Here is a 57671-nt window from a genome sequence, read left to right on the forward strand (position 1 = left end):
GGCCTCTGAGGAGGAGGTGCTGCCGCTGCTTGAGGGCCGTCCACAGGTGGGCATCGCGGCGGTCAACGGCCCGCGTGCGGTTGTCCTTTCGGGTGCCGAGGCCGAAGTCGAAGCTCTGGCAGCGCAGGTGAAGGAGCAGGGCCACCGGACCAGCCGGTTGAAGGTCAGCCATGCCTTCCATTCGCCCTTGATGGACCCGATGCTTGAGGAGTTCCGCACCCTCGCCGAGGGCCTGACGTACGCCTCGCCGCGACTCGCGGTGGTCTCCACCCTGACCGGTGGTCCCGCCGACGCGGATGAGTGGACTGACCCGGCGTACTGGGTGCGCCATGTGCGCGAGGCCGTGCGCTTCGGCGACGGGGTGAAGGCGCTGGCCGCCGCCGGAGTGACCCGGTACCTGGAGATCGGGCCGGACGCCACTCTCACCGCACTCGCCGCCGACTCCCTTGCCGAGACGGCCGATTCGGTGCTCGTCCCCGCCCAGCGCAAGGACCGCCCCGAGGCCGAGGGAGTGCTCGGGGCGCTCGCCGCGCTGCACACCACGGGCACGGCCGTCGACTGGGACGTGCTGCTCCCCGGCGACCACCCGCTCGTCGCCCTGCCCACCTACGCCTTCCAGCGCACCCGCTACTGGCTGGAGCCCGAGCCGGCCCGGAGCGCGGGCCGCGGCGGCGGGCACCCGCTGCTCCCGGTCAGCACCTCGCTCGCCGAATCCGGCGCCGTGGTGGCCTCCGGGCAGCTGTCCCGCCGTACGCACGCCTGGCTCGCCGAACTGTCCACGGGCGGTGCCGGAGCACTGCCGGTGGCCGTCGTCACCGAACTCGCCCTGCACACGGGCCGATCGCTCGGGGCGCACCACCTCACCGAGCTGCGGGTCGACGCGGTCTCGCTCCCCGCCGAGGGCGAGGTCGAGATCCAGACCGTCACCGAGGCCGCGGAGACCGAGGGCCGGTGGCGCTTCACCCTGCACGCGCGCGTCGCCGCCCCGGAGGGGACGGAGCCCACGCCCTGGCACCGCTGCGGCCAGGGGCTCCTCTCCGCCCGCCCCGAGGACGCCGCCGGCCCGGACGAGGAGCCCGAGGCCGGAACCTGGCCGCCGCCCGGAGCCGTTCCCCTGCCGGCCGAGGAACTGTGCGCCGCCCTCGACGGCCCGGCCGAGGCCCCCCTCACCCGCGCCGCGCTCACCGCTGCCTGGCGGCTCGGCGACGAGGTGCTGGCCGAGGTCTCCGTACCGGAGGAACGCCTCCCCGAGGTGGACCGGCACGCCCTGCACCCCGCCCTCCTGGACGGCGCCCTGCTGGCCCTCACCGCCCTCGGCGAGCCGGTCGCCCGGCGCGCCGAGTGGTCCGGCCTCGGCCTGCACGCGAGCGCCGCCCGCGACGTACGGGTCCGGTGGAGCCCCCGCCCCGGAGCCGGGGCGCGGCTGCGGCTCACCGACACCGAGGGGGCGCCGGTGCTCACGGCGAGCGCCGTGGCCGTACCGCCCGCCGAGCCCGTGGTCCTGCCCGGAGCCGCCCCGGAACGCGGCGGCGAACTGTACGCGCTGACCTGGTCGGCGGCCGGACCGGCCACCCTCCCGGCACCCGACTCCGTGGCGCTCGCGGCCGACCGCGCGGAGCTGCTCACCGCCGGGGAGGCCCCGCACGCCGGACTCGTCGTCCTGCCCTGGCCCGCCCGTGCGGAGGGCGACCCGGCGGCAGCCGTGCACCGCTCCCTCGCCGAGGCCCTCGAACTCCTCCAGCACTGGCTCACCGACCCGCGGGCCGCGGGCTCCCGCCTGCTCCTGCTGACCCGGGGCGCCGTCGCCGCCACCGCGCAGGAGGACATCACCGACCTCCCGGCCGCCGCGGTACGGGGCCTGGTCAAATCCGCCCAGGCCGAGAACCCGGGCCGCTTCCTCCTGCTCGACAGCGACCGGGACCTCACCGAGGCCGAACTCGCCAGTGCCGCGCGATACGCGCACGAGGACCTGCTCCAGCGCGAGGGTGCCCTCCTCGCCCCCGCCCTGGCCCCGGCCGGGGAAGTCCCCGAGGAATCGCAGGTCTCCTTCGACCCGGAGCGGACCGTTCTGGTCACCGGCGGAACCGGCACCGTGGGCGCGGCCACCGTCCGCCACCTCGTCCACCGGCACGGCGTACGCCACCTGCTGCTGCTCACCCGGCGCGGCCCCGCGGCCCCCGAAGCGGCCGAACTGCTCGCCGAACTCGCCGGATCCGGCGCCGAACTCAGCGTCCTCGCCTGCGACGCCGCGGACCGCGGGGCCGTCGAGGCCGCCCTCGGCACCCTCCCGGCGGCCCACCCGCTGGGCGCCGTGGTCCACGCCGCCGGGATCCTCGACGACGGTGTCCTCACCTCCCTCACCCCGGCCCGCCTGGACGCCGTACTGCGCCCCAAGGCCGACGCGGCCCTCGTCCTGCGCGAGCTGACCCGGGACCTGGACCTGACCGCCTTCGTCCTCTACTCCTCGGCCGCCGCCACCTTCGGCGGCCCGGGTCAGGGCAACTACGGTGCCGCCAACGCCTTCCTCGACGCCTACGCCGCCCGGCTGCGGTCCGAGGGACTCCCCGCGCTCAGCATCGCCTGGGGCCTGTGGGAGCAGGAGAGCGGGATGACCCGCAGCCAGGAGCCGGCCGTACGCGGCCGGGCCGCACGGGGCGGCATCGGCGCCCTGCCCACGGACGAGGCCCTCGACCTCTTCGACCGGGCGCTGCACCACACCGGGGGCACTCCGCTCCCGCTGCGCCTGGACCGGGCCGCGCTCGCCCGCGAGCCCGAGGGGATCCACCCGCTCCTGCTGCCCTTCGCGCCCCGCGGCGCCCTGCCCAAGGCCGCCGCCCGCCCCGGGAGCACGCCGACCGCCGCCTCCGCGCGGCGTTCCCTGAGCCCCGCCGAGCTGACCGACCTGGTGCGCACCACGCTCGCCGCGGTGCTCGGCCACGGCTCCGGCACCGCGATCGCCCTGGACGGCCCCTTCAGCGAACTGGGCCTCGACTCGCTCACCTCGCTCGAACTGCGCAACGCGCTGAGCGCCGCCACCGGCCTCGACCTGCCCGCGAGCCTGGTCTTCGACTACCCGACCCCGGCCGCCGTCGCCGCCCACCTCGCCGCACTCCTCTCGCCGGGGTCCACCGGGAGCGCCGCCGCCCCGGGCACGCCTGCCGCCTCGGGCGTCACCCTCGGCGAGGAGCCGCTCGCCATCATCGGCATGGCCTGCCGCTTCCCCGGCGGCGTCGAGAGCCCCGAGGACCTGTGGGACCTGCTCGTCTCGGAGCGCGACGCCGTCGGCGACTTCCCGGGCGACCGGGGCTGGAACGTCCCGGTCCACCAGGGCGCGGGCCCCGCCGCCCCCGGCACCACCCTCACGCGGCGCGGTGCCTTCCTGCGCGACGTCGGCGGTTTCGACGCGGAGTTCTTCGGCGTCTCCCCGCGCGAGGCCCTGGCGATGGACCCGCAGCAGCGGCTGCTCCTGGAGACCTCCTGGGAGGCGCTCGAACGCTCGGGCCTCGACCCCCGTTCGCTCAGGGGAAGCCGTACGGGCGTCTTCGCGGGAACCAACGGCCAGGACTACCCCCAGGTCCTCGCCGCCTCCGACGAGGACACCGACGGCTACCTCGGAACCGGCAACGCGGCCAGCGTCTTCTCCGGCCGCATCGCCTACTCGCTCGGCCTCGAAGGCCCGGCGGTCACCGTCGACACGGCCTGCTCCTCCTCCCTCGTCGCCCTGCACTGGGCGGCCCGTTCCCTGCTCGCTGATGAGTGCACCACGGCCCTCGTCGCCGGAGCCACCGTGATGTCCAGCCCCGCCGCCTTCGTGGAGTTCTCGCGTCAGGGGGGTCTGGCGGTGGATGGCTGGTGCAAGGCGTTTGGTGAGGGTGCGGATGGTACGGGGTGGGGTGAAGGCGTCGGTGTTGTGGTGGTGGAGCGCTTGTCGGTGGCGCGTGCGAAGGGGCATCGGGTTCTGGCGGTAGTGCGTGGATCCGCTGTGAACCAGGACGGTGCGTCGAATGGTTTGACGGCGCCGAATGGTCCTTCGCAGCAGCGGGTGATCCGTGCGGCTCTGGCGGATGCGGGTGTGTCTGCCGGTGGGGTGGACGCGGTGGAGGCGCATGGCACGGGGACGGCGTTGGGTGATCCGATCGAGGCGCAGGCGCTGTTGGCGGCGTACGGTCAGGATCGGCCGGTGGAGAGTCCGTTGTTGCTGGGTTCGGTGAAGTCGAATCTTGGTCATACGCAGGCTGCTGCGGGTGTGGCGGGTGTGATCAAGATGGTTGAGGCGTTGGGGCGTGGGGTGTTGCCCGCCTCGCTGCATGTGGGAGCACCGTCGTCGCGGGTGGATTGGTCTGCGGGTGCGGTGCGGGTGTTGCAGGAGTCGAGTGACTGGCCCGAGGTGGAGGGGCGTCCGCGTAGGGCGGGTGTGTCGTCGTTCGGGTTGAGCGGGACCAACGCGCACGTGATTTTGGAGCAGGCGCCTGAGGATCTGTCCGGTGAGGGTGAACTCCCGCCGGATGAAGGGTCGTTGGGGCAGACCGGCACCGACACCGACGCGGGCACTGATGTCGCTGGTGTTCCGATGGCGTGGGTGGTGTCCGGTCGTAGTCGTGGTGCGCTTGCTGCTCAGGCTGAGCGTCTGGCTGCCTGGGTCGAGGGCCGGCCCGGTGTGGATGTGCGGGCTGTGGGGCGTGCGTTGGCGTTGACGCGTTCGGCGTTCGAGGACCGTGCCGTGGTCCGTGGCTTCGATCGGGAGGAACTGCTCGCTGGTTTGCGGGCGTTGGCGCGGGGCGAGGCCTCGCCGCGGGTCACGGTCGGCGTGGTGGGTGAGGGCAGGACCGCGTTCCTCTTCGCGGGCCAGGGTGCCCAACGCCCGGGCATGGGACGCGAGTTGTACGAGGCATTCCCTGCCTTCGCGGAGGCGTTCGACGCGATCTGCGCACAGCTCGGCGGAGAGCTGCGAGATGTCGTCTTCGGTGAGGACGCCGACAGGCTGAACGAGACGGGCTGGACGCAGCCTGCCCTGTTCGCGTTCGAGGTGGCCCTGTTCCGCCTGCTCGAATCGTTCGGTGTACGGCCGGACTTCGTTGCCGGTCACTCGGTCGGGGAGATTGCCGCCGCGCATATCGCGGGCGTGTTCTCGCTGGAGGATGCCTGCACTCTGGTGTCGGCGCGTGGCCGTCTGATGCAGCAACTGCCCCCGGGTGGTGCCATGTGGGCGGTGGAAGCCTCGGAAGCCGAGGTCCTGCCCCTGCTCGATGACCGCCCCGAGGTCGGTATCGCGGCGGTCAACGGCCCCCGTGCCGTGGTCCTTTCCGGTGCCGAGGCCGAAGTAGCAGCCCTCGCTACCCAGTTGAAGGAGCAGGGCCACCGCACGAACCGCCTGAAGGTCAGCCACGCCTTCCACTCGCCGTTGATGGACCCGATGCTGGAGGAGTTCCGCACCCTCACCGAAAGCCTGACCTACGAGACCCCCCAACTCCCCGTCGTCTCCACCCTGACCGGCGCCACAGCACAGGCAGACGAGTGGACGAACCCCGCCTACTGGGTCCGTCACGTCCGCGAAGCCGTCCGTTTCGGCGACGGCATCGAGGCCCTGGCCGAGGCCGGGGTGACCCGGTTCCTGGAGATCGGCCCCGACAGCACCCTCACCGCCCTCGCCGCCACCAACCTGCCGGAGGAAGGGAGTTGGCTCCTCGCCCCCGCCCAGCGCAAGGACCTCGGTGAGGTGGAGAGCCTGCTCGGGTCGGTTTCCGAGGTGTATGTCCGGGGAGTCGACGTGGACTGGACGGCTCTGCTGGGCCGGCCCGCCGCGGCAGGGCTGCCCGTACTGCCGACGTACGCCTTCCAGCGGGAGCGCTTCTGGCCGAAGGCCGCGCGGGTCTCCCCGGCGCTGGACACCCGGGACTCGCCCTTCTGGGAGCTGGTCGAAAGGGAGGCCGCGCAGGATCTCGCGCAGGTCCTCGGCCTGGACGAGGGGCTGGTCAAGGAGGTCGTTCCGGCGCTGTCCGCCTGGCACCGGGACCGGTCGGCACGGGCGGAGGCCGATGCCTGGCGCCACCGGATCGCCTGGGAGCCCGTGCGGCTTCCGGCCGGACGCTTCGAGGGGCGCTGGCTGCTGCTGCACACCGAGCACGGCAGCGCCCTGGCGCATGCCCTCGCCGACGCCGTTCCGGAGGTGACGCCGCTCGCGATGGGCGCCGACACGGACCGCGCCGGTCTGGCCGAGGCACTCGCACGGGCTACCGGGGACGGGCAGCCGACCGGTGTCCTGGTGCTCCCGGACACCGTGGCCGGAGCGCTGCGGCTGGTGCAGGCGCTGGGCGACGCACAGGTGACCGCCCCGTCCTGGTGGCTCACCCGGAACGCCGTCGCCGCGGGCGTGCCCGCGCCAGAGGGGCCCGATCCCGAGCAGGCGGCGATCTGGGGTCTGGGCCGGGTGGCCGCCCTGGAGCACCCCGAACGCTGGGGAGGCCTGGTCGAGCTGCCCGCCACGTTCGACGCGGGGCTTCTGCGGGGCCTGGCCGCCGCCGTCACCTCGGGAACCGAGGACCAACTCGCCCTGCGCGGCGCCGAGATACTCGCCCGGCGCCTGGAGGCCGCACCGCTGCCGGAGGCCACCGGACCCGCCTGGGTCGCCCCGGGGCGCGTACTGGTCACGGGCGGCACCGGTGCCCTCGGTGCCCACGTCGCCCGCTGGCTGGCCGAGCGCGGCACGCAGCACCTCGTACTGACCGGACGACGTGGGCCCGAGGCCCCCGGCGCCGCCGAACTCCGCGCGGAACTCGCCCACTTGGGGGCGGCGGAGGTGAGCATCGAGGCCTGTGACGTGGCCGATCGCGCGCAGCTGACCGCCCTGCTCGACGCCCACCCCGTCGACGCGGTCTTCCACGCGGCGGGACTGCCCGACGCCACCCGCCTGGACGACGCCGACGAGGCCCACCTCACCGAGGTGTGGCGGGCGAAGGCGGAGGGCGCGGTGTTGCTGGACGAGTTGTCGCGGGGGCGGGACTGGGACGCCTTCGTGGTGTTCTCGTCGATCGCGGGTGTGTGGGGGAGCGGGGGCCAAGCGGCGTATGCCGCGGCGAATGCGTGCGCGGAGGGTGTGGTCGAGCGGCGTCGTGCCGGCGGTCTGGCGGGGACCTCGGTGGCATGGGGGCCCTGGGCCGGCGGGGGCATGGTCTCGGCTGAGGGCGCGGGGGAGTTGGAGCGTCACGGCTTGCGGTTGATGGATCCGGGGCGTGCTCTGGCGGGTCTGGAGCGTGCCTTGGGTGCGGGTGAAGGTGTGGTGGTGGTCGCGGATGTGGACTGGGAGCGGTTCGTGCCGGCGTTCACCAGCCGCCGTCCCAGCCCCCTGCTGACCGGGCTCGCACCGGCCGCCGAGGACACCGGCGCCCCGGAGGCCTCCGCGCAGGATGCGGCGGCCCGGCTCCTGGCCCGGCTCGCGGGCAAGCCCGAGTCCGAACGGCGGCGCGCCCTGCGCGAGTTGGTACGGGAACTCGCCGCCCGCGTACTGCACCGTTCGAGCGACCGGCCGGTGGACAACGACCGCTCCTTCCAGGAAGTCGGTTTCGACTCCCTCACCGCGGTCGAACTGCGCAACCTGCTCAACGCCGAGACCGGCCTGCGGCTGCCCTCCACACTCGTCTTCGACCATCCGACGCCCCGGCACCTGGCCGAGCTGCTGCACACGGAGCTGTTCCCGGAGCCCGAGGCCGCCCACGAGGAGCAGTTGCGGCAGAAGCTCGACCGCATCCCCTTCGCCCGGTGGAAGGACAGCGGGCTGCTCGCCGCCGTGCTCTCCCTGGCCGAGGAGGGCGAGCCGGGCAGGAGCGGTCAGGCCGCCACCGCCCAGGGCGCGCCCGGCCCGAGGCAGGACTCCGCGCCCGAGGACGACGAGGCCATCCACGCCATGGAGATCGACGACCTCGTCGAACTCGCCATGGGCGACGGCGCGCCCTGACCGGCACGACACCCGGCGTGCCCAGCGGTCCCGCCCGGCACCCCCGTATCCCTCTTCCGGCATCCCGTCCGCTCGTACGGACCCACCAACCAGTGGAGCTGAGCATGTCCACCTCCGAGGAGCGCGTCGTCTCGGCGCTGCGTACGTCACTGCTGGAGAACAAGCGTCTGCGCAGGCGCAACGAGGAACTGGAGCGGGCGGCGACCGAGCCCGTGGCGATCGTCGGAATGGCCTGCCGCTACCCGGGCGAGGTCGCGGCCCCCGAGGACCTGTGGCGCCTGGTCCTGGACGGTGTGGACGCGATGACGCCGTTCCCGGCCGACCGCGGCTGGGACCTCGCGGACGCGGCCGTCGGCCAGGGCGGCTTCGTCAGCACCGCCGCCGACTTCGACGCCGGTTTCTTCGGGGTGTCGCCGCGCGAGGCCCTGTCGATGGACCCGCAGCAGCGCCTCGTCCTGGAGACCTCCTGGGAAGCCCTGGAACGCGGCGGCATCGACCCGGCCTCGGTCCAGGGCAGCCGTACGGGCGTCTTCGTCGGGTGCAGCAACCAGAACTACGGTGCCGCGGGCGGCGGGCTGCCCGACGGCGCCGACGGCCATCTGCTCACCGGCAACGCGGCCAGCGTCGTCTCGGGACGCGTCTCCTACGTCCTCGGGTGCGAGGGCCCCGCCGTCACGGTCGACACCGCCTGCTCCTCCTCGCTGGTGGCGCTGCACCTGGCCGTCCAGTCCCTGCGCTCGGGCGAGTGCGATCTCGCGCTCGCCGGCGGGGTCACGGTCATGGCGACGCCGGAGGTGTTCGCCGAGTTCGACCGGCAGGGGGGACTGGCGGGCGACGGCCGCTGCAAGGCCTTCGCCGAAGCCGCCGACGGCACGGGCTGGGGCGAGGGAGCGGGCATCCTGCTGGTGGAACGGCTCTCCGACGCGGAGCGCAACGGTCACCGCGTCCTCGCCGTGGTCCGCGGCTCCGCGGTCAACCAGGACGGCGCCTCCAACGGCCTCACCGCGCCCAACGGCCCCGCCCAGCAGCGGGTGATCCGCGCGGCCCTGGAGAACGCCGGGCTCCGGCCGCAGGACGTGGACGCGGTCGAGGCGCACGGCACCGGCACCACCCTCGGCGATCCCATCGAGGCGGGGGCCCTGCTGTCCGCCTACGGGCGCGAACGCGAGGCCGGACGGCCCCTCTGGCTCGGCTCGGTCAAGTCGAACATCGGCCACACCCAGGCCGCCGCGGGCGCCGCCGGTGTGATCAAGATGGTGGAGGCCCTGCGCCATGGCGTGCTGCCCGCCACCCTCCATGTCGACGAGGCGACCTCGCACGTCGACTGGAGCTCTGGTCAGGTACGCCTGCTCACCGAGCAGCAGGACTGGCCCGAGGCGGAGCGCCCCCGCACGGCCGGAGTCTCCGCCTTCGGCGTCAGCGGCACGAACGCCCATGTCCTCCTCCAGCAGTACGAGCCCGCCCGCACCCCGGAGGAGCCGGAGGCCGCCGACCGGGCCGTGACCGCGCGCGCGGTGCCGCCCCTGGTGACCTGGCCCCTCTCGGGCCGCACGGAGGAAGCCCTGCGCGACCAGGCCCGCGCCCTGTCCTCCTTCGTGGACCGGCACCCCGGTCTCGACCCCTACCGCCTCGGCCGGGCCCTCGCCACGACCCGCACCCACTTCACGCACCGCGCCGTCGTCGTGGCCGAACCCACCGCGGACTTCGCCGGCATTCTTCGGGGACTGGCCGACGGCACGGCCGAGAAGACCCCGGAACTCGTCCGCGGCCAGGACCGCGGCGAGGGACGCACCGCTTTCCTGTTCGCGGGTCAGGGTGCTCAACGGCTCGGTATGGGGCGGGAGTTGTACGAGGCCTTCCCGGTGTTCGCGGAGGCTTTCGACGCGGTGTGCGCGCTGGTCGGCGAGGGCTTGCGGGATGTCGTCTTCGGTGAGGATGCCGACCGGTTGAACGAGACCGGGTGGACGCAGCCCGCGTTGTTCGCGTTCGAGGTGGCGTTGTTCCGCCTGGTCGAATCCCTGGGTGTGCGGCCGGAGTTCGTGGCCGGTCATTCGGTGGGGGAGATCGCGGCGGCGCATGTGGCGGGTGTGTTCTCGCTGGAGGATGCGTGCGCTTTGGTGTCGGCGCGTGGGCGTCTGATGCAGCAACTGCCTTCGGGTGGTGCGATGTGGGCGGTGGAGGCTTCCGAGGAGGAGGTCCTGCCGCTGCTTGAGGGCCGTCCGCAGGTGGGCATCGCGGCGATCAACGGCCCGCGTACGGTGGTGCTTTCGGGTGCCGAGGCCGAAGTCGAAGCCCTGGCAACGCAGTTGAAGGAGCAGGGGCATCGGATCAGCCGGTTGAAGGTGAGCCATGCCTTCCATTCGCCGTTGATGGATCCGATGGTGGAAGAGTTCCGAGCGGTTGCCGAGGGCGTGACGTACGGCCCTTCGCAGCTCGCTGCCGTCTCGACGCTGACCGGTGCGGTGGCCGACGCGGACGAGTGGGCGGATCCGGCGTACTGGGTGCGTCATGTGCGCGAGGCTGTCCGATTCGGTGAGGGTGTGGAGGCGCTGGCCGCTGCCGGGGTGACCCGGTTCCTGGAGATCGGACCGGACGGCACCCTCACCGCACTCGCCGCCCACAGCCTCTCCGGGGACGGCGGTCACCTTCTCCTCTCCACCCAGCGGAAGGAGCGCCCCGAGGCCGCGTCCTTGTTCCGGGCGCTCGCCGGGGTGTACTCCGACGGCGGTGAGCTGGACTGGGCCGCACTGCTGGGCGACCAGCAGGACACCTCGGACCTCGACCTGCCGACGTACCCTTTCCAGCGTCGGCGCTACTGGCTCTCCCCCGATGAACCCGCCTCGGGAACCTCGGCGGGACCCGTGCACGCCTCGGCGGTGGTCGACGCTTCCTTCTGGGCGGCGGTCGAGCAGGAGGACCTCGACAACCTCGCCGCGGATCTCCGGATCACCCCCGGGACACTGGAGCCGGTGCTCCCCGCGCTCTCCGCGTGGTACCGGCAGCAGCGGGACCGCGTACGGCTCAACTCCCTGTGCTACGAGGTCTCCTGGCAGGTACTGACCGGCGACGGGGAGGCGGTGCCGACCGGGACGCGGTCCGGGCGGTGGGCCGTGCTCGCCCCCGGCGGTGGCGCGGGGGGCGAGGCCGCGGACGTGGTGGAGAGTCTCGTCGCCGCCCTGCGTGCGCGGGGACTCACCGCCCAGGTGATCGAGACCGCCGCGGACGAGCACGAGCGGCTCGCTCCGGCGCTCCGGACCGTTCGCGAGGAGCACGGACCGCTGGACGGGGTCCTCTCACTGCTCGCGCTGGACCCCGCGGCCGACCCCGCCGCGACCACGATCGCCCTCATATCGGCCGCGAACGAGGCCGGTTCCTGCGGACGCCTGTGGACGCTCACCCGGGGCGCGGTCGCCGTGAGTCCCGCGGAGAGCCCCGACTCCCTTGCCCAGAGCGGTGCTTGGGGACTCGGCCGGGTGGCCGCGCTGGAACACCCCGACCTCTGGGGCGGCCTGATCGACCTGCCCGCCTCGGTCGACGCACTTGCCGCCTCGCGGATCGTCAAGGCGGTGACCCGCCCGACGCCGGGTGAGGACCAACTCGCCGTCCGGGCGAACGGACTCTTCGGCCGTCGCCTGGTGGCGGCCTCCCCGCTTCCGGCTGCCGCCGAACGCTGGGAGCCCCGAGGCACGGTGCTCATCACCGGCGGCAGCGGGGCACTCGCCGGGCACCTCGCGCGCTGGGCCGTGGAACGCGGTGCCCGCGACCTCCTCCTGGTGAGCCGGCGGGGAGCCGAGGCGCCCGGCGCGAGCGCGCTGCGGGAGGAGCTGACGGAGGCGGGCGCACAGGTCACCTTCGCGGCCCTCGACGTCTCCGTACGCGAGGATCTGGCCGCACTCCTGGCGGAGCACCCCCTCGACGCGGTCTTCCACACGGCAGGTGTGCTGGACGACGGCACGCTGCTCAGCACCGGTGCGGAACGTCTGGCCCGGGTCAGGGCGCCGAAGGCCGAAGCCGCCCTTCTCCTCGACGAGTTGACGCGCGCGCAGGACCTCTCCGCCTTCGTCCTCTTCTCCTCGCTGGCAGGAACGCTGGGCAGCCCCGGCCAGAGCGCGTACGCCGCCGCCAATGCGACGCTGGACGCGCTGGCCGAGCGGCGCCGGGCGGCGGGTCTGCCGGGCACGTCGATCGCCTGGGGTCCCTGGGCCGGTGGCGGCATGGCCGCCGAGGCGGCGGACCGCCGCCGCGGCCGGGGTGCGGTGACCGCGCTCGACCCGGAGACGGCGCTGTCGGCCCTCGGCGCGGTACTCGACAGCGGGCGCACGCACCAGTTCGCCGCCGACATCGACTGGGACCGTTTCGTCCCCGCCTTCACCGCCGTCCGCCCCAGCGCACTCCTCGCTGCCCTGGCGCCCACCGGCTCCACGGAACCGGCGACCGCCCAGGGGACCGCCTCGGACCCGACCGGTCTGCGTGGGCGTCTTGCGGGGTTGTCGGTGGAGGGGCAGTTGCGTGAGGTGCTGGGGGTGGTGCGGTCGCGTGCTGCTGGGGTGTTGGGGTTTGCGGGTGCGGGGGAGGTGGGTGCGGAGCGTTCGTTCCGTGATCTGGGTGTGGATTCTCTGATCGCGGTGGAGTTGCGCAATGTGCTGGCGTCGGTGTGTGGGGTGTCGTTGCCGGCGACGGTGGTGTTCGACTATCCGACGCCGTTGGCGTTGGCGGGGTTTGTGCGCGATGAGGTGTGTGGGGGTGCGGTTGCGGAGGCGGCTGGTGCTGCCGTGGTGCCTGTTGCCGGGGCGGGTGCGGATGAGCCGGTGGCGATCGTGGGGATGGCGTGCCGTTTCCCGGGTGGGGTGGATTCCCCGGAGTCGTTGTGGGAGTTGCTGGTCCAGGGGCGGGACGGGATCACGGACTTCCCCACCGACCGCGGCTGGGACTCGCTGGACGAGATGTACGACCGGTATGCGGGTGCGGAGGGTGAGGGCCGTACCTATACGCGTCAGGGTGGCTTCCTGAGCGATGTCGGTGGTTTTGATGCGGAGTTCTTCGGGGTGTCTCCGCGTGAGGCGTTGGCGATGGATCCGCAGCAGCGGTTGCTGTTGGAGGCGTCGTGGGAGGCGGTGGAGCGCTCGGGGATGGATCCGCGGTCGCTGCGCGGGAGCCGGACGGGGGTTTTCGCGGGGACCAATGGCCAGGACTATCCGGTGCTGCTCGGGGTCTCGGAGGGTGACTTCGGGGGCTACGTAGGCACGGGTAGTGCGGCGAGTGTGGTGTCGGGCCGTGTGTCGTATGTGCTGGGGCTTGAGGGTCCTGCGGTGACGGTGGATACGGCGTGTTCGTCGTCGTTGGTGGCGTTGCATCTGGCGGTGCGTTCGGTGCGCTCCGGGGAGTGCGACATGGCTCTCGCGGGTGGGGCGACGGTGATGTCGACGCCGGGTGCGTTCGTGGAGTTCTCGCGTCAGGGCGGTCTGGCGGTGGATGGCCGGTGCAAGGCGTTCGGTGAGGGTGCGGACGGTACGGGATGGGGTGAGGGTGTCGGTGTTGTGGTGGTGGAGCGCCTGTCGGTGGCCCGTGCGAAGGGGCATCGGGTCCTGGCGGTAGTACGGGGCAGTGCGGTCAATCAGGACGGTGCGTCCAATGGTCTGACGGCGCCGAATGGGCCTTCGCAGCAGCGGGTGATCCGTGCGGCTCTGGCGGATGCGGGTGTGTCTGCTTCCGGTGTGGACGCGGTGGAGGCGCATGGCACGGGCACTGCGTTGGGTGATCCGATCGAGGCGCAGGCGTTGTTGGCGACGTACGGTCAGGATCGGCGGGTGGAGAGCCCGTTGTTGCTGGGGTCGGTGAAGTCGAATCTTGGTCATACGCAGGCTGCTGCGGGTGTGGCGGGTGTGATCAAGATGGTTGAGGCCCTTGGGCGTGGTGTGTTGCCCGCCTCGCTTCACGTAGACGTGCCGTCGTCGCGGGTGGACTGGTCTGCGGGTGCGGTGCGGGTGTTGGAGGAGTCGAGTGACTGGCCCGAGGTGGAGGGGCGTCCGCGGCGCGCGGGTGTGTCGTCGTTCGGGTTGAGCGGCACCAACGCCCACGTGATCTTGGAGCAGGCGCCCGAGGACGAGTCCGGTGAGGGTGAACTCCCGCCGGATGAAGGGTCGTTGGGGCACACCGACACCGACACCGCCTTCGGCACTGACGCAGGCGTCGATGGTGCTGGTGTTCCGGTGGCATGGGTGGTGTCGGGGCGCGGTCGCGGTGCGCTGGCCGCGCAGGCGGAACGCTTGGCTGCCTGGGTTGAGGAGCGGCCCGGTGTGGATGTGCGGGCTGTGGGGCGTGCGTTGGCGTTGACGCGTTCGGCGTTCGAGGACCGTGCCGTGGTGCGTGGCTTCGATCGGGAGGAACTGCTTGCCGGTCTGGGGGCGTTGGCGCGGAGTGAGGCCTCGCCGCGGGTCACGGTCGGCGTGGTGGGTGAGGGCAGGACCGCGTTCTTGTTCGCGGGCCAGGGTGCCCAACGGCTGGGTATGGGCCGGGAGTTGTACGAGGCGTTCCCTGCCTTCGCGGAGGCGTTCGACGCGACCTGCACCTACATCCCCGGGTTGAAGGAGATCGTCTTCGAGGGCGAGGACTCGGAGGTTCTACGGCGTACGGAGCACGCCCAGCCCGCCTTGTTCGCCTTCGAGGTGGCCCTGTTCCGCCTGGTCGAATCGTTCGGCGTGCGCCCGGACTTCGTGGCCGGTCACTCGGTCGGGGAGATCGCCGCCGCGCACATCGCGGGCGTGTTCTCGCTGGAGGACGCCTGCACCCTGGTGGCAGCACGTGGCCGTCTGATGCAGCAACTGCCCGCGGGTGGAGCCATGTGGGCGGTGGAAGCCTCGGAAGCCGAGGTCCTGCCCCTGCTGGATAACCGCCCCGAGGTCGGTATCGCGGCGGTCAACGGCCCCCGTGCCGTGGTCCTTTCCGGTGCCGAGGCCGAAGTCGAAGCCCTGGCCGCCCAGTTGAAGGAGGCGGGCCACCGCACCAACCGTCTGAAGGTCAGCCACGCCTTCCACTCACCGTTGATGGACCCGATGCTGGAGGAGTTCCGCACCCTCGCCGAAAGCCTGACCTACGAGACTGCCCAACTCCCCGTCGTCTCCACCCTGACCGGCACCACAGCACAGGCAGACGAGTGGACGAACCCGGCGTACTGGGTCCGTCACGTCCGCGAAGCCGTCCGGTTCGCCGACGGCATCGAAGCCCTGGCCGAAGCGGGAGTGACCCGCTTCCTGGAGATCGGACCCGACAGCACCCTCACCGCCCTCGCCACCCACACCCTTGCCGCGCTCTCCGAGGCCTCGGTGGGAACCGGTGACGTAGCGGTCGGGGGAGTCGCCGAGGAGTACGTCTGCGCCTCGGCCGCGCGGAAGGAGGTCGCGGAGGCCCCGGCCCTGCTGGAGGGGCTCGCGCGGCTGTATGTGGCGGGTGCCGCGGTCGACTGGGCCGCGGTGGCCAAGCCGGTGGTGGTGGCCGGGGTTCCGGTGGATCTGCCGTCGTACGCGTTCCAGCGCACCCGCTACTGGCCGGAGACCTCGGTCCGGGCGCGAGGTGCGGGAGGGAGCGAGGGCGACCGTGCCTTCTGGGAGATCGTCGGGAACGAGGACGCGGGCCAACTGGCCGCGACGCTCGGTGTGTCCGAGGACGCCCTCGGATCCGTGCTCCCCGCGCTGACGACGCTGCGGCAGCAGTACGCGGAGCGCTTGGCCACCGACCAGTGGCGCTACCGGACCGAGTGGGTGCCGGTGTCCCGGGCCGCCGGTGCCGCGCGGGACGGGCGCTGGCTCCTGCTCCAGGAGCCCGGTACCGCACCGCTCGCGGGCCTGGAGGAGTTCCTCCCGGGGCTGGAGCGGATCGACTGCGCGGCCCGCGAGCGCGACGGCCTGGCCGGGATCCTCAAGGACGCGGTGGGCGGCGATCAGCCGCAGGGCGTCCTCTCCTGCCTCCCCGCCGCAGCGCACGAAGGGGTCGCGCTCGCGCTCGCGCTGGTGCAGGCCCTGGGGGACGCCGCGCCGACGGTCCCGCTGTGGCTCGCCACCCGGGCCGGGTTCGGTCCGGAGTCGGCCCCCGAGGACCCGTGGGCGGCGGCGGTCTGGGGCCTGGGCCGGGTGGCCGCCCTGGAGTACCCGGAACGCTGGGGCGGTCTGCTCGACCTGCCCCGCGACCCGGGCGCCGCCGAACTGGAGCGTGCCGCCGCGGTGTTGGCCGCGGGCGAGGAGGACCAGGTGGCGGTGCGCGCCGAGGGGACGTACGCCCGGCGGCTGCTGCCCGCGCCCGTTCCGGCGGCCACCGCCGACTGGACCGCCCCGTCCCGGATCCTGGTGACCGGCGGTACGGGGGCGCTCGGCGCCCATGTCGCCCGCTGGCTCCTGGAGCACGGCACCACCGAGCTGGTGCTGACCAGCCGCAGTGGCCCCGAGGCTCCCGGTGCCACCGCCCTCGCCGAGGAACTGCGGGACGGCGGCGCGAAGCGGGTCGAGATCCTCGCCTGCGACATCGCGGACCGCGAGGCGGTGACCGCACTCCTCGACGCCCACCCCGTCGACGGCGTCGTGCACGCGGCGGGCGTCCTCGACGTCGCGCCCCTCGACATCGTCAACCCCGAGGACCTGAACACGGCCCTGCGGGCGAAGGCGGAGGGTGCGGTGTTGCTGGACGAGTTGTCGCGGGGGCGGGACTGGGACGCCTTCGTGGTGTTCTCGTCGATCGCGGGGGTGTGGGGGAGCGGGGGCCAGGGGGCGTATGCGGCGGCCAACGCGTGTGCGGAGGGTGTGGTGGAGCGGCGTCGTGCCGGCGGTCTGGCGGGGACCTCGGTGGCATGGGGGCCCTGGGCCGGCGGGGGCATGGTGTCGGGTGAGGGCGCGGGGGAGTTGGAGCGTCGTGGCTTGCGGTTGATGGATCCGGGGCGTGCTCTGGCGGGTCTGGAGCGTGCCTTGGGCGTGGGTGAGGGTGTGGTGGTGGTCGCGGATGTGGACTGGGAGCGGTTCGTGCCGGCGTTCACCAGCCGCCGCCCCAGCCCCCTGCTCGCCCAACTCCCGCAGGCGGAAGCGGTCTTGGTCCAGCAGGACCGGGCCGCCGGGGCGGCCGGTACGACGCCGCCGCTCGTCGCCAGGATCCTGGGGCTGCCGCGCCAGGAGCGCGGGTCGGCGCTGCGCGAGCATGTGCGGCAGGCCGCGGCACTCGCGCTCGGCCACGGGGACGCCGCGGGGGTCGACCCCGGACGGTCCTTCCGCGACCTGGGCTTCGACTCCCTCACCGCGGTGGAACTGCGCAACACCCTCACCAGGGACACCGGCCTGCGCCTGTCGGCCACGGTCGTCTTCGACCACCCCAGCGCGGCCGATCTGGCCCGCCACCTCGACGCCGTACTCGCGGGCGAGAGCCGGACCGTGGCCACGATGCTCGCGGAGCTGGAGACCAGCGTCTCCGGGATCCTCTCGGCCGAGCCCGACCGGGACGCCCGGGAGCTGCTGGGCAGCCGTCTGCGGGCCATGCTGGCCCGGGTCGAGGGCGCGGAGACCGAGCAGGAGGCGGACGGCGCCGGGAGCGTCTCGCTCAGCGACCGTCTGGACGGGGCCAGCGACGAGGAGCTCTTCGACTTCATCAGCCGGGAACTCGACCAGTAGCAGGGGCCGTACGGGCCGTACGACGGTGGTCGGGACCGGTTGCCTTCGGGGGCCGGTCCCGACCACCGTCGTGCGCGAGGCCGATGTCGCCGGTGTCCGGAGCCCGGGAGCGATCCGTAGGAGCGGGCCGGGCCCGGGGCCGGACATGCGACGGCAGCGGTCGCACCCTCGGGGGAAGGAGGCGCGACCGCTGCCGTGATCAGGGGGCCGTGGCCCGTGCGCCCTGCGGAGGGCGCGGTGCCGCTACTTGATGAACTCGGGGAGCACCCGCGGCGGCCACTGACCGACCGTCAGCATCCCCATCGAGTGGGCGCGGGCCACCAGTGCGGCCCGGTTGGGCGCGCGGAGCTTCCGCAGCATCAGACCGACGTGGTACTCCACGCCCTGCCGGCTCAGATAGAGGCGCGCCGCGAGCTGCACGGTCGAGGCGCCGCTGGCCACGCCCTCCAGGACCTGGGCGTCCAGGCTGCTCAGGAGCTTCTCCTTGGGCTTGACGGCCGCGTCCTCGGGGGCCGGGGCGGCCGCCTCGTCGGGGCGCACCTGGACAACGATGCCGACCAGGTTGCCGGCGGTGTTCTGCACCGCTATGCCGGTCAGTTCGCCGGAGAAGGCCCGCCCGGCACCGCCCATGCCGACGACGCGCTCGGCGAACCGGTTGCAGCGGCCCTCCGAGAGGCGGCTGAAGTGCCGGCCCAGGACGGTGGGAGAACTCGGGTGCAGCAGATCGTAGAGGCTGCGTCCGCAGGTCTCGGCCGAGGTGCGGCCGAACTGGCGGGCGAAATCCGGCTCCGCGGCGAGGATGTGCATAGCCGGGTCCATGTGCGCGGTGTATGCGCGCCGAGGGGCCGCCACGGGATGCGGCCGGGTTTCCGCGGACTGCCTTCGTGAGGCGGCCGCCCGGCGTTTCGCCGTCGGCTCGCCGGTGTGGTGATCGCTGATCATCTGTGTGGTCACTACGGGGTACCGACTTTCTGTGTATAAGCATGGGGGATACAGATATCGCCGGGAGGACACAAGGCAGAGTGGTATAGCGATAAGGAGTGCGCGGCGATATGCCGCCAGCCGCTCCGAAATCAACTGTGATTGAGCCTAGGAATGCCGAGCAGGTCGGTCAAGCAAGGTTTTGCGTACCGCCAAAACATTGTGGTTCGGGGGTTCGGTGGTTCGGTGCCGAACCATGCGGCGCAAGCGGTTTCCCGAGGGTCAAATCGCCATATTGGCGAGCGTACCGTGCAGTGTTTCCGTCATGTTGCGCAGCTCATCAAGCGTTCGCCGCCTGGAGGTTTGACGTTTAGTTGCCCTGTGCAATGTCAGGATAGACGCTTGCGCAGTGCATGATGACCGTAGCGGCTCGATGCCCGTTTCCCTAATTTCGATGCCCGACTGCTGCCCGTCGGGTGCGCAGGCGTCCGCACATGAATGGCGGAACGCGTTGTCAGGCTTCCTCGTCCAATTCGGCGAGCGCGGCGGCCAGGCTGGGGCGGCCCGGTATGTCGAGTTTCCGGTAGGTGTTCGACAGGTGCTTCTCGACCATGCGCGAAGAAATTCCGAGCTCGCCGGAAATCTCCGGGTTGCTCTGTCCCGTGGCCGCGAGGCCTGCCACCCTGCGTTCCGAGGGCGTCAATCTCGACTTCTTCCGCACGGCGGCGGGCGGCGCCTCGGACCGAAGGGACTGAATTCTGGTCAGCATCCAGTCGGCCTGGCATTCGTGCGCGAGTTCCTCTGCCCGTTTGAGTGCGTTGGCGCGCCGTGCCGGTTCCGTTTCGGCGTGACTGCCCAGGGCGTACAGGGCCCGGCAGAGTTCGTATCCGTTGGTCCCCTGCTCCAGGACCGCGACGGCCTCCTCCAGGATCGCCGAGCCCTCGCGCTCCTCGCTCACCCGGCCGAGGGCCAGCAGGGCCCGGCCGAGCGCGGTCGGCGCCCCCCAGGCCCGGGCCTGCTCGACCTCCTGGCGTGCGGCGGCCTTCGCCTGTTCGTGCTCACCGAGCCGGTGGTGGACGAGGGCGACGCAGGACGGCCAGGGCAGGGCCACCGGGTTGCGCCAGCCGATCCGCTCCATGTGCAGCCCGGCCGTGCGGAAGTGGTCGAGCGCGGGGCGCAGTTCACCCCGCCGCACCGCGCTGGTGCCGCGCGCCACGTGCAGCAGCGCGCTGAGATGCGCGTTGCCCGCGCTGCGCCGGTACTGGACCAGGATGCTCTCGGCGAGCGCGGGATCGGCGGTGTTCAGCGCGACGATGGCGAGCACCGCGACCAGCATGGTGGGCAGGCCGCTGGTCTCCGGACCGGTGAGGGCGTCCGCCTGCAGGGCCTTGCGCCGGGCGTAGACGGGCTGGCCGTCCGCGAAGGCCACCAGGGCCTGCTCCGCGCGGATGATGGCCTGCTCCACGTCGCCGCCGCGGTGCTGCGCCAGCCGGTGCGATTCGCGCAGCCAGCTCGCCGCCCCCTCGGTCTGGCCCGAGGCGGCGAGGATGTTGACCACCAGGGGCAGGGTGCTGTGCACATGCTCGAAGGAGGGCGGCTCCTGTTCGAGCAGCCGCGCGCAGAGCGCCGACAGCCGTGCCGCCGGTACCGCGTTGGCCACGAAGACGATGTGCATCAGCGCGGTCAGCAGCTCCCGCTCGCCGGGGGTGTCCATGCTCGGGTGCGGTCCGAGCTGTTCGAACCGGCGCACCGCCTCGGCGATGTGCGCGGGATCCTGGGCGCTGAGGACGTGCTCGCGGGCCTGCAGCCGCAGGGCGAGTTCGCGCTCCTCGGGCCCCTTCGTCCCGGAAGCCGTCAGCTCCTCGGCCACCTCGCGCATCATGGCGTCGACCCGGAAGGCCGAGGGGTCCATCAGGAGCGGCCCGAGGCGTACGACCGCGGCGGCCCGTTCGCGGACCGAGTCGAGGAGCGGCACCGCCTCGACGACATGGCGCAGCGAGGCCGCGGTGGCGAAGCTGCGCTCCGCGCCCGCCAGTTCGATGAGCAGGCCGGCCCGGTCCGGTCCGGTGAGCGAGGTTTCGAGCAGCGCCCGCCGCAGATAGCGCGCCGCGTCGCGGGTGGAGGCGCGGTGCAGCGCACTGCGCGCGGCCGTACGCAGGATGTCCACCGCCTTGTCGCCGGGCAGGGTGAGGGTGGACATCAGGTGGTTCGCGGCGAGTTCGGCGGAGTGGCCGCTGCGGTGCAGCAGTTCGGCCGCCACGCTGCGCATCGCGGTGCGCTCCTCGGCGGGCATGCTCTCCTCGAGCAGGTCCCGAAGGAGCGACCCGGTGGACAGGGTCCACCCGTCCTCCGCCACCAGCCCGGCCAGCCGCAGCACCCGCAGGGCCTCCGTGCACTGGGCGCCGTCCAGCTCCGCGAGGTCGGCGAGCAGCTCCGGATCGCTGTCGGGGCCGAGCACCGTGAGGGCGTGCGCGGCGCGCCGCAGATGGTCGGGCTGGGACCGCAGGAAGCCGGCCAGCCGCTGGCGCACGCTCTCCGGCCGGAGCAGGCTCACCATCGGCGCCTGGGCGGCGGTCGGACGCAGCCCGCGGAACTGCGCCTCGTCCACCAGCGCGCCGAGCAGCAGCGGATTGCCGCCGGTGCGGACGCGGAAGGCCTCGACGTACTCCGGTTCCGCCGGTGCACCGCACGACTCCTCGACCAGCCGCCGGACGCTGTCGCCGCCGAGGGAGCGCAGCACACAGGTCCGGTCGGCGAGGGCGAGCACATCATGCACGTAACAGCGGTTGCCCCGGATATCGCCGGTCAGTACCGAGACGGCGAAAACGATGCGCATGCCGCCGCGGCAGGCCAGGGTGTGGACGAGCACCTTCAGGGATTCGACGTCGCACCAGTGCAGGTCGTCGATGATGACCAGTACGGTGCGGCCGTCGGCCATCGCGTCGACCAGGGCCGCCAGCCAGCGCGGCGCCCCCTGCACGGTCAGCGCCGACCAGGGAGCCTCCAGGCCCGACTCCGCGATGGCGCGCACCTCGGGTGGCGCGCCCTCGGCCGCGGCCCGCAGCCAGGACCTGGCCTGCTCGGTGGAGGCGGCGGCGAGGACGGGCTCCACGAGCTGCCGTACGACACCGAGACCGAAGCTCTCCTCGGCCGCGGCGGCCTGCGCCCTCAGGAGCAGCGTGTCCTCCTCGCGGCCCAGCTCGGAGAGGGCTTCGAGGAACGTCGACTTGCCGACGCCCAGCGCGCCCTGCACCACGAGCAGCGAGCCCTCTCCCGCGGCGGCGCGGCGCAGTGTCGCGGCGGCCTCTTCTCTCAGCTCGTCGCGCTCCAGTAGCAGCATGGTGCCCCTCCCTCGTCGCACGGTCCGTACGCCGTTCGGGGTCGGCGGGGTGCGGGATCCGTGATCGCAGTGGTGCACCCGCGGCGCGGCGGGTACGACGGAGCCGCCCTTCCGCGGACGGGAAGGGACGGGTCACCGAGGACCGCTGTGCGCGGGGCAGGTCAGACAGCCGGGCGGCGGGTCGCCACCGCCGGATCGGGAGGTGGCCGAACCGGCAGCCTGCGATGGACGCACGGGAGCTTCCGGCGTGCCCGGCGGGCCCGCGCCAACGGGAGACACCGCGCGCAGGTGCACCTGCACACGGGCCAGGGCCGGTGGTGTCGGTGGCCCGTGGAGTCGCTCATGCAGACAGAGTCCTGAGAGTTGTTCAATTCCGCGAGAATGACTGAGCAGACCACAGCGGAGACCACGCCCACAAGGGGATCTGCCGAAAACGATCAGCTACGACTCTTTCACTCTCAGGTGACAAAGCGATGAACTGGCGGAGGCGGTCCGTCGAAGCCCCCGACCGCGCCCTCCGCCCGCCCGCCGGCACACGGAAAACCGTCCCCGGCGGGGCCGCGCGAGGGCGGTCCGCCGGGGACGGCTGTGGCTGGGGCGGCGGCCGCGGGGGCAGTGCCCCGGGCCGTACGGCGAGTGTCAGGCGGGGCGGCCCGGCTTCGGCCGGGTGCCCTCCTCGGGGGGACGCAGGGCACCGCGCAGCTCGCGGCGCCCGGAGACGCCGAGCTTGCGATAGGCCGAGGTCAGATGGACCTCGACGGTGCGCTGCGTGACGAAGAGGGTCTCGGCGATCTCCGCGTTGGAGGCGCCCTCCGCGGCCAGCCGCGCCACCTGGCTCTGGCTCCGGGTGAGCGAGCCGAGACCGCTGGAGACCGGGCGGCGCGGCCGCGCCCCGGTGGCGAGCAGCGCCTTGCGGGCCTCCTCGTGCAGGGCGCGCGCCCCGGCGGCGTACGAGGCGTTCCAGCCCTTGCGCAGCACCTCCCGGGCGGCTTCCTTCTGCCCGAGCTCGTACAGGGCCCGGCCCCGCGACACGCGCACCCGGGCGAGTATCAGCTCCGCCCCGGTCGGGGCGAGCACCGACTCCGCCTCCTCAAGGAGAGCCGCCCGCTCCCGCGGGTCGCGCACCGCCGCCGCCCGCAGTTCCAGACCCGTGCCGAGGGCGCAGGGGAGCCGGCCCGCGCGGGCCAGGCCGATCGCCTCGTCGGCGAGTTCCCGCGCCTCGGCGTACTGCCCCAGGGCCAGGTGCGCCCGGCCCGCCCAGTACCACCACGGCGAGACCGCGGGGTTGGTGCGCTGCCAGGCGCGCTGGCGCCGCCCGCACTCCGTCAGCAGGGCCAGCGCGCCCTCCGCGTCGCCCTGCGCCAGGCGCAGCCGGCCGTGGGCGCCCAGCAGTTCGTTCCACTGCCAGGCGTCCTCGTCCTTCGGGTCGGGGGACCCGGCCACCGCCGCGCTCGCCGCGTCGAGGTCCCCCTGCTCCAGGAAGACATGCAGCCGGATCGCGAGCGCCAGGGCCTGGTGGTGGCTGACGGCCGCGAGGTCGGTGTCCTTCAGCGCCCGCGTCGCGGACTTGAGGGCCGCCTCCAGGGAGCCGAGCCGCAGACAGGCGTCCGCGCTGAGGCCCAGCGCGTTGCGGCACTCGTCCTCGGGCAGCGTCTCGCCGCCGTGGATGAGCTGCCGGAAGACGTCCTCGGCCTCGCGCGGCGCGTCCGTGTAGAGGAGCGAGGTGGCGGCGGTGGCCAGGAAGGCGTACGAGTCGGTGGTCGGGCTGCTGCGCTGCCAGGCCCTGCGGGTGGCGGCGAGGCACTCGGGCACCCGGTCCATGCGGGAGGCGACGAGGACCGCCCGGGTGGCCACGAGCACCCGCTCCGCCGGGGTCTCACCGGGCAGGTCCAGGTCGAGCGGCACGGTCTCGATGAGCTCCAGGTACGCCTCGCGGCTCCCGATCACCGCCATCAGCAGCTGGGCTTCGAGCAGTTGGGCGCTCGCGACGCCGTCCTCGGCGCCGGTGGTGCGGTGCCGGTTGAGCAGTCCCACGGCACGGGCGAGCTGCCCGGTGCGGGCGAGGCCCACCGCGAGCGCGCTCAGCGCGGTGAGCCGCAGCTCGGGGTCGATGGCGCGTTTCAGGGCCACCGTCAGATGCCCGACCGCCGCCTCGGGGTCCACCCGGCCCTCGGCGACGCCCAGTTCGGTCAGCAGCGCGGGGGAGCAGTCGTTCTCGCGGCCCTCCGGTACACAGGGCCGCAGCAGCTCCACCGCGCGCTCCGGCCTGCTGGCCAGCATGGCCTCCCGGGCGGCCTCCCGCAGCAGCGTGGTGGCCCACGGCTCGGTGGGGGTGCCCCGGGACCGCAGGAGCTGGACGATGACCTCGGCGGTGGGGGCCCCGCTGTCGTGCAGCAGCCGGGCGGCCCGGCCGTGCGCGACGCCGCCCTCGTGCTCGCCGAGGCCGTCCAGGACGGCCTCGCGGACCACGGGGTGGGTGAAGGACCAGGCGCCGGCGCCGGCGGTGAAGCCCACCAGGCCGAGGGAGTTCAGGGTGAACAGCGACTGGGCGAAGGCGGGTTCGTCGAGGGTGGCCAGCCGCCCGCACAGGTCGGTCGGGGTGCCGTCGCCGAGGACCGCCATCGCCCTGACGGCGCGCAGGACGCTGTCCGGCTGCTGGCTCAGCAGATGCGCGATCCGGCTGCGGAAGGACTGCGCGCCCTGGCCGTCGACCGCGGTGATGTTCTCGACGGTGAGGTCCAGGCCGTTCTCGCGCAGCGCCGAGACCAGCCGGGTCACCAGGAGCGGATTGCCGCCGGTCACCGCCAGACAGGAACCCTGGAACTGCGCGTCGCCCGCGGAGCCGGTCAGCGCCCGGGCCACCCGGCCGATGCCCTCGGCGGTCAGCGGACGGGGGCGCAGGGTGCGGCACTGGGGCTGGGCCGCGATCTCGTCCAGGGAGGCGGAGGCGTGGCCGCCGCGGCAGCTCAGGGCCAGCAGCACGGGCTGGCCGGGCAGCCGCCGCGCGGTGTGCGCGAGGAAGTGCAGCGAGGCCGGGTCCGCCAGGTGCGCGTCGTCCACCGCGAGCAGCAGCGGCCCGTGCGTCGCCGCTGAGCGCAGCAGCTCGTACAACTCCGCGAGCAGGCCGTGCGGGACGGCGTTGACATCGATATCAGACCTGCCGCGCACCGCGTGGTCCGCGGACTTCTCGGGGTGCACGGGCCAGGGCAGGGCCGGATCCGCGCGGTGCGCCTCGGCGAGCGGGGCCACCAGGCGCCGGGCGAGGCTCAGCGGCGTCTGCCGCTGCTCCGGCTCCGCGCGCGCGGTCAGCACGCGCAGGGCCGGAGCGGCATCGACGAGGGCGCGCAGCAGCGCGGACTTGCCGATGCCGTCCGGTCCTTCCAGCACGATCAGCCCGGGGGACCCGGCGGCCGCCCGCCGGGCGGCCTCGGTCAGGACGGAGAGTTCACGCTCGCGCTCCACGAGTTCGGGTGGCGCGCCGGTCTTCCCCGAACCATGTGGACTGCGCTCGCCGGTGACGACGGTCATGGCGGTTCACCCTCTCCGAAGGAGCCTCAGGAGCCGCCGGCCGGGGCGGCTCAAGTGCTGCGTGCTGTCCCCGCCGGCCGACGGGGGCCTCAGTCCGGGCGCGTACCGGACGGCTGTCCGGATACCCCTCCTGAACGCGGCCTTCTCTACGGTTCGAGACGCATACACCTCAATGTGTCCCGTCCGCGGGCGATCTAGTCCCAGGCGACGGGCAACTCGTCCACTCCGTAGTGGACCGACCGGTCGCGCAGCGGGACTTCGGCCGCCGGCTTGGCCAGCCGCAGGCTCGGGAAGCGGTCGAAGAGCTTGCGCAGACCGATGCGCATGCTGGAGCGCGCCAGGTGCTGGCCCAGGCACTGGTGGGCACCGAAACCGAGCGCCAGGTGCTTGCGCGGGATCCGGGTCACGTCGAGGCGGTCGGGGTCGGTGAAGACCTCCGGGTCGCGGTTGGCCGCGGGCAGCGAGAGCACCACCGTCTGCCCGGCCTTGATGGTGCGCCCGCCCAGCTCGACGTCCTGCACGGCGCACCGGCTCGACCCCATCTGGGAGATGGTCAGATAGCGCAGCAACTCGTCGACCGCGCCCGCCTCGTACAGCTCGGGGCGCTCGCGCAGCAGGGCGAGCTGCTCGGGGTGTTCGAGGAGCGCGAAGGTGCTCAGCGCCAGCATGTTCGGGGTGGTGTCCAGGGAGCCGCCGAGGGTGAGGACGGCCAGGTTGACCAGTTCGTCCTCGGTCAGCTCGCCGGTCGCCGACAGGCGCCCGAAGAAGTCCTCGCCCTGCTCGGCCATGCGCGCGGCCACCATCGGCCGGATCAGCGCGTCCATCGACTCGATGTGGTGGATGAACTCCTCGAGCGTGTACGTCAGCCGCATCAGCGCCCCGAAGTGCTCCGCGATGCCGTCCATCAGCTCGGGGGTGACGTCCATGAGCGAGCAGACCGAGCGCAGGCTGAAGACCTCCGCCCAGTCGGTGACCAGGTCGGCGGGCGAGCCCTTGGCCGCCATCTCCTCCAGGGTCTCGTCGACCAGGCGCTCCAGCTCCGGTTCGTAGGCCTGGATACGGCGCAGGGTGAAGTGCCCGGCCAGCAGGCGCCGGTACTTGGTGTGCTCGGGGGCGTCCATCTTCGCGAAGGAGCCGGGCGCGGAGGGCACCGGCTTGTACTCGTCCATCGGGAAGGGCGGCGCGACGACGTGCGCGAGCAGTTCGTTGCGGTGGCTGAACCGCTCGTCGGCGAGGATCTCGCGCACCAGGTCGTGCCGGGTCACCAGCCAGCCGTTCGGGTCGCCGGGCGCCACCTGGAAGGTGACGGGGCTGACCGGGTCCTCGGCGCGCAGCCGGGCGTAGTCGGCGGGCGGGTCGAAGGGGCAGCCGCCGCGGTCCGAGGGGATCACGGGGGGATCGGGCCTGGTCTTCATGGTCGCTCCGAGGGATGCGGGATGCGGGAGGCGTCGGAAAGGGGGCAAGGGCGCGGCCTGGGCCGCGGGTTCAGGACCGTTCGAGGCGCAGCGGAAGGCGGCGGGCACCGAAGACGTTGGTGCCGTGCCAGGACAGGCGCACCTCGGGGTCGACCTCGATACGGGCGTAGCGGTCGAGCAGCGCGTCGAGGGCGATCCGGCCCTCCAGACGGGCCAGCGGCGCACCGATGCAGTAGTGCACGCCGTGCCCGAAGGCGGCCTGCTTGCCGTTGGACCGGTGCAGGCGGAAGGAGTCCGCCTCCTCGAAGACGGACTCGTCGCGGTTGGCGGAGAGCAGCCACAGGTACACCAGGCCGTTCTCCGGGATGTCCACCCCGCCGAGGCTGACCTCGGTGGTGGTGACCCGCTCGATGCGGGTGAACGGCGGGCGCAGCCGCAGCGTCTCCTCGATCACCGCGGGCACCAGGGAGCGGTCCGCGCGTACCCGGGCGAAGAGTTCGGGGTCGCGGTCCAGGCTCATCAGGGTGTTGCCCAGCAGGACCGAGGTGGTGATGTGCCCGGCCATCAGGAGCAGGGTGGCGAAGCTGGCGATGTCCTCGTCGTCCAGCCGCTCGCCCTCCAGCTCCGCCTCGACCAGGACGCCCAGGAGGTCGCCGCGGGGGGAGCGGCGCCGCTCGTCGATGAAGGTCTGGAGGTAGGCGGTGATGCCGACCGCCGTCTCCTCCATGGCGCGTACGCTCTCCGGGTCGTCCGGATCGGTGTTCAGGAGCTGGTCGGCCCAGCCCTGGAAGAGCATCCGGTCCTCGCCCGGCACCCCCAGCATGCGGGCGATCACGGTCACCGGCAGGGGGTTGGCGAGGACGTCCACCAAGTCGTAGCGGTCCCCCTCGGCCCGGTCGAGGAGTTCGGCGGTCAGCTCGGTGATGGCCGGTTCCAGGCCCGCGACGAGCCCCGGGGTGAAGGCCCTGCTGATCAGCCGGCGCATCTTGCCGTGCAGCGGCGGGTCGAGCAGCAGCAGGGTGCCCCGGGGAGCCTGCCGTTCGCCGTGCGAGAGGCGGCCGACCGTGTCCGAGGAGAAGGTGGCGGGGTCGGCCAGGATGCGCTGGACGTCGGCGTGCCGGAAGACATGGACGATTCCCGAGCCGTCCCGCCACACCGGCTGCTCGGCGCGCATGCGTGCCGCCCACGCCAGGAGGGTGTCACCGCCGTCCGGTTCCACGGTCGGGGCGCGGTCCGGGAGAGCGGCGGCCGCCTGGGCCGGATCGAGCACCTCCGAGATGCCTTGCTGCGCCACTGGGTCACCTTTCGCAGAGGTCGTCGCCCGCACGGTGCACGCGTCACGGGAGTCGGGCCCTGGCACCCCGCGCGGTAGCGGTCACTCCAGCACGGGGGCCTCTCGCGCGGCCAGTACGAGCCGCGGACTCTAGGGATTCACCGAGTACCGGCCCCGGCGGGAACCCCGCGCGGCCGCCGGGCGCGGCGAATCTCTGGAGGAAACCCCAGACAGCTCGGCGCGGACGTCCCCATAGGTGGGGGAGCCCCGCAAGATGGGGCACATCCCGGCCGCCCGTCGACTCCGACCGTGTGTGAAGAGGCCTGCTCATGGACATTTCGATCGACCACGACAAGTGCATCGGCGCCGGTCAGTGTGCCCTCATCGCTCCTGAGGTCTTCGACCAGCGCGTCGAGGACGGCCTGTCCGTGCTGCTGGTCCAGGACCCGGGAGCCGACCAGTACGAGGCGGTGCGGGAGGCGGCCGAGATGTGTCCGCTCGGCGCGATCTCCACGGCCGGGGCCGCGCGCCCGCGGGACTGAGGCACGACACCGTCCGTTCGCCCTCCGACGAGGAAGTGGAAACCATGCGCGTGCTGTTCGCGGGTCTGCCGGAGAAGTCGCACCTCTACACGATGGTCCCGCTGGCCTGGGCCCTGACCGTGGCGGGCCACGAGGTCATGATGGCCAACGCCCCGTCCCTGACGCCGCACATCACCGGCGCCGGACTCGTCGCCGCCCCCGTCGGCACGGACAACGCCATGCACCGCGACATGAGCGGCTCCCGGGACTCCCAGGACGCCGACGTCGCCAACTGGAGCCGCCTCGGCTACGGCGAGGTGGACCACGAGAGCCTGCTCGGCCGGTACCGCGTCTCCGTCCCCTGGGGCTTCGCCCGCTACAACGACCCCGTGGTCGACGACCTCGTCGCACTGGCCCGGTACTGGAAACCGGACCTCGTCGTCCGCGACCCCCTCGCCTACGCGGGCGGGATCGCGGCCCGTGCCTGCGGCGCCGCCCACGCCCGGCTGCTGTGGTGCGCCGATGTGTACGGGCAGGCCCGCGGCACCTTCGTCGAGCTGGCCCGCGACGTCCCCGAGGAGCAGCGGGAGGACCCGCTCGCCGAGTGGATCGAGGAGCGCGGCGGACCCTACGGCGTGCCCTGCGACGAGGAGCTCCTGAACGGCCAGTTCACCCTGGACACCCTGCCGCCGAGCCTGCGTCCGCCGAGCGGTCTGGAGCAGGTGTCCCTGCGCTATGTGCCCTACAACGGCCCCGCCGTGCGGTGGGACTGGCTCCGCGAGGAGCCCAAGCGCCCCCGGATCTGCCTGACCCTCGGCCGCACCAACTCCGAGGCCTACGGCGGCGACTACCTGCCGGTCGGGGACATCCTCGGCGAACTCGCCGCCCTCGACGCCGAGGTGGTCGCCGCGCTCACGCCCGACACGGTGGAGCAGCTCGGCACCCTGCCGGACAATGTGCGCGCCGCCAGCGGCGTCGCCCTGAACACCCTGCTGCCCTCCTGCGCGGCGGTCGTCCACCACGGCGGCTGGGGCTCCTTCTCCACCGCACTGGTCAACGCCGTACCGCAGCTCGCCCTGTCCACCCTCGTCGCCGACCAGGAGCTGCGCGGGCGCTCCCTGGAGGACGCCGGGGCCGGTCACTTCCTGCACCACAGCGAAGCCGGCGCCGCACGTGTCGCCGAGCTGACCCGGCGCCTCCTGGAGGAGCCGTCCTACACCGTCGCGGCCCGGCGCCTGCGCGACGAGTCCGCCGCCATGCCCGGCCCGCACGAGGTCGTCGGCACCCTGGAACGGCTCGTCGCCGCCCGCTGAGCCGCCTTCCGGAACCTCGCACCCAACCCCGTACCCCGAGAAGGGAGGACGGCGCCCGCTCGTTCCACCGGAGAAGCGCCGTACCGAGATGAGTCAGACGCGCATCCTGGTGACCGGCGGTGCCGGTTTCATCGGGTCCCACTACGTCCGGACGCTGCTCGGCCCGCAGGGGCCCGACGACGTCAGCGTCACCGTCCTCGACGCCTTCACCTACGCCGCCAACCCGGCCAACCTCGACCCGGTCGCCGACTCCCCGCGCTACCGCCTGGTCGTCGGCGACATCTGCGACACCGGGACCGTGGACGCCCTGATGGCCGAGCACGACGAGGTCGTGCACTTCGCCGCCGAGTCCCATGTGGACCGCTCGCTGGCCAGCGCCACCGAGTTCGTGCGGACCAATGTGCTCGGCACGCAGACCCTGCTCGACGCGGCACTGCGGCACGGGGTGCGCACCTTCGTGCACGTCTCCACCGACGAGGTCTACGGCTCCATCCCGGACGGCTCCTGCGCCGAGGACCAGCCGCTCAGCCCCAACTCCCCGTACGCCGCGTCCAAGGCGGCCAGCGATGTCATCGCGCTGGCCTACCACCGTTCGCACCAGCTCGACGTACGGGTCACCCGCTGCTCCAACAACTACGGGCACCACCAGTTCCCCGAGAAGATCATCCCGCTCTTCGTGACCCGCCTGCTGCGGGGCGGCCGCGTACCGCTCTACGGGGACGGACTGCACGTGCGCGACTGGCTGCACATCGACGACCACGTCCGGGGCATCGAACTGGTCCGCACCCGGGGCCGCGCGGGCGAGGTCTACAACATCGGCGGCGGCACCGAACTGACCAACCGTCAGCTCACCGAACTCCTCCTGGAGGCCTGCGGGGCGAACTGGGACAGCGTCGACCACGTCACCGACCGCAAGGGCCACGACCGCCGCTACTCCGTGGACTGGCGCAAGGCCCATGTGGAACTGGGCTACAAGCCGCAGAAGGACTTCACCGAAGGGCTCGCCGAGACCGTCGCCTGGTACCGCGCGCACCAGGAGGTCTGGGAGCAGGCGGCCCGCAGGACCGCCGCGGCCGTCGCGGGCAGGGGGGACCTGACGTGCTGACCTTCTCCACCCTGGGCCCGCTGTGCGTGCGCGCCGACGGCCACGACGTCACGCCCACCGCGCCCAAGGTGCGCCAGCTCCTCGCCCTGCTCCTCGCCCGCCGCAACACCGTGGTCCCGCTCCCCGCGATCGCGGACGAGCTGTGGTCGCACCGCCCGCCCCGCAGCTCCACCGGCACCGTGCAGACCTACGCCTACCAGTTGCGCAGGGCCCTGCCGGACGAGGAGGGCAGCCCGCAGGGCGGCCGGCTCACGACCCACCCGCAGGGGTATGTGCTCCAGGTGGCCACCGGCGAGTGCGACCTGGACGAGTTCGGCCTGCTCACCCTGAAGGGGCAGACGGCACTCGCCGAGGACGACAGCACCGGGGCCGCCCGGATCCTGGAGCGCGCCCTGGAGCTGTGGCGCGGCCCGCTCTTCGCCGATGTGACCCAGGGGCCGACGCTGCGCGGCTACGCCATGCGCCTGGACGAACTGCACCTGCAGGCCCAGGAGATGCGCATCACCGCCCAGCTCCGCCTCGGCCGGCACCGCCATGTCGTGGGCGAACTCAAGGAGTTGGCCTGTGCGTATCCCCTGCACGAGTGGTTCCAGGGCACCCTCATCATCGCCCTGGAACGCTGCGGGCGCCGCAACGAGGCCCTGCAGACCTATCAGCGGCTGCGGGAGGTGCTGCGCGAGGAGCTGGGCCTCGACCCCTCACCCGGTCTGCAGCGCATCCGCCAGCACGTACTGACCGACCGCATCAGCGTCGCCGACCTCGACCTGCTGCCCGGCTAGCAGGCCCGCCGCCCGTTCATTTCCGTCCCGCCGTCCGCTCGCCGTCCTCCCGCTCCGGGTGCGCCCCCTCGGGCCGTGCCCGGAGCGCCGTCATCCGCTCCCGCGTCATCCGTTCCGGCCGTCATCCGTTCCCGCGGTCGTCCGAGGCGAGGTCGGCGGCGGCGTGCCACATGTCCGCGATCATGTCGCGCGGGGTGCGGCCGGGCGTCCAGTCCAGGAGTTCGCGGGCCCGGGAGATGTCCACGCCCATCCAGTCGGTGTCCGTCACCGGCCGCACCCCGGTCAGGGAACTCTCCACCAGGCGGGCCGGGCGTCCGCTGATCCCGATCAGCAGGTCGACCATGTCGCGTACGTGCTGCGAGCTGCCGCTCGCGATGTTGACCACCCGGCCGGCCGCCCCGGGCACCCGCATGGCGGCGACCACCGCCCGCGACACGTCCTTGGCGTCGACGAAGTCCCGGCTGCTGCGCAGCGGCGAGACCCGGACCTCGGCCGTGGTGCCGGGCGGGGCGGCGAGCAGCTGCCCCGCCACATGGCCCAGCAGGCTGCCCGCGGGGGTGCCCGCGCCGATCACGTTCGACAGCCGCAGCACGACCGCGTCGGTGGCGCCCTCGGCCGCGGCGCGCAGCACCGCCTGGGTGCCCTCCAGCTTCGAGCGGCCGTAGTCGGTGGTCGGCCGCTCCGCCGAGGACTCCGAGAGCCGTACCCGCGCGGGCTGCGGGGCGTACTCGTGCACCGAGCCGAGCTGCACCAGCCGCGGCCGCACCCGGGAGCGGGCGAGACCGGCCAGGAGGCGGTCCACCAGGAGCTGGTTGCCGAGGCGCATGCCGCCCACCGAGGAGGACCACACCTCACCGGCCGCGTTGACCACGGCGACCGGGCGCTCCTCGTCGAGCAGCGAGGTCAGTGCCTCGGGCCCGTGGGAGGCGAGGTCCATGAGGTAGAGCCGCCAGGAGGCCGGTGTCTTGCGCGGGCGGCGTGCCACCGCCAGTACCTCGTATCCGGCGGCCTCCAGGGCGGCCCCCACATGGCGCCCCACGAAACCGGTCGCACCGAGGAGCAGCACCCGGCCGGAGCGGGTGTCCGCGTGGTCCGGAAGGCTCCGCGCAACGAAGACCATGCCGTTCTCCTCCAAGGGGCCGGCCGTCCGTGTCCGGCCCGCCGCGTCCGCTCGTAGCCCGCACCGCGGTCCGCGGGCGGCGCTCGGCCACAGTGGCACCCCGCGGTCCAGGATCTCTGAGGGCCCGTTGAACTCGACCGGCTCACCGCCCGTCCTGGACCGGTCCTGGAAGCGCGTGTCCTAGCGTGCTGCCACCATGAAGGTTCGAGAGATGGCTGTGCCGGACGCGTACCACATCACGCCGCACAAGCTGTGCGACCTACGAGGCAGCTTCTACGAGTCGTTCCGCCACGAGCGCCTGGCCGAGGAGATCGGGCGGCCGTTCCCGGTCGCCCAGGTGAACTACTCGGTCTCCCGCCGCAGCACCCTGCGCGGACTGCACGGCACCCTGCTGCCGCCGGGCCAGGCCAAGCTGGTCTGCGTGGTGCGCGGCGCGGTCCTCGACATCGTCGTGGACCTGCGGACCGGCTCCCCGACCTGGGGCGTGCACGAGGCGAACTGGCTGGACGCCGCCTCCGGCGAGGCGCTGTTCGTCGCCGAGGGCCTGGTGCACGGCTTCCTCGCCCTGACCGACGACACCTGCGTCTCCTACCACTGCTCCACGGAGTTCGTCCCCGGCACCCAGGTGGACATCGACCCCTTCGACGCCGAACTCGCCCTGCCCTGGGGCCTGTCCGACACCCCCCTGATGTCCGTGAAGGACTCCTCCGCGATGTCCGTCGCCACCGCCCGCGAGAACGGGTCCCTGGCCGCCTACGAGGACTGCCTGGCGCACTACGCCATGCTCCGCGGGGCCGCTTGACCCGGGCTCCGCGGGACCCACGGCCGCATCCGCCGCACCCCTCCAGGAGAACCCATGACACTCGGCAGCGGGGCCCCCGCCCGGCACTTCGCGCTGCTCCTCTTCGCGGACTTCGGCCACATCGGCCCGACCCTCGGCCTCAGCCGCGAACTGACCGCCCGCGGCCACCGCGTGACCTATGTCGTCGACGGCGCCTACGCCTCGGTCGTGGCGGAGGCCGGGGCCCGGGCGGTGACGTACACCTCCGCCCGCGGGGACTTCTACCGGGCCGCCGACCCGGACCCGGACAGCCTCGCCCGGGACGGCTACGCCCTGCTCACCGACACGATGGCCACCGTCTACCCGCTCGCGCGCGAGGCCCTCGCCGCGGACCCTCCCGACGCGGTCCTCTACGACTTCGAGACGGTCGTCCCCGCCCGTGTCCTCGCTCGCGAACTGGGCGCGGTGCCGGTGCAGTTGTGGCCGAGCCACGCGGCCAACGAGGTCTTCTCGCTCCGCGCGCAGATGTGGGGCAAGGACCACCCCGTGATGGCCGAGGGCGCCGCGCTGGTGATGGCCTTCCTGGCCGAGCACGGCATCGGGCCCTCCGAGATGGGCCGCTACGGCGCCGAGTGGGACGAGCGCAACCTGGTCTTCCTGCCGCGGGAGTTCCAGGTCGAGGGGGACAGCTTCGACGAGCGGTTCGCCTTCGTGGGACCGACGTTCACCGAGCCGGAGCCCGGCCTCTGGTCGCCGCCGGGTGACGGGCGGCGGCTCGCCCTGGTGTCCCTGGGCACCGAGTCCGGCGACCGGGACGACTTCTTCCGGGTCTGCGCCGAGGCCTTCCCGGCGGAGGAGTGGCACGTCGTGATGACCCTGGGCCGGGGCGCCGACCCCACCCGCCTCGGCGCGCTGCCCGCCCATGTCGAGGCCCACCCCTGGCTGCCGCACCCCGCCGTGCTCCCGCACGCGGACGTGTTCGTCTGCCACGCCGGTATGGGCAGCCTGATGGAGGCGCTGCACTGCGGGACCCCCGTGGTCGCCCTGCCCCGCGCCCACGAACTCGACCTGAGCGCACGGCAGTTGGAGAAGCTCGGCGTGGGCAGGGGGCTCGCGAGGCAGGAACTGACCGCGGACGGCCTCGGGCGGGCGGTGGCGGAGCTGCTGGCCGACCCCGCGGGTCCCGGCGCGCGGGCGCGGATGCGGGAGGCCGTCCGCCGCGCGGGCGGCGCCCCGCGCGCGGCGGACCTGGCGGAGGAGTGGGCGGCGCTGCGGCCGAGCCGGACCGCCGTGGGCTGACCGGGCGCCCCGGGCCCGGCGACGACCGCGGGTCCGGGGCGCTCAGCCGTACGGGGCCGCCCCCTCGAAGGGAGCGGCCCCGTACGTACCCGCGGTCGCCGACGCGGTCGCCGGTCAGTGCGGCCGGGTCACGAACTCCTGCACGGTGCTGATGCTGTGGTCGATCATCTGGTCCGTCAGACCCGGGAAGACCCCGATCCAGAAGGTGCGCTCGGTGGTGATGTCGCTGTTGGTCAGCGGGCCGCTCACCCTGAACTCCCGTCCCTCGTAGGCCGGGTGGCGGGTGAGGTTGCCCGCGAAGAAGCGGCGGGTGGCGACCTTGCTCTGCTCCAGGTGCTCGATCAGCGCGGCGGGCGCGAAGGGCGCCTCGGGACTCACCGTCAGGGCGAAGCCGAACCAGCTCGGGTCGCTGCCCGGGGTGGCCTCCGGCAGCACCAGGTGGGGCAGTCCGTCCAGGCCCGCGCGCAGCCGGGCCCAGTTGTGCCGCCGTGCGCTGCCGAACTCCTCGATGCGGCTGAGCTGTTGGAGCCCGAGCGCGGCCTGCGGGTCGGTCGACTTCAGGTTGTAGCCGACGTGGGAGAAGATGTACTTGTGGTCGTAGCCCTCCGGCAGCGAGCCCATCTGCTGCTCGAAGCGCTTGAAGCAGCGGTTGTCCTCGCCCGGTTCGCACCAGCAGTCCCGGCCCCAGTCCCGCATCGACTCGACGATCCGCGCCAGCGCCAGGTTGTCGGTCAGTACGCAGCCGCCCTCGCCCATGGTGATGTGGTGCGCGGGATAGAAGCTCTCGGTGGCCATGTCGCCGAAGGTGCCGGTCAGTTGCCCCCGGTAGGTGCTGCCCAGCGCGTCGCAGTTGTCCTCGATGAGGAACAGACCTCGGTCCTCGGCCAGTTGGGCGATCTCCGCGACCTGGAAGGGGTTGCCGAGCGCGTGCGCCATCATGATCGCCCGGGTCCGGGGCCCGATGGCCTGCTCCACCCGCTCCAACGAGGCGTTGTAGGTGCCCAGTTCGATGTCGGTGAAGACCGGTACGAGTCCGTTCTGCAGGATCGGGTTGACCGTGGTCGGGAAGCCCGCGGCCACCGTGACCACCTCGTCGCCCGGCAGCAGCCGGTGCTCCTCCAGCTGCGGGGAGGTCAGAGCACTGAGGGCCAACAGGTTCGCCGAGGAACCGGAGTTGGTGAGATGCGCCTTGCGCAGGCCGAAGAACTTGGCGAGCCCGCGCTCCAGCCTGCGGGAGCTGACCCCGGCGGCGATGCGCATGTCCAGCGCCGCCTCGACGAAGGCGACCCGGTCGTCCTCGGAGAGCACGGCCCCGGAGGCCATGACAGGGGTGACGCCCGGCACGAATCCGGAGGACTCGTTGTTTCGATGGTATTCGCGGACCAGGTCGAGGATCGCGCTCTTGTCGTTCCCCATCGGCTGAGGGCCTCCTGTGTGTGCCAGTCGGGACGAGCGGTACGGCGGAGTCGTACGCGGAGCCGCATGAGGAGGCCCGCATCCGTCGATCCGGGTCACCAGCCCAGCACGCCCGCGCCCCGGCGTGCCACAAGTGCCGGGCAAGACTAGGGACTTCCACCGATAGCGGCCCGGGTGCTCCGCCGCCGTCCGGGCACACCCTAGGGATTTCCTCGCCGCCCGCGGGCCAGGCTGGAGTGTCCGACCCGTACCGTCCCCGTTGAGGTGTCATGACATCCGGCCCCGCGTCACGCGAGAAGGACCGCACCCGCACGCTGTGCTCCGGTCGGCCGACCGGGCAGCGCGTCCGGCTCAGCGTCTACGACCTGATGACCGGCACCTTCGCCACCTCCCGCACCTTCTACTACCGCCAGACGCTCGACGCCGACGCCCTGCAGGAGTCCCTGGTCCGCACCCTGGCCGACCACCCCCTGCTCACCGGGCGGCTGCGCCGGGACGCGGACGGCGGCCTGAGCGTGCTGTGCGACGACGCGGGCGCCGTCTTCCGCGTCTCCCGCAGCGACCGTGCGATGCCGGACTACGGGCCCGAACTGTCCGCCAAGAAGGACCTGCGGCACTATCTGCACTCCGTCAACGCCTTCCGCGTCGTCGACCACGACACCCCCCTGCTGACCGTCAAGGTGACCCAGATGCGGGGCGGCGGCTCCGTCCTCGGGGTGTCCATCAACCACAGCATCGTCGACGGCGGCGGCTTCGTGGACTTCCTCCTGCGGTGGTCCCGGATCCACCGCGGCCTGGAGCCCGGCGCGCCCGCGCCCCACGACCGGACGCCGCTGGAGGAGATGGCGGCCGGCACCCGCGCGGCAGCCGAGGACCCGCAGTACACCCTGGTCTCCGGCCGCCGGAAGTTCGGCTTCCTGTGGCGGGTCAACGCCGGGGCGCGGCGGGTGCCCACCCTCACCACGCGCTTCTCCTCCGAGGAGGTCCTCGCGCTGCGGGAGACGGCGGCCGCCGGGCTGGCCGGCGAGGGGATCGAGGTCTCCAGCGGGGACGCCCTGACCGCGCAGATCTGGCGGGTGCTCGCGGCGCTGCGCGATCGGCCGCCACAGAGCACCGAGCGGCTGGGGCTGGTGGTCGGGCTGCGCGGGGCGCTCAAGGAGCAGTACCCCGAGGGCTTCTGGGGCAACGCCGTCTCCAACATCACCGCCACCCTGCCCACCCGGGTACTGCGCGAGGAGCCCGCGGAGCGCACGGTCGCCGCCGTACGCGAGGCGCTCAACCGCGTCACCCCCGAGCGGATCCGCGAGGAGAGTGCCTATCTGGAGGCCCAGCGGCGGGCCGGGCGGGTGCGCCGGGTGCTCAGCCGGATGTCCCTGGACTCCTTCGAGGACACCGTGGGCATGAACAACGTCAGCCGACTGCCGGTCTACCAGGTGGAGTTCGGCTCCGGGCGGCCCTTCTGGTTCGAGTACCCCTCCATCCCGATCCCCTGGAACGTCCTGGTCACCCCCACCCCCCAGGACGACTACAGCCGCGACGTCCACCTGAGTCTGCCGCTGGCCGCCGCCGAGGCGCTGCGCACGCCCGAGTGGCACAAGCGGCTGCATGCCCTGGCCCCCTCCCACTGAGACCGGGGCGGCGGGCGGTCAGGGCCGGGGCACGTTGCGCAGGTTGGCGCGGGCCATCTGGACCATCCGGCCGACGCCTCCGTCGAGGACGACCTTGGAGGCGGAGAGCGCGAAACCGGTGACCATGTCGGCGCTGATCTTCGGCGGGATGGAGAGGGCGTTGGGGTCGGTGACCACGTCGACCAGGGCCGGGCCCGGGTGCGCGAAGGCCTCCTTGAGGGCCTTGGCGAGCTGCTTGGGCTTCTCCACCCTGACCCCGTGGGCGCCGCAGGCCCGCGCGACGGCCGCGAAGTCCGGATTGCGGTTGGCCGTGCCGTACGAGGGCAGTCCGGCGACCAGCATCTCCAGTTCGACCATGCTGAGCGCGGAGTTGTTGAAGAGGACCACCTTCACCGGGAGTTCGTACTGGACGAGGGTGAGGAAGTCGCCCATCAGCATGGCGAATCCGCCGTCCCCGGACATCGAGACGACCTGCCGGGACCGGTCGGTGAACTGGGCGCCGATGGCCTGGGGGAGCGCGTTGGCCATCGAGCCGTGCGAGAAGGAACCGATGATCCGGCGGCGGCCGTTGGGCGTGAGATAGCGGGCGGCCCAGACATTGCACATGCCGGTGTCGACGGTGAACACCGCGTCCTCGGCGGCGAGTTCGTCCAGGACCGAGGCGACGTACTCGGGATGCAGGGGTACGTGCTTGTCGACCTTGCGGGTGTAGGCCTTCACGACCCCTTCGAGGGCGTCCGCGTGCTTCTTGAGCATCCGGTCGAGGAAGCGGCGGTCCGTCTTCGGGGAGACCTTCGGGATCAGGCAGCGCAGCGTCTCGCCCGCGTCGCCCCAGACCGCGAGGTCCAGCTTGCACCGCCGCCCGAGGTGCTCCGGCCGCACATCGACCTGCGCGATCTTCACATCGTCCGGCAGAAAGGCGTTGTACGGGAAGTCGGTGCCGAGCAGGATCAGCAGATCGCACTCATGGGTGGCCTCGTAGGCGGCCCCGTACCCGAGCAGACCGCTCATCCCGACGTCGAAGCTGTTGTCGTACTGGATCCATTCCTTGCCGCGCAGGGCGTGGCCCACCGGGGACTTGATCTTCTCGGCGAGCTGCATCACCTCCGCGTGCGCCCCGGCCGTGCCGCTGCCGCAGAAGAGGGTCACCCGGTCCGCCTGGTCGATCAGGGCGGCGAGCCGGTCGATCTCGGCGTCGCCGGGGCGCACCGTGGGCCGCGAGGTGACCAGGGCGTGCTCCGAGGCCCGTTCGGGTGCGGGCCGGTCGGCGACATCGCCGGGCAGCGTCACGACGCTCACCCCGCTGCGGCCGACCGCGTGCTGGATCGCGGTCTGCAGCAGCCGGGGCATCTGCTGCGGGCTGGAGATCATCTCGCTGTAGTGGCTGCACTCGGCGAAGAGCCGGTCGGGATGGGTCTCCTGGAAGTAGCTGAGCCCGATCTCGCTGGAGGGGATGTGCGAGGCGAGGGCGAGGACCGGGGCCATCGAGCGGTGGGCGTCGTACAGGCCGTTGATCAGGTGCAGATTGCCCGGCCCGCAGGATCCGGCGCAGGCGGCGAGGCTCCCGGTGATCTGGGCCTCGGCCCCGGCCGCGAAGGCCGCGGTCTCCTCGTGCCGTACGTGGATCCAGTCGATGGCCGGGGTGCGCCGCACCGCGTCCACCACCGGGTTGAGGCTGTCGCCGACCACCCCGTAGAGCCTGCGGACCCCCGCCCTGACCAGGATGTCCACGAACTGCTCGGCGATGTTCTGCTTGGCCATCCCGCCCGCACCTCCAGGTCGCCGCTCGGCCCCGCGGCGCCCGATGGACCGGCCGCCGCCCGTCCATCAATGCACACCTGGTCCCCTCACGCCTCCCACACCGCGGCGGCCGTCCGGTCGTCCGCGTAGCCCCTGACCCCCACCTGGGTGTCCGCCAGGAAATCGGCGAGCCCGGGCGGTTCCTGGCCCTGCCAGCGGTCGGCCAGGTGCGCGAGGAGGGCCGGCTCGCCCCGCAGGGGCGCGGCAAGGCCGGGCCCGCACAGCAGCAGGACATCACCCGGGCGGCCGACCGAGACCTGGAAGCGGAAGGGGTCCCGGGCGTGCTCGCGGGCGGGCACATAGGGGCTCGGCGGGGCGCTCACGCCCAGGCGCAGGGTGTCGGGTCCGCCGCCGGTCCTCGGCCCGGCGTCCACCGTCTGCCCGGCGGTGCTCGGCTCGATGTCCTCCCACCGCCCCTCGCGCAGCCGCAGGAGCCCGCCGTCGCCCACCCCGAAGAAGACCCGGCTGCGGCAGCGCGGATCGGCGGGCAGCAGCAGGCAGCGCAGCACGGCGCTGTACCCCGCCGGGTCCGTGCCCCGCTCGGAGGCCCGGGCCCGCAGCTTGCCGAGGCTGCGGTCGGTCAGGCGCTGCAGCCCGGACTTGAGGTCGGCGCGGCGCTCGGCGCGGATGTCCTCGGCGAGCCGGGCGTGGCTGCGCCCGACGGCCTCGCCCAGCCAGGCGCAGGCCTCGGCCGCGGCCCGGTGGGCACCGGCCCCGCCGGGCGCCACGGTGGCCGTGGCGAGGAGGACGAGGGCGTCCTCCCCCTCGCCGAAGCGGGCGGTGAGCAGGCTGTCCCGGCGCGGCTCGCCCAGGTGGCGCGCCGCGTCGCCGCGTACGGAGACGGCCCGCAGGGTGCAGGAGCCGTACCGCGCCCCGTCCAGGACGGTGTCCGCGACCAGTTCCTCCAGCGCCTCCGGGTCGGCCGCCGGGAGCGCGACCGGCTCGGCCGCGTAACCGGGCGGCTCCTCGCCCACGTACCGCACGCGTGGCGGTGGCCCGGCGGCGGGGGCCGGGGCGTCCGCGGTCCGCTGAGCGGCCTCGGCCGGGCGGGAGGCGAAGGTGCGCGGCTGCGAGGGCTGGGCGGTGGGCGGCTCCCACGGAGCCCGGGGCCGGGGCGGTCGGACGGCGGGCGCGGCTGCCGCCGGGGCGGCGGGGCCGGTCGCGGTGCGGGACGGGCGGCCGGGGGCGGCCGGTGCCTCGCGCGGGTCGGCCGGCGGCGCGCCCGGTCCGGGCAGCAGGAGTTCCGTGTCGGGTTCCAGGAGCGCTTCGTCGGAATCGGCGCGGGGCCCGGGCACGGGGGCCCGGGATGCGCTCTCCTCCTCCGGAGGGCGGTCCCAGGTGCTTCCGGCGGGGGGCTCGGCCGGTTCGTCGCCGGTGCCCGGGGCCGGGTCCGGTTCGGGCGTCCGGCCGCGGCGCAGTGTGCCCGCCGCCGAGGCGAAACGGTCGTCGAGCGTGTCCCCGGACGAGGCCTCGCCGGTGTCCTCGGTGCTTTCGTCGTACAAGTCGCGCCACCAGTCGTCGTGGCCCGCGGTCCCGTCCCCCTGCTTCATGCACCCATTCTCACCGCACGGCTCGCGTCTATCCGCCCATCGGCGAAATCGTCTTCCGTGCGGCCTCCCATGGGAGAGAACACAAGACCGCCGGGCCGCTCCACCCCCCACGGCAGTGCTGCCCGGCGGTCGACTGCGCGCTCCGGCCCGGCACGGCCGGAGCGGGGCAGCACACCCGGAAACCGTCGGTGAGAACCGGAATCCGAGGGGACCGCTGCCCCGTGCATCCTTTCTAGTCTGCCGTTTCCGGCCAGCTCCAAACGAGCCGGTGACCGCATGGTGGACAGCGCACGGCGGCGCATCGGCTCCGTTGTCCCGCTCCAGGGCGATTGACCTGCGAAAACATGACAGCGGGAAGGTTGTCCGGAACCTCGGGGGAGGTTTCCTGGAGTTTCTGTGCGGGAAGTGCGCTCGGTGGCCCCGCACCAGAGGTGAACTCCCGGGTAACTCCGGGAGTCGGAGGGGCTCAACAGGAGTGACGGAGGGCGCGGGAGGGAAAAGCACTGCGTGTAGATGTTCGAGCAGGAAGGATCGGCAGCGGCATGCAGGCGGGGGTCATGACGAGGCAGATACGAGGGACCGGCTCGGCCGGACATCAGAGCGGCGGGGGTCAGGCGGTGCGCGCCACGGGCACGGCGCTGCGCACCGGCCGTACGGCACTCACCCGAAGAATCGGACGCGCGGAGCTGCGCGCCGTGCCCGCGGTGCGCCGGGAGGTCAGGGCGCTGGTCTCCGGCTGGGGCCGGCCCGCCGTCGCGGACACGGCAGAACTGCTCACCTGTGAACTGGTCACCAACGCCCTCCTGCACACCGAGGGCGAGGCGGTGCTGACCGTGCTCCTCGGGCCGGATCAACTGCGCGTGGAGGTACGGGACTTCGCGGGCCGCCGGCCGCGACCGCGGGGTCCGCGCCCCGAGGGGGCGACGGGCGGCCGGGGCCTGCAACTGGTGGAGATGCTCGCCGGGGCCTGGGGCGTGGACCGCGCGGCCGGAGGCAAGACCGTCTGGTTCGAACTCGGCGAAGAGGGCTGAGCCCGGCCCCGCACCGGACACGACGACGCCGCGTCGGCGAGGGTGCCGACGCGGCGTGACGGGGGAGCGGCGGGCGCTCAGCCGAACTGCTGCTCAAGGTCCTTCAGCTTGCGCTCAAGGGAGTCGAGTCGCGGGAGGGTCATTGTGTCGTCCTCCGCGGTGAGGTCGACGACCGGCTTGCCGCCGCCGGAGACCGCGGCGAGCGAGGCCCGGGCACGGGCCGGGAGTTCGGGGGCGGCGGCCGGTGCGGTGCTGCTCTCCGGCGCGGTGGCGGCCACCGGCGGGAGCTCGACCTGGCGTCCTCCTTTGCCGAAGCCTCCTTTGCCGTAGCGGCCGAGGGCCTTGAGGCGGGCGCGCTGGAGCTTCTCCTGGTCCCTGCGCTGGACCCGCTCCTGCCCCTTGATCTTGCGGTCCTCGCGGACCTCGTCCACGGCCTCGTCCAGGGTGCGCACCCCTTCGAGGAGCATCAGCGACCAGGCGGCGTAGGTCTCGCGGGGCGCGCGCAGCCAGCGCACGATGCGGATCTGCGGGAGCGGGCGCGGCACCAGGCCCTTCTCGCGGAGGGCGGCGCGGCGGGTCTGCTTGAGGGCGCGGTCGAAGAGGACGGCGGCCGACAGGGACATCCCGGCGAAGAACTCCGGGGCGCCCGCGTGCTCCACGCCGCGCGGCGCGTGCACCCAGTTGAACCAGGCGGCGGCGCCCGCGAAGGTCCACACGAGGAGGCGGGAGCCGAGGGCCGCGTCACCGTGGCTGGCCTCGCGCACCGCGAGCACCGAGCAGAACATGGCGGCGCCGTCGAGCCCGAAGGGCACCAGGTACTCCCAGCCGCCCGAGAGGTTCAGGTTCTGCCGCCCGAAGCCGACCAGGCCGTGGAAGGAGAGCGCGGCGGCCACCGCGGCACAGCAGAAGAGCAGGACGTACGAGGCGCTGCCGTACAGCACCTCCTTGCGGCGCCGGCGCTCCTCGCTGCGCTGCCAGGAGTCCTCCGTGCCGGACTCCTTGGCGGGGCGCCTGCCCCGTACCAGCACGGTGGCGGCTGTGGCGATGCCGAGCAGGGCAGCCCCTGGCAGCACCCAGTACAGCGCCATGTCGTTCAGAGTCATTCGGGGGTCCCTCGCAGGCAGTAGGACGTTTCGGGCGTCATCGTGGCCCATCTGCTGCCGCCGCCGAGCGCTTTCGGCCAAGAACACGCCAAATGGGGTGGGAGCAACGGGGGGTGACTCGAACTCCCGCACGGAAAAGGGGAGTTGAGTTCGATCAAGACTACACGGCCGGGTGGTGCCGTATGCACGCTTGCGGCGGCGTACCGTTTCGCCACCGCGGCCCCTCGCGGCCGGATTCCGCCTGCGCGCGAGCGGGGTCCCCATCCGGCCGTCCGGCGCTCAGAGAGCGGTGGCGAGGCGGCGGGCGAGGCGGTCGGCGTCGCAGGTGCGCGGGCAGGTGTCGCAGGTGTCGCCGGGGCCCAGTGTGTAGGAGAAGCAGCAGGAGATCCGGTCCCTGGTCAGCAGGCGGGACCCGGCGTGCCCGGGCAGCTCGCGGAAGCCCGCGGCGCCCGTGTAGGGCAGCGTCCCGCCGGGCAGCAGCCGGGTCAGCTCGCGGGTGGCCCGGTCCTCCTCGCCGAGCGCGCGGCCCGCGGCCCACAGCCCCTCGGTGATGTCGTCGGTGGCCATGCCCCACAGGGCCCGGCCGCGCCGCCGCATCCGGGGCCCGAAGCGGTCGAGCAGCGGCCTCAGGTGCGTGGTGAGGGCGCCGAGGAGGGTCTCGCGCAGGGCCGCCTCGTCGGCGACCACCCGGGCGCCGGGCAGGGCGGCCGCCGGATCCGCGGGCAGGCAGCTGAAGGCGCCGGTGCGCACCGCCAGCCGTCCCTGCTCGCGGTGGAGGGTGACGTCCGCCACCGAGAGGTGCGGGACCCGGCGCCGCAGGAACCAGGGCACGGTGAGCAGCAGGCAGCCGCTGTAGGCGTAGCGGTGCAGGCCGAAACCGGCGATCACATCGGGGCGGCCCCGCTCGCCGTGGTCGCGCAGCACCTGCTCCTCGTCCCAGCGGAGGTAGGCGTCCAGGGCGGCGCCGCCCGCGGCGAGTTCGCCGATGCCGGTCCAGCCCTCGCCGCTCGGCGCTTTCTCCCCCTCGGCCAGCTCGCGGACGCGCAGCCAGGAGAAGGCCTCGTTCAGCCGGGCGTAGGAATCCGCGACTGCGGAGGGGCGGGCGGGGGGCACCGATGCGGCCATGGAGGTCCGTCCCAGACGTGATCGTTGGCAGGTAAGCCTTACCTTACCCCGAGCTGAGGGGGTGTGACCTTCGGGTCCGCGCCGCCTATCGTGCTGCACGGTGAGGGCGGGATCCGCAGAGGAACGGCCGCCCGCCCGAGTCCGCGGAACGGTGCGCGACGGACGCCGTCGCGCGAGGTCGAGCCGCCGAGGAGGGCCGAGCCGTCGAGGAGGACCGGATGGAGAAGGCGGCACGCGGTGCCCCCGGCCTGCCCGCACCCGGCGCCGCCCCGGCGCCGCCCGGCCTCCCCCCGGCGGGCACCGGCCAGGTCCCGGCCCAGCCTGGCCCCGAGGCCGGCCGCGCCCCGGCCGCCAGGGCCGCCGCCCCCGCCTTCCGCCCCCCGGCTCCCGGCCGCCCCGCCGGGGAGCCGCCGCGCCCGGTCGTCACCCGCTCCTCGGTGCGCGGCCAGGTGCTCGCCGGGCTCCGTATCGCGCTCGTGGAGGGTGAACTCCTCGCGGGCGAGGTGTACTCGGCGCCCGCCCTCGCGGAGCGCTTCGGGGTCTCGGCCACGCCGGTGCGCGAGGCCATGCAGCAGCTCGCCGCCGAGGGCGCCGTCGAGGTGATGCCCAACCGCGGATTCCGGGTACTGCGGCGCAGCCCGCGGGAGTTGACCGAACTCGCCGAGGTGCGCGCCCTGATCGAGGTGCCGGTCATGCTGGACCTCGCGCGGACGGTTCCCCCCGAGGGCTGGAGCGCGCTGCGTCCCAAGGCGGAGGCGACCGTACGGGCCGCCGCCGAGGGGGACTTCGCGGGTTACGCCGAGTGCGACCGCGCCTTCCACCGCGCCGTGCTCGCGCTCAGCGGCAACCAGCAACTGGTGCAGGTGGCCGAGGACTTGCACCGGCGCTCCCAGTGGCCCCTCGCGGGCGGCTCCACGCCGCGCGGCCGTGCCGACCTGCTCGCGGACGCCGCCGAGCACACCGCGCTCCTCGACGCCCTCGTGGCCCGCGATCTGTCCGTGGTGCAGTCGCTGGTGCGCGAGCACTTCGCGGGCGCGCGCGACTGAACGCGCCTGCCCGGGGCGCGCCCGTTGCCCCCGCCCCGCCTACGCGTGAGTAGAACTCGCCGGTATCCCTGACGTGCACCTCGGTGACCGGCGCGAATTCCGTGACGCGCAGGGTCTTGCGGGAGCTTCCGGCGAGGAGTACGAATACCCGGACCTGAGCGTTGTTCATGTTGCCGGTGCGGTCAGCGCCGCTCACCGGTACGAGGGGGGATCCCTGTGTCCTCGGCCGCCTGCCGCCCATGTCGGCACGCGGCCGATTTTACGGCAACTCCCTTGTTCCCGCGTGCAGTTGATGTGCCGTCACCCCCCCACGTCCGACAGGAGAGACACATGGACCCAGAGGCAGGGCAGGGGCGCAGCAGGCGTACGGTCCTCAAGGCCGGGGCGGTCGCCGGGATCGGGGCCGCCGCCGGGGGGTACGCCGCCGCGCACCCGGCGAGCGCGGCGCCCCGCGCCGCGGCGGCGGAGGGCTATCTGATCGGCCGGGGCATCGCGGACGCCACCGGTGAGGTGGCCGAGGTCGGGATGATGGGCTACGGCCGCGCCGACCAGCAGGCCGAGGGGCTGCACACCCGGCTGCGCGCCCGCTCCTTCGTGGTCGTGGACCAATCCACCGGCAAGCGGGTCCTGCTCTGCGTGGTCGACTCCCCGATGATCTTCGAGAGCGTGCACCAGGCCGTACTGCGCGGGCTGCGCGAGCGCTTCGGCGAGCTGTACACCCAGCAGAACGTGATGCTCACCGGTACCCACACCCACGCCGGCCCCGGCGGCTACTCGCACCACTTCCTCTACAACGCCACCACCTTCGGCTTCCACCAGAAGACCTTCACGGCGGTCACCGACGGCATCCTGGAGTCCGCCGAACGCGCCCACGCCGATCTCGCCCCCGGCGAACTCTTCCTCAGCCACGCGGAGTTGAAGGGCGTCAGCGCCAACAGGTCAAAGGTCGCCTTCGACCTCAACAAGGACGACATCAAGGCCCACTTCCCGGACGCGGTCGACCCCCACTCCTCGCTGCTGCGCCTCGCCCGCGAGGGCCGCACCGTCGGCGCCGTCAACTGGTTCCCGGTGCACGGCACCAGCATGTCCGGCGACAACCGCCTCATCAGCGCCGACAACAAGGGCTACGCCGCCTACCACTGGGAGCGCGAGGTGGAGGAGGTCGACTACCTCGCCGACACCGACCCCTCCTTCGTGGCCGCTTTCGCCCAGACCAACAGCGGCGACATGTCGCCCAACACCGACCTCCGACCCCCCACCACCCCCGAGGACTTCGCGCACACCCGGCAGAGCGGACTGCGCCAGTACGAGGCCGCCGCGGGCCAGTTGGCCAAGGGCCGCAGGCTCAGCGGCGCGGTCGACGCCCGGCTGGTCTACATCGACCTCTCCGACGTCGAGGTGGCCCCGGAGTTCACCGGCGACGGCCGCGCCCACCGGACCTCGCTGCCCTGTATCGGCGCCTCGATGGCCGCCGGGAGCCTGGAGGACGGCCCCGCCTTCCCCGGCTTCGAGGAGGGCGAGAACCCCTTCTGGGACGCGATCTCCGACTCCCTGATCTACACCGCCTCACCCGAGCTGAAGCAGGCGCAGGCGCCCAAGGACATCTTCGTACCGGTGGGCGAGGTCAACAAGATCTACCCCTGGGTGCAGGAGCAGGTCCCGGTCCAGCTGGTGCGCATCGGCGGCCTCTACCTGATCGGCATCCCCGGCGAGGTCACCATCGGCGCCGGGTACCGGCTGCGCACCGCCGTCGCCGCGATCGTCGGCGCCGACCTCGACGACGTCCTGGTCGCCGGGTACGCCAACTCCTACTTCCACTACGTCACCACCCCCGAGGAGTACGACTCCCAGCAGTACGAGGGCGGCAGCACCCTCTTCGGGCGCTGGCAGCTGGCCGCGCTGACCCAGACCGCCGCCCAGCTCGCCACCGCCCTGCGCGAGGGGAAGGAGCTGCCGCCGGGCCCCGGTTCACCCGACCTCTCGGGCAAGCAGCTGGTGCTCCAGCCGGGCGTGGTCCTGGACGCGCCGCCGCTGCTGAAGCACTTCGGCGACGTGCACGTCCAGCCGCGCGAGAACTACACCGCGGGCGAGCAGGTGGAGGTGGTCTTCGCCGGTGCGCATCCGGGCAACGACCTGCACCGCGGCGGGAGTTACCTCGAGGTGCAGCGGCTGGAGGGCGGCGACTGGCGCACCGTCGCCGACGACGGGGACTGGTCCACCAAGTTCCGCTGGCAGCGGGACGGGGTCGCCGCCTCGAAGATCACGGTCACCTGGGACATCCCGGCGGGCACCCCCGCGGGCCGCTACCGGGTGCGCTACCACGGCGAGGCGAAGCCGCTGGCCGGGAAGATCGAGTCCTTCACCGGGACCTCGGCCCTCTTCCAGGTGCGCTGAGCCGCCCGCCCCGACCCGGGGCCGCCCCGCCCCGGCGGCCCCGCCCGCTCCGGTACCGTCCCGGCCCCCCGTACGGGACGGTACCGGAGCACTTCTCTGCCCGGCGGCACCCGAAGGCGGCCCGGCGGGCACCCGAAGGCCGCTCGGCGGGCGGTCAGGCGGGCGTTCAGGCGGCGGGCTGCGCCAGTTCCCCCGCGAGCCACACCGGCACCCCGCCGAGCAGCCGCAGCAGCCGCCCGGCCTCGGCGCGCAGCCTGCTCGCCTCCGGCTCCGGCTCGACCCCGGCGAGGGCGGCGAGGGCCGGCGCCGCGCCGATCAGGTAGCCGAGCTCCTCACGTATCCGCAGGGACTCCGCGAAGCCGTGCCGGGCCTCCGTCAACTCGCCCTCGTGCAGGGCGATTCCGGCGAGGTGGCGCCAGGTGAAGGAGAGCAGCAGCGCGTCGCCGCGCGCCCCGGCGGCCGCGTGGGCGCGGCGGTAGGCGGCGCGCGCGGACTGCCGGGAGTCGGCGAGGTTCTCGGCGACCAGACCCCGGCGGAAGTCGAGCAGCGCCCGGCCGGGGGAGCCGGGGGCGAGCAGCGCCGCGGCCCTGCCGAGCGCGGCGCGCGCCTCGTCGGCGCGGTCGCGCACCCCCATCAGCGTGGCCGCGTAGGCGAGATGGCCGCGCTCGCAGGCGGCGGCGCCGCGCTCCTCGTCGCTGCGCGCGGCGGCCTCGGCGAAGCGGAGCGCGTCCTCGGCCTCGCTCCAGCCCTGCCGGGTGTACAGGCAGCGCTCGACGAGCAGCGCGGCGCGGTGCAGGGCGGCGTCCGCCCGCAGGGCCGCCGAGGGTTCGAGCAGGGCCGCGGCGTCCGTCCAGCAGGCGCGGGAACGCAGCCGCCATACCGCGGTCTGGAGTGGATCGTCGCTTGCGGTCGTTCCCTCGCCAGACACGGCGGTGTCCGCCACGTTGCCCTCCCGAACGCGTGCCTCGTCATTGAGTCGTGGCGGCATCTCAGCACGGAAGAGCGGCCGGGGCCAAGAGGCTGGGTGAAAGAATTCACAAAGTATGCGGCCGGGTCCGGTGGACGGCGGGAATCAACTCATGCGCAGCGCGAGGAAGAAGTCCAGCTTGTCCTCCAGGCGGGAGAGGTCCCGGCCGGTCAACTGCTCGATCCTGCCCACCCGGTAGCGCAGCGTGTTGACGTGCAGATGCAGCCGGGCCGCGCACCGCGTCCAGGAGCCGTCGCAGTCCAGGAAGGCCTCCAGGGTGGGGATCAGCTCCGCGCGGTGGCGGCGGTCGTAGGTCCGCAGCGGGTCGAGCAGCCGGGCGGTGAAGGCGCGCCGTACGTCGTCGGGGACGAAGGGCAGCAGCAGGACGTGCGAGGCCAGCTCCTGGTGCCCGGCGGCGGTGACCCGGCCCGGGCGGGCGGCGGCCACCCGGCGGGCGTGCCGCGCCTCCTCCAGGGCGCCGCGCAGCCCCTCCGCGGAGTGCACGGCGGCGCTCACCCCCATCGTCAGGCGCCCGTCCTCGGCGAGCCCGGCCGCCAGCGGTTCGCGGACCGCGGCGAGCAGCGGCTCCGCCTGGAGGGCCGTGTCCGCGTCCTCGCCGCCGCGGCCGGGCAGCGGGACCAGGGCGACGGCCTCGCCGCCGGTGTGCGCCACCGCGATCCGGTCGGCCCGCTCCGCCGTCGCCGAGGGCGCGTCGAGCAGCATCTCCTCCAGGAGCGCCTGCGCGGCGGCCCCGTGCGCGCCCTCCTCGTCCGCGCCCTGCTCCCCGGCCGCCCGCCAGTCGATACGGGCCACCACGACCTGCCAGTGCGGCGCCGCCCCGACCCCCGGCAGCAGCACGGGCGCGGCGACCCGCAGCCGGGCGGCCGTCTCGGCGGGCGGGGCGCCGGACTGGACCAGTTCGAGGACCTCCTGCGCGAGGCGGCGGCGCACGGTGCGGGCGGCGTCCCTGCGGTCGCGCTCCACGGCGATCAGCTGGGTGACCCCGTGCAGCAGGTCCAGGCGCTCGGCGGGCCAGTCCGCGGTCTCCGCCTCCACCGCGAGCAGCCAGTCGGAGAGCACGCTCTCGCGTATGTCCCGCCCCGCCGCGTCGCTGCCGCGCACCGGGAAGAGCGCGTAGGCGGTGCCGTCCACGGTGACCCGGTGCGGCGGCCGGGACCCGGCGCGGGTGGCCGCGAGGTGCGCGGTGGCCAGCCGGGCGCAGGTGCCGGCGTCCAGGGCGGGTCCGCCGGGTCCCGAGCCCGCGAGCAGCCGGCCCGCGGGGGAGAGCACCCAGGCCCGCAGGTCCAGGTCGGAGCCGAGCAGGTCGAGGACGACCTGGGGTCCGCCGCCCGCCGGGCCCGGGCTCATCAGGCGCCGGTGCCGGTCCACCACGGCGGCCAGGTCCCCGGCCCGCTCGCCGGAGACCTGCCGTACGACGTGCTCGGTGACGGTCGCGAAGGCCACCGACTCGTGCACCGCGAAGAGCGGCAGCCGGTGCCGGGCGCAGGCCTGCACCAGGTCCTCGGGGATGTCGCCGAGTTCGGCCTCGCCGACGGCGAGCGCGGCCGCCTTCGCGGCGGCGAGGATGCGTACGAAGGGCTCGGAGTCGGCGGGCGTGCGCCACCAGGCGAGGCCGGTGAGGACCAGCTCGCCGCCGGAGAGGTAGCGGCTGGGGTCGCGCAGGTCGGTCGTCATGACCCCGCGGACCGTGCGCTCCAGCTCGGCGCCGCCGCCGAGCAGCCGCAGTCCGAGCGCGTCGGTGTCGAGCAGAGTGCGCAGCCGCATGCAGGTGCCGCCGATCCGTGTCGAGGTCTCGCCGGCAGGAGGGGGAGCCCGCGTGCCGGTGCCGCGGGCGGGGCCGGCGCGTCGTTCATACGAATCTACAAGATGCCGCCGCTGGCCAGCCAACTCCTTCGGGGCTTCGGTGACTGACCCCGGCGGAGTACACCGCGGTGTACTGGAGGGACCTCGTGTGCACACATCCGAGGGACCGGGCAGCGGTCCGCCGCCCGCGGCGGACACCCCAGGAAGCGAGCGGCTGATGGAGTTCCTGCGTCCCACGAGCTGGTCCGAGGCGCTGGCCGCCAAGGCGGCGCACCCCGAGGCGGTCCCCCTCGCGGGCGGCACCGATGTGATGGTCCAGCTCAACTTCGACCACCTGCGGCCCGCGCACCTGCTCGACCTCGGCCGGGTCGCCGAGCTGGGCACCCACGAGCGGGACGGGGCGCAAGTGCGGATCGGCGCCTCGGTGCCGTACACCACCCTGATCGAGGAGCTGCGGGAGGAGCTGCCCGCGCTCGCCCTCGCCGCGCACACCGTCGCCTCCCCGCAGATCCGCAACCGCGGCAGCGTCGGCGGCAACCTCGGCACCGCCTCGCCCGCCGGTGACGCGCACCCGGCGCTGCTCGCGGCGGGCGCCGAGGTGGAGGCGGAGTCGGTGCGCGGCCGCCGCCGCATCCCGATCGACGACTTCTACACCGGGGTCAAGCGCAACGCCCTCGCCCCCGACGAACTCATCCGCGCGGTACGCGTCGACCGGGCCACCGGGCCGCAGCAGTTCGCCAAGGTCGGCACCCGCAACGCCATGGTGATCGCGGTCTGCGCCTTCTCCCTCGCCCTGCACCCCGACCGCAGGAGCGTCCGCACCGGCATCGGCTCGGCGGCGCCCACCCCGGTGCGGGCCGGGGCCGCGGAGGACTTCCTGACCGCCGTCCTCGACGAGCACCGCTGCTGGGAGACCGGACGGCCGCCGCCCCCGTCCGCGGCGGCCCGCTTCGCGCAGCTGTGCGCCGAGGCCTGCCGCCCCATCGACGACGTACGCGGCACCGCCGACTACCGCCGCCACGCCGTCGCCGTCCTCGCCCGCCGCACCCTGCACTGGACCTGGACGTCCTACGGCGAGCGCGCCCGCAGCACCGAGGGAGCAGCCTGATGCGAGTGAACCTTGTGGTCAACGGGCGCCGCCAGGAGGCGGACGACGTCTGGGAGGGCGAGAGCCTGCTCTTCCTGCTGCGCGAGCGGCTCGGCCTGCCGGGCGCCAAGAACGCCTGCGAACAGGGGGAGTGCGGCTCCTGCACGGTCCGCCTGGACGGCGTCCCGGTCTGCGCCTGCCTGGTCGCCGCGGGCCAGGCCGAGGGCCGCGAGGTGCTCACCGTCGAGGGCCTCGCCGCCCGGCACGCGGGCACCCCCGGCGCACCGACCGGCGCCGAGGAGGCCGCCCGCTGGCGGGCCCGCCCGGCGGACTCGGCGGCCCCGCTCGCCCCCGTGCAGCAGGCCTTCCTGGACGCCGGGGCGGTGCAGTGCGGCTTCTGCACCCCCGGGCTCCTGGTCGCCGCCGACGAACTCCTGGAGCGCGAGCCGAGCCCCAGCGACGCCGACATCCGCGAGGCGCTCTCCGGCAACCTCTGCCGCTGCACCGGCTACGAGAAGATCATGGACGCGGTGCGCCTGGCGGCCGCCCGGCAGAGCGAGGCGGGCTGAACCATGGCGACCCGGGCGACGAAGACCACCGACACCACCTGGCTGCGGCCCACCGGCACCCCCGGCGGCATCGGCGAATCCGCGCCGCGCCCCGACGGCACCCTGAAGGTCACCGGGGAGTTCGCCTACTCCTCCGACATGTGGCACGAGGACATGCTCTGGGGCCGCCTGCTGCGCGCCCCGCTCGCGCACGCGGAGATCGTCTCCCTGGACACCACCGAGGCGCTCGCCCTGTCCGGGGTGCACGCCGTGCTCACCTACGAGGACCTGCCGGCCCCGGTCCGCCACTACGGCCTGGAGATCCAGGACACCCCGGTGCTCGCCCGCGACCGGGTCCGCCACCACGGCGAGCCGGTGGCCCTGGTCGCCGCCGACCACCCCGAGATCGCCCGCCGCGCGGCCGCCCTGATCCGGGTCGAGTACCGCGAACTCCCCGTCGTCACCGACGAGTCGAGCGCCACCGCCCCCGGCGCCCCGGTCCTGCACCCCGACCGCGAGGACCCGCACGCCCCCCATGTGCCGCACCCGAACATCCTGCACCGCCAGCCCGTGCTGCGCGGCGACGCGGAGGCGGCGGCCGCCCGCGCCGATGTGATCGTGCGCGGCGACTACGAGTTCGGGATGCAGGACCAGGCCTTCCTCGGGCCGGAGTCGGGGCTCGCGGTGCCGGACGAGGACGGCGGCGTCGACCTGTATGTCGCCACCCAGTGGCTCCACTCCGACCTGCGGCAGATCGCGCCGGTGCTCGGACTGCCCGAGGAGCGGGTGCGGATGACGCTCGCCGGGGTCGGCGGCGCCTTCGGCGGGCGCGAGGACCTGTCCATGCAGATCCACGCCTGCCTGCTCGCGCTGCGCACCGGGCGCCCGGTGAAGATGGTCTACGACCGCTTCGAGTCCTTCTTCGGCCATGTGCACCGCCACCCGGCCCGGCTGCACTACGAGCACGGCGCCACCCGCGACGGCCGCCTCACCCACGTCCGCTGCCGGATCGTCCTGGACGGCGGCGCCTACGCCTCCACCTCGGCCGCCGTGGTCGGCAACGCCGCCTCCCTCGCGCTCGGCCCGTACGCCGTCGAGGACGTCGCCCTCGAAGCGCTCGCCCTCTACACCAACAACCCGCCCTGCGGGGCGATGCGCGGCTTCGGCGCGGTGCAGGCCTGTTTCGCCTACGAGGCGCAGATGGACAAGGTGGCCGCCGAACTCGGCCTGGACCCGGTGGAGTTCCGCCGGATCAACGCCATGGAGCAGGGCACCGTCATGCCCACGGGACAGCGGGTGGACTCGCCCGCCCCGGTCGCCGAACTCCTGCGCCGGGTCAAGGCGCGCCCGCTGCCGCCCGCCGAGCCCTGGCGGTCCGAGGGCGCGGACGGCCCCGACATCCGGCTGCTGCCCGGCGGCCTGTCCAACACCACCCACGGCGAGGGCGTGGTGCGCGGGGTGGGCTACGCGGTCGGCATCAAGAACGTCGGCTTCTCCGAGGGCTTCGACGACTACTCCACCGCCCGGGTCCGCCTGGAGGTGCTCGGCGGTGAACCCGTGGCCACCGTGCACACCGCGATGGCCGAGGTCGGCCAGGGCGGCGTCACCGTGCACACCCAGATCGCCCGTACCGAACTCGGCGTCCAGCGGGTGGCCCTGCGCCCCGCCGACACCGCCATCGGCTCCGCCGGGTCCACCTCGGCCTCCCGTCAGACCTACGTCACCGGGGGAGCGGTCCGCGAGGCCTGCGTCCAGGTCCGCGCGGAGGTGCTCGCCCGCGGGCGGCGGCGCTTCGGCGACCGGCACCCCGCCTGGTCCGGCCCCGGCCTCGGCCTGGACGGCGGCAAGGTGGTCACCGCCGAGGGCGAGGTGCTCGCCGCGGTGGCGGACATCCTCGGCGAGGAGGCCGTCGAGCAGGAGGTGGAGTGGCGCCACAGGCCCACCCGTCCCTTCGACCGGCACTCGGGCCAGGGCGACGGCCATGTGCAGTACTCCTTCGCCGCGCACCGGGCGGTCGTCGACGTGGACACCGAACTCGGCCTGGTACGGGTGGTGGAGCTGGCCTGCGCCCAGGACGTCGGCAAGGCGATGAACCCGCAGGCCGTGGTCGGGCAGATCCAGGGCGGCACCGTGCAGGGCCTCGGCATGGCGCTGATGGAGGAGATCCTCGTCGACCCGGCCACCGCCCAGGTGCGCAACCCCTCCTTCACCGACTACCTGATCCCCACCATCCTCGACACCCCCGAGCTGCCCGTCGACGTCCTCGAACTCGCCGATCCGCACGCCCCCTACGGGCTGCGCGGCGCGGGCGAGGCGCCCACCCTCTCGGCCACCCCCGCCGTGCTCGCCGCGGTACGCGCCGCCACCGGTCTCGCCCTCACCCGGACACCGGTGCGTCCCGAGCACCTCACCGGCTCCGGCTGACCCAGACTCGGGACCCGGCCCTCGTACCGACGGGAGAAGCAGATGCTCGACATCGCCGCGGACCTTGCCCGCTGGACCGCCGAGAAGCGCGCGTTCGCGGTGGCCACGGTGGTCGCGGTGCGCGGCAGCGCCCCGCGCGGCCCGGGTGCCGCGCTCGCCGTCGACGCGGCGGGCACCGCGCTCGGCTCGGTCTCCGGCGGCTGCGTCGAGGCGAGCGTCTACGAGCTGTGCCGCGAGGTCCTGGACACCGGGGTGCCGGTCCTGACGACCTTCGGTTACGCGGCCGAGGACGCCTTCGCCGCGGGGCTGAGCTGCGGCGGCGAACTCGACGTCTTCGTGGCGCCGCCGCCCGCCGACCCCGCGCAGCGCGAGGTGTTCGCCGCCGCCTACCAGGCCGGGGCCGCCGGGGCCGGCGCCGCGCTCGCCCAGGTCACCTCGGGGCCGCCGGAACTCCTCGGCCGGGCCCTGCTGCTGCGCCCCGGGGGCGAGGTGCTCGGGGACCTCGGCGGCGGGGAGGCCTTCGCGCGCGGCGCCCTCGCCGAGACCCGCGCCCTGCTCGACGCGGGCCGCACCGCCACCGTGGTCACCGGCGCCGAGGGGGAGCGCTGCGGGGAGCCGGTGACGCTCTTCGTGGAGTCCGCCACGCCGCCGCCCCGGCTCCTGGTCTTCGGCGCCATCGACTTCGCGGCGGCGCTGGTACGGGCCGGGAAGTTCCTCGGCATGCGGGTCACCGTCTGCGACGCGCGGCCGGTCTTCGCCACGCCCGCCCGCTTCCCGGAGGCGGACGAGGTCGTCGTCGAGTGGCCCGACTCCTATCTCGCCCGCACCGCCACCGACGCGCGCACCGCGGTCTGCGTGCTCAGCCACGACGCCAAGTTCGACGTCCCGCTGCTCGCCCTCGCCCTGCGCAGGCCGCTCGCCTACGTCGGCGCCATGGGCTCGCGCCGCACCCACCTCGACCGGCTCGGCCGGCTGCGCGAGGCGGGGCTGAGCGAGGCCGAACTCGCCCCGCTGCGCTCGCCGATCGGGCTCGACCTCGGCGCCCGCACCCCGGAGGAGACCGCGCTCTCCATCGCCGCGGAGATCGTCGCGGCCCGGCACGGCGGCAGCGGCCGGCCGCTCACCGGGGCGCACACCCCGATCCACCGCGAGGTGCCCGGCACGGGGAGCGTCCTCACCGGCTGAGGGCGGTTCTCCCGTCGACTCCTTGCCGCCGGGCAATAGTTGCGCGATAAACCGGGAGTGCGCGTGTGCGGGGCGCGGCGAGAAAGCGTGGATTCTGTGTCCATATTTCGAGGCCGGGAACCGGACCCTGTTTTCCCCGTCCTACTCGGGAACGTTTCTGCGCGCCGTGCCGGGTGATCCGGGCCGTTTTCGACGGAGAGAAAAGGAGAAAGGCGGACACCGTGCCGGAGCGTGTGTGATGGCACACACCCGCAGGATGAAAGGGGCAAACACCTTGAAAATAAACGCATTTCGAATGGCCGACACAGAGGCCGCCCACGCGTAATGAACGTGTTACGCCGATGTGGGTGTGGTGTCACAGTGGCGAGTGAGGCTAACGTTGCTGCCCGTCACCACCGGGTGTGGTGACCGAGACACCACAACCAGACGGTCCTCCCCCCACAATCCGAACAGGATGGGACCACTCAGATGCAGAATCCACTGGAGCGCGCACGCGCCCTCCGGGGGCCTGTCGTTTCACGCCTCGGTGAGTTGAGGCGTGCGGTGAAGCGCCGGTCCCCGCACCTCGTGCACGCGGGCCCACGGCCCGGCGGGCCGGGCGATGCCGCCCAGGCCCCGCCGCGGACCGCGGCCTGCGCGCGTCCGACCGGGGCGGCACCCCGCAAGGCCTGCTGCCGCGACCGCTCGGCCGCGCGCGGCGCGCAACTGCGGCTCTCCGGCGGCCCGGTGCTCCGTGCCGTACGCGAGTTCCTCGCCCGCACCGCGGCCCCGGGCAGCGCCGCCCCCCACCACTGCCCCTCCTGCCGCACCCCGAGGGACGGGCGAAGAAGCAGACCCCGTACCACGCGCTGAGGCACCCAGCCGGGCGCCCGGGCCACCGACCCCGACCCACTCGGTGAGCCCGCCCCGTCGCCGCTGTCGACGACGGCCCCGCCGCACCCCCTGACCCCGGATGCGGCCCGCTCGCCCGGCCCTCGCGCACCCGACGGACACCGCAAACACGGCCGAAGCCCGGCAGCGCCGGAGCATCCGGTGCCTCCCGCCCGCGGGAGCACGCCCGGTACCCCCACAGCCGAGCGGCCCCGCACTCCGTTCCTCCCGGCACCCCCCACATGCCGGTGAGCGCGGTGCAGGAGAGCGCACTCTCCGGGCCTGACGGACTTCGGCGACCGACGTACGGAAGGAATCCAGGTGCTCACTTCGCACCAGTCCGGTCCCCAGACGGCCGCTCCCGCCGCACCCCCGGCACCCCGCCCCCGGCGGGACGGCGGCTCCCAGGCGGGCAGCGTGCTCGCCGTCGGCTTCCCCGGCCCGCGCATGGAGCGCGTGGTCCAGGGCCTCGTCTCCACCGGGCACGAGGTCCGCCAGGCCGTACCGGGCCAGATAGGACCGCAGTTGCAGCAGGCCCCGCCCGACGCCATCGTGGCGCTCGGCGCGCGGCAGCAGGGCATCGAGGTCGTACGGGAGGTGCGCGCCGCCCCCGCCGGACGCGCCCTGCCGCTGCTCGTGCTCAGCAAGGACCCGGGGCCCTCCGAGGTCGTCGACGTCCTCCA

30 protein-coding genes (1 of these 30 running past the window's edge) are annotated in these 57671 nt (G+C 73.6%); 17 read left to right on the top strand and 13 right to left on the bottom strand.

Going from position 1 to position 57671, the window contains the following annotated elements; translation table 11 throughout:
* Positions 1 to 16 precede the first annotated feature (16 nt).
* Positions 17 to 7951, top strand: coding sequence for a type I polyketide synthase (locus HFV08_RS31220; RefSeq protein WP_210430904.1), 7935 nt, complete (start codon positions 17 to 19; stop codon positions 7949 to 7951).
* 104 nt (positions 7952 to 8055) lie between these two features.
* On the top strand, positions 8056 to 17595 hold the full coding sequence (locus tag HFV08_RS28260) for a type I polyketide synthase (RefSeq protein WP_168543288.1): 9540 nt from the start codon (positions 8056 to 8058) through the stop codon (positions 17593 to 17595).
* Between the two features lie 243 nt (positions 17596 to 17838).
* Here the strand turns inward: HFV08_RS28260 and HFV08_RS28265 are convergent, their stop codons facing one another.
* From HFV08_RS28265 to HFV08_RS28285, 5 genes are all read right to left on the bottom strand, one after another.
* Entirely contained in the window at positions 17839 to 18414 is a 576-nt protein-coding gene (locus HFV08_RS28265; protein ID WP_168543289.1) for a helix-turn-helix transcriptional regulator, read from the bottom strand.
* 616 nt (positions 18415 to 19030) lie between these two features.
* Positions 19031 to 21856 carry a helix-turn-helix transcriptional regulator gene (locus tag HFV08_RS28270; RefSeq protein ID WP_168543290.1) on the bottom strand — a complete coding sequence of 942 codons (2826 nt, stop codon included), beginning with the start codon at positions 21854 to 21856 and terminating at the stop codon, positions 19031 to 19033.
* Between the two features lie 639 nt (positions 21857 to 22495).
* Positions 22496 to 25384, bottom strand: coding sequence for an ATP-binding protein (locus HFV08_RS28275; RefSeq protein WP_168543291.1), 2889 nt, complete (start codon positions 25382 to 25384; stop codon positions 22496 to 22498).
* A gap of 194 nt (positions 25385 to 25578) precedes the next feature.
* Entirely contained in the window at positions 25579 to 26799 is a 1221-nt protein-coding gene (locus HFV08_RS28280; RefSeq protein ID WP_168543292.1) for a cytochrome P450, read from the bottom strand.
* A 70-nt stretch (positions 26800 to 26869) separates the two neighbouring features.
* A complete protein-coding gene (locus HFV08_RS28285) occupies positions 26870 to 28093 on the bottom strand; it encodes a cytochrome P450 (RefSeq protein ID WP_312885866.1) in 1224 nt (407 codons plus the stop codon).
* 308 nt (positions 28094 to 28401) lie between these two features.
* On the opposite strand from HFV08_RS28285, the gene HFV08_RS28290 reads away from it, so the two are divergent.
* The 4 genes from HFV08_RS28290 (at position 28402) to HFV08_RS28305 (ending at position 31790) form a co-directional block, all read left to right on the top strand.
* Positions 28402 to 28614 (top strand): ferredoxin, encoded by a 213-nt coding sequence (locus tag HFV08_RS28290; protein WP_168543293.1) that lies wholly within the window; start codon positions 28402 to 28404, stop codon positions 28612 to 28614.
* A 44-nt stretch (positions 28615 to 28658) separates the two neighbouring features.
* Positions 28659 to 29906 (top strand): activator-dependent family glycosyltransferase, encoded by a 1248-nt coding sequence (locus HFV08_RS28295; RefSeq protein WP_168543294.1) that lies wholly within the window; start codon positions 28659 to 28661, stop codon positions 29904 to 29906.
* 88 nt (positions 29907 to 29994) lie between these two features.
* A complete protein-coding gene (rfbB, locus tag HFV08_RS28300) occupies positions 29995 to 31011 on the top strand; it encodes a dTDP-glucose 4,6-dehydratase (protein WP_168543295.1) in 1017 nt (338 codons plus the stop codon).
* The gene (locus tag HFV08_RS28305; RefSeq protein ID WP_168543296.1) at positions 31005 to 31790 is read left to right on the top strand and encodes an AfsR/SARP family transcriptional regulator; all 786 of its coding nucleotides are present in this window, start codon (positions 31005 to 31007) and stop codon (positions 31788 to 31790) included. Before rfbB ends, HFV08_RS28305 begins: the two co-directional genes overlap by 7 nt.
* A gap of 121 nt (positions 31791 to 31911) precedes the next feature.
* Here the strand turns inward: HFV08_RS28305 and HFV08_RS28310 are convergent, their stop codons facing one another.
* On the bottom strand, positions 31912 to 32910 hold the full coding sequence (locus HFV08_RS28310) for an NAD-dependent epimerase/dehydratase family protein (RefSeq protein ID WP_168543297.1): 999 nt from the start codon (positions 32908 to 32910) through the stop codon (positions 31912 to 31914).
* Positions 32911 to 33121: 211 nt separating this feature from the next.
* Here HFV08_RS28310 and HFV08_RS28315 point away from each other — a divergent pair, with 211 nt between their 5' ends.
* Positions 33122 to 33712 (top strand): dTDP-4-dehydrorhamnose 3,5-epimerase family protein, encoded by a 591-nt coding sequence (locus HFV08_RS28315; RefSeq protein WP_246342144.1) that lies wholly within the window; start codon positions 33122 to 33124, stop codon positions 33710 to 33712.
* 54 nt (positions 33713 to 33766) lie between these two features.
* The gene (locus HFV08_RS28320) at positions 33767 to 34990 is read left to right on the top strand and encodes a macrolide family glycosyltransferase (protein WP_168543299.1); all 1224 of its coding nucleotides are present in this window, start codon (positions 33767 to 33769) and stop codon (positions 34988 to 34990) included.
* A 114-nt stretch (positions 34991 to 35104) separates the two neighbouring features.
* Here the strand turns inward: HFV08_RS28320 and rfbH are convergent, their stop codons facing one another.
* Positions 35105 to 36406, bottom strand: coding sequence for a lipopolysaccharide biosynthesis protein RfbH (rfbH, locus tag HFV08_RS28325; protein ID WP_168543300.1), 1302 nt, complete (start codon positions 36404 to 36406; stop codon positions 35105 to 35107).
* Between the two features lie 269 nt (positions 36407 to 36675).
* On the opposite strand from rfbH, the gene HFV08_RS28330 reads away from it, so the two are divergent.
* On the top strand, positions 36676 to 38034 hold the full coding sequence (locus HFV08_RS28330) for an acyltransferase (protein WP_168543301.1): 1359 nt from the start codon (positions 36676 to 36678) through the stop codon (positions 38032 to 38034).
* Positions 38035 to 38052: 18 nt separating this feature from the next.
* Here the strand turns inward: HFV08_RS28330 and HFV08_RS28335 are convergent, their stop codons facing one another.
* Complete coding sequence (locus tag HFV08_RS28335; protein ID WP_168543302.1) at positions 38053 to 39795, bottom strand: pyruvate dehydrogenase; 1743 nt, start codon at positions 39793 to 39795, stop codon at positions 38053 to 38055.
* A gap of 86 nt (positions 39796 to 39881) precedes the next feature.
* Positions 39882 to 41384 carry a protein phosphatase 2C domain-containing protein gene (locus HFV08_RS28340; protein ID WP_168543303.1) on the bottom strand — a complete coding sequence of 501 codons (1503 nt, stop codon included), beginning with the start codon at positions 41382 to 41384 and terminating at the stop codon, positions 39882 to 39884.
* Between the two features lie 557 nt (positions 41385 to 41941).
* On the opposite strand from HFV08_RS28340, the gene HFV08_RS28345 reads away from it, so the two are divergent.
* Positions 41942 to 42415, top strand: coding sequence for an ATP-binding protein (locus HFV08_RS28345; protein ID WP_168543304.1), 474 nt, complete (start codon positions 41942 to 41944; stop codon positions 42413 to 42415).
* 77 nt (positions 42416 to 42492) lie between these two features.
* Here the strand turns inward: HFV08_RS28345 and HFV08_RS28350 are convergent, their stop codons facing one another.
* Together HFV08_RS28350 and HFV08_RS28355 are read right to left on the bottom strand one after the other, a co-directional pair.
* Positions 42493 to 43518 carry a DUF2637 domain-containing protein gene (locus HFV08_RS28350; protein ID WP_168543305.1) on the bottom strand — a complete coding sequence of 342 codons (1026 nt, stop codon included), beginning with the start codon at positions 43516 to 43518 and terminating at the stop codon, positions 42493 to 42495.
* A gap of 279 nt (positions 43519 to 43797) precedes the next feature.
* Positions 43798 to 44643: a (2Fe-2S)-binding protein gene (locus HFV08_RS28355; protein WP_168543306.1), complete on the bottom strand. Its 846-nt coding sequence runs from the start codon at positions 44641 to 44643 to the stop codon at positions 43798 to 43800.
* A 218-nt stretch (positions 44644 to 44861) separates the two neighbouring features.
* On the opposite strand from HFV08_RS28355, the gene HFV08_RS28360 reads away from it, so the two are divergent.
* Positions 44862 to 45689, top strand: coding sequence for a GntR family transcriptional regulator (locus tag HFV08_RS28360; protein ID WP_168543307.1), 828 nt, complete (start codon positions 44862 to 44864; stop codon positions 45687 to 45689).
* Positions 45690 to 46019: 330 nt separating this feature from the next.
* Entirely contained in the window at positions 46020 to 48083 is a 2064-nt protein-coding gene (locus HFV08_RS28365) for a neutral/alkaline ceramidase (RefSeq protein WP_168543308.1), read from the top strand.
* A 166-nt stretch (positions 48084 to 48249) separates the two neighbouring features.
* Here HFV08_RS28365 and HFV08_RS28370 read toward each other — a convergent pair whose 3' ends face one another.
* A complete protein-coding gene (locus HFV08_RS28370) occupies positions 48250 to 49026 on the bottom strand; it encodes a hypothetical protein (protein ID WP_168543309.1) in 777 nt (258 codons plus the stop codon).
* A gap of 129 nt (positions 49027 to 49155) precedes the next feature.
* The gene (locus tag HFV08_RS28375) at positions 49156 to 50835 is read right to left on the bottom strand and encodes a PucR family transcriptional regulator (RefSeq protein ID WP_168543310.1); all 1680 of its coding nucleotides are present in this window, start codon (positions 50833 to 50835) and stop codon (positions 49156 to 49158) included.
* A 256-nt stretch (positions 50836 to 51091) separates the two neighbouring features.
* Here HFV08_RS28375 and HFV08_RS28380 point away from each other — a divergent pair, with 256 nt between their 5' ends.
* The 5 genes from HFV08_RS28380 to HFV08_RS28400 all read left to right on the top strand — a co-directional run.
* A complete protein-coding gene (locus tag HFV08_RS28380) occupies positions 51092 to 51982 on the top strand; it encodes an FAD binding domain-containing protein (RefSeq protein ID WP_168543327.1) in 891 nt (296 codons plus the stop codon).
* Entirely contained in the window at positions 51982 to 52530 is a 549-nt protein-coding gene (locus tag HFV08_RS28385) for a (2Fe-2S)-binding protein (RefSeq protein WP_168543311.1), read from the top strand. The genes HFV08_RS28380 and HFV08_RS28385 overlap by 1 nt, the downstream gene beginning before the upstream one ends.
* 3 nt (positions 52531 to 52533) lie before the next feature.
* Complete coding sequence (gene pucD / locus HFV08_RS28390) at positions 52534 to 54933, top strand: xanthine dehydrogenase subunit D (protein WP_168543312.1); 2400 nt, start codon at positions 52534 to 52536, stop codon at positions 54931 to 54933.
* Between the two features lie 42 nt (positions 54934 to 54975).
* Positions 54976 to 56118, top strand: a complete 1143-nt coding sequence (locus HFV08_RS28395; protein WP_168543313.1) for an XdhC family protein — start codon at positions 54976 to 54978, stop codon at positions 56116 to 56118.
* 1191 nt (positions 56119 to 57309) lie between these two features.
* A protein-coding gene (locus tag HFV08_RS28400; RefSeq protein WP_312885867.1) for a glycosyltransferase crosses the window boundary here: on the top strand, positions 57310 to 57671 show its 5' end (the start). 1990 nt of this gene lie beyond the right edge of the window; only the first 362 of its 2352 coding nucleotides appear in the window; it begins with the start codon at positions 57310 to 57312; its stop codon lies beyond the right edge, outside the window.

It is taken from the genome of Streptomyces physcomitrii (assembly GCF_012273655.1).
Classification (GTDB): domain Bacteria; phylum Actinomycetota; class Actinomycetes; order Streptomycetales; family Streptomycetaceae; genus Streptomyces; species Streptomyces physcomitrii.

What these genes read in the sequence shown, in the direction of transcription:
- HFV08_RS28260 (WP_168543288.1), top strand. Translation starts at nt 8,056, where the DNA reads ATGTCCACCTCCGAGGAGCGCGTCGTCTCGGCGCTGCGTACGTCACTG.
- HFV08_RS28265 (WP_168543289.1), bottom strand. Translation starts at nt 18,414, where the DNA reads ATGGACCCGGCTATGCACATCCTCGCCGCGGAGCCGGATTTCGCCCGC.
- HFV08_RS28270 (WP_168543290.1), bottom strand. Translation starts at nt 21,856, where the DNA reads ATGCTGCTACTGGAGCGCGACGAGCTGAGAGAAGAGGCCGCCGCGACA.
- HFV08_RS28275 (WP_168543291.1), bottom strand. Translation starts at nt 25,384, where the DNA reads ATGACCGTCGTCACCGGCGAGCGCAGTCCACATGGTTCGGGGAAGACC.
- HFV08_RS28280 (WP_168543292.1), bottom strand. Translation starts at nt 26,799, where the DNA reads ATGAAGACCAGGCCCGATCCCCCCGTGATCCCCTCGGACCGCGGCGGC.
- HFV08_RS28290 (WP_168543293.1), top strand. Translation starts at nt 28,402, where the DNA reads ATGGACATTTCGATCGACCACGACAAGTGCATCGGCGCCGGTCAGTGT.
- HFV08_RS28295 (WP_168543294.1), top strand. Translation starts at nt 28,659, where the DNA reads ATGCGCGTGCTGTTCGCGGGTCTGCCGGAGAAGTCGCACCTCTACACG.
- rfbB (WP_168543295.1), top strand. Translation starts at nt 29,995, where the DNA reads ATGAGTCAGACGCGCATCCTGGTGACCGGCGGTGCCGGTTTCATCGGG.
- HFV08_RS28310 (WP_168543297.1), bottom strand. Translation starts at nt 32,910, where the DNA reads ATGGTCTTCGTTGCGCGGAGCCTTCCGGACCACGCGGACACCCGCTCC.
- HFV08_RS28315 (WP_246342144.1), top strand. Translation starts at nt 33,122, where the DNA reads ATGGCTGTGCCGGACGCGTACCACATCACGCCGCACAAGCTGTGCGAC.
- HFV08_RS28320 (WP_168543299.1), top strand. Translation starts at nt 33,767, where the DNA reads ATGACACTCGGCAGCGGGGCCCCCGCCCGGCACTTCGCGCTGCTCCTC.
- rfbH (WP_168543300.1), bottom strand. Translation starts at nt 36,406, where the DNA reads ATGGGGAACGACAAGAGCGCGATCCTCGACCTGGTCCGCGAATACCAT.
- HFV08_RS28330 (WP_168543301.1), top strand. Translation starts at nt 36,676, where the DNA reads ATGACATCCGGCCCCGCGTCACGCGAGAAGGACCGCACCCGCACGCTG.
- HFV08_RS28335 (WP_168543302.1), bottom strand. Translation starts at nt 39,795, where the DNA reads ATGGCCAAGCAGAACATCGCCGAGCAGTTCGTGGACATCCTGGTCAGG.
- HFV08_RS28340 (WP_168543303.1), bottom strand. Translation starts at nt 41,384, where the DNA reads ATGAAGCAGGGGGACGGGACCGCGGGCCACGACGACTGGTGGCGCGAC.
- HFV08_RS28345 (WP_168543304.1), top strand. Translation starts at nt 41,942, where the DNA reads ATGACGAGGCAGATACGAGGGACCGGCTCGGCCGGACATCAGAGCGGC.
- HFV08_RS28350 (WP_168543305.1), bottom strand. Translation starts at nt 43,518, where the DNA reads ATGACTCTGAACGACATGGCGCTGTACTGGGTGCTGCCAGGGGCTGCC.
- HFV08_RS28355 (WP_168543306.1), bottom strand. Translation starts at nt 44,643, where the DNA reads ATGGCCGCATCGGTGCCCCCCGCCCGCCCCTCCGCAGTCGCGGATTCC.
- HFV08_RS28360 (WP_168543307.1), top strand. Translation starts at nt 44,862, where the DNA reads ATGGAGAAGGCGGCACGCGGTGCCCCCGGCCTGCCCGCACCCGGCGCC.
- HFV08_RS28365 (WP_168543308.1), top strand. Translation starts at nt 46,020, where the DNA reads ATGGACCCAGAGGCAGGGCAGGGGCGCAGCAGGCGTACGGTCCTCAAG.
- HFV08_RS28375 (WP_168543310.1), bottom strand. Translation starts at nt 50,835, where the DNA reads ATGCGGCTGCGCACTCTGCTCGACACCGACGCGCTCGGACTGCGGCTG.
- HFV08_RS28380 (WP_168543327.1), top strand. Translation starts at nt 51,092, where the DNA reads ATGGAGTTCCTGCGTCCCACGAGCTGGTCCGAGGCGCTGGCCGCCAAG.
- HFV08_RS28385 (WP_168543311.1), top strand. Translation starts at nt 51,982, where the DNA reads ATGCGAGTGAACCTTGTGGTCAACGGGCGCCGCCAGGAGGCGGACGAC.
- pucD (WP_168543312.1), top strand. Translation starts at nt 52,534, where the DNA reads ATGGCGACCCGGGCGACGAAGACCACCGACACCACCTGGCTGCGGCCC.
- HFV08_RS28395 (WP_168543313.1), top strand. Translation starts at nt 54,976, where the DNA reads ATGCTCGACATCGCCGCGGACCTTGCCCGCTGGACCGCCGAGAAGCGC.